This window comes from Streptococcus sp. M334 (genome assembly GCF_000187745.1).
Classification (GTDB): Bacteria; Bacillota; Bacilli; order Lactobacillales; family Streptococcaceae; genus Streptococcus.
Map to the genome: position 1 here is coordinate 221,408 of NZ_GL732487.1, position 53,877 is coordinate 275,284.

At 38.8% G+C, this 53,877-nt stretch carries 62 protein-coding genes, 3 pseudogenes and 1 riboswitch (1 of these 66 running past the window's edge); of the genes and pseudogenes, 19 read left to right on the top strand and 46 right to left on the bottom strand.

Annotation, left to right across the window (positions count from 1 at the left end; genetic code table 11):
• From uvrA to HMPREF0851_RS09865, 15 genes are all read right to left on the bottom strand, one after another.
• Positions 1–1,228, bottom strand: partial view of an excinuclease ABC subunit UvrA gene (gene uvrA, locus HMPREF0851_RS09795; protein ID WP_001152838.1) — the 5' end (the start) only. The gene continues 1,604 nt to the left of window position 1, outside the view; 1,228 of the gene's 2,832 nt are visible here — the first part of the coding sequence; its start codon is at positions 1,226–1,228; its stop codon lies off the left edge, out of view.
• A 469-nt stretch (positions 1,229–1,697) separates the two neighbouring features.
• Positions 1,698–1,820, bottom strand: a complete 123-nt coding sequence (locus HMPREF0851_RS16655; RefSeq protein ID WP_000568695.1) for a hypothetical protein — start codon at positions 1,818–1,820, stop codon at positions 1,698–1,700.
• 52 nt (positions 1,821–1,872) lie between these two features.
• The gene (locus tag HMPREF0851_RS09800) at positions 1,873–2,265 is read right to left on the bottom strand and encodes a hypothetical protein (protein ID WP_000417892.1); all 393 of its coding nucleotides are present in this window, start codon (positions 2,263–2,265) and stop codon (positions 1,873–1,875) included.
• Positions 2,265–2,684 carry a DUF1492 domain-containing protein gene (locus HMPREF0851_RS09805; protein ID WP_000187317.1) on the bottom strand — a complete coding sequence of 140 codons (420 nt, stop codon included), beginning with the start codon at positions 2,682–2,684 and terminating at the stop codon, positions 2,265–2,267. The genes HMPREF0851_RS09800 and HMPREF0851_RS09805 overlap by 1 nt, the downstream gene beginning before the upstream one ends.
• A gap of 860 nt (positions 2,685–3,544) precedes the next feature.
• On the bottom strand, positions 3,545–4,048 hold the full coding sequence (locus HMPREF0851_RS09815; RefSeq protein WP_000824781.1) for a hypothetical protein: 504 nt from the start codon (positions 4,046–4,048) through the stop codon (positions 3,545–3,547).
• A gap of 82 nt (positions 4,049–4,130) precedes the next feature.
• The gene (locus tag HMPREF0851_RS09820) at positions 4,131–4,589 is read right to left on the bottom strand and encodes a hypothetical protein (RefSeq protein ID WP_000572369.1); all 459 of its coding nucleotides are present in this window, start codon (positions 4,587–4,589) and stop codon (positions 4,131–4,133) included.
• Between the two features lie 24 nt (positions 4,590–4,613).
• Positions 4,614–5,438 (bottom strand): ATP-binding protein, encoded by an 825-nt coding sequence (locus HMPREF0851_RS09825; protein WP_000421874.1) that lies wholly within the window; start codon positions 5,436–5,438, stop codon positions 4,614–4,616.
• 15 nt (positions 5,439–5,453) lie between these two features.
• On the bottom strand, positions 5,454–6,236 hold the full coding sequence (locus HMPREF0851_RS09830; RefSeq protein ID WP_001140513.1) for a DnaD domain protein: 783 nt from the start codon (positions 6,234–6,236) through the stop codon (positions 5,454–5,456).
• Entirely contained in the window at positions 6,223–6,504 is a 282-nt protein-coding gene (locus HMPREF0851_RS09835) for a hypothetical protein (protein ID WP_000492138.1), read from the bottom strand. The genes HMPREF0851_RS09830 and HMPREF0851_RS09835 overlap by 14 nt, the downstream gene beginning before the upstream one ends.
• Positions 6,497–6,838 (bottom strand): hypothetical protein, encoded by a 342-nt coding sequence (locus HMPREF0851_RS09840; protein WP_000058831.1) that lies wholly within the window; start codon positions 6,836–6,838, stop codon positions 6,497–6,499. The genes HMPREF0851_RS09835 and HMPREF0851_RS09840 overlap by 8 nt, the downstream gene beginning before the upstream one ends.
• On the bottom strand, positions 6,835–7,038 hold the full coding sequence (locus tag HMPREF0851_RS09845; protein WP_001003759.1) for a hypothetical protein: 204 nt from the start codon (positions 7,036–7,038) through the stop codon (positions 6,835–6,837). Before HMPREF0851_RS09845 ends, HMPREF0851_RS09840 begins: the two co-directional genes overlap by 4 nt.
• Positions 7,039–7,136: 98 nt before the next feature.
• Positions 7,137–7,430: a hypothetical protein gene (locus HMPREF0851_RS09850; RefSeq protein WP_000208540.1), complete on the bottom strand. Its 294-nt coding sequence runs from the start codon at positions 7,428–7,430 to the stop codon at positions 7,137–7,139.
• A gap of 293 nt (positions 7,431–7,723) precedes the next feature.
• The gene (locus tag HMPREF0851_RS09855; RefSeq protein ID WP_000424669.1) at positions 7,724–8,350 is read right to left on the bottom strand and encodes a Rha family transcriptional regulator; all 627 of its coding nucleotides are present in this window, start codon (positions 8,348–8,350) and stop codon (positions 7,724–7,726) included.
• Positions 8,341–9,117, bottom strand: coding sequence for a BRO family protein (locus HMPREF0851_RS09860; RefSeq protein ID WP_000828331.1), 777 nt, complete (start codon positions 9,115–9,117; stop codon positions 8,341–8,343). Before HMPREF0851_RS09860 ends, HMPREF0851_RS09855 begins: the two co-directional genes overlap by 10 nt.
• Positions 9,118–9,136: 19 nt before the next feature.
• On the bottom strand, positions 9,137–9,331 hold the full coding sequence (locus HMPREF0851_RS09865; protein ID WP_000794674.1) for a helix-turn-helix domain-containing protein: 195 nt from the start codon (positions 9,329–9,331) through the stop codon (positions 9,137–9,139).
• A gap of 217 nt (positions 9,332–9,548) precedes the next feature.
• On the opposite strand from HMPREF0851_RS09865, the gene HMPREF0851_RS09870 reads away from it, so the two are divergent.
• The 7 genes from HMPREF0851_RS09870 to HMPREF0851_RS09900 all read left to right on the top strand — a co-directional run bounded on the left by HMPREF0851_RS09870 (position 9,549) and on the right by HMPREF0851_RS09900 (position 15,806).
• Positions 9,549–10,133, top strand: coding sequence for a helix-turn-helix domain-containing protein (locus HMPREF0851_RS09870; protein ID WP_001080840.1), 585 nt, complete (start codon positions 9,549–9,551; stop codon positions 10,131–10,133).
• A 148-nt stretch (positions 10,134–10,281) separates the two neighbouring features.
• Positions 10,282–11,133, top strand: coding sequence for a DNA damage-inducible protein D (gene dinD / locus HMPREF0851_RS09875; protein ID WP_000422986.1), 852 nt, complete (start codon positions 10,282–10,284; stop codon positions 11,131–11,133).
• Between the two features lie 167 nt (positions 11,134–11,300).
• Positions 11,301–12,467 carry a tyrosine-type recombinase/integrase gene (locus HMPREF0851_RS09880; protein WP_000704663.1) on the top strand — a complete coding sequence of 389 codons (1,167 nt, stop codon included), beginning with the start codon at positions 11,301–11,303 and terminating at the stop codon, positions 12,465–12,467.
• Positions 12,468–12,627: 160 nt separating this feature from the next.
• On the top strand, positions 12,628–13,572 hold the full coding sequence (locus HMPREF0851_RS09885) for a magnesium transporter CorA family protein (protein ID WP_000815623.1): 945 nt from the start codon (positions 12,628–12,630) through the stop codon (positions 13,570–13,572).
• 11 nt (positions 13,573–13,583) lie between these two features.
• Positions 13,584–14,261 (top strand): DUF1129 domain-containing protein, encoded by a 678-nt coding sequence (locus tag HMPREF0851_RS09890; RefSeq protein ID WP_000077990.1) that lies wholly within the window; start codon positions 13,584–13,586, stop codon positions 14,259–14,261.
• A gap of 141 nt (positions 14,262–14,402) precedes the next feature.
• Complete coding sequence (locus HMPREF0851_RS09895) at positions 14,403–15,437, top strand: S66 peptidase family protein (RefSeq protein WP_000626033.1); 1,035 nt, start codon at positions 14,403–14,405, stop codon at positions 15,435–15,437.
• A gap of 105 nt (positions 15,438–15,542) precedes the next feature.
• On the top strand, positions 15,543–15,806 hold the full coding sequence (locus tag HMPREF0851_RS09900; protein WP_000166114.1) for a SemiSWEET family transporter: 264 nt from the start codon (positions 15,543–15,545) through the stop codon (positions 15,804–15,806).
• 89 nt (positions 15,807–15,895) lie between these two features.
• Here HMPREF0851_RS09900 and HMPREF0851_RS09905 read toward each other — a convergent pair whose 3' ends face one another.
• Positions 15,896–16,459, bottom strand: coding sequence for a DNA-3-methyladenine glycosylase I (locus tag HMPREF0851_RS09905; protein WP_000166599.1), 564 nt, complete (start codon positions 16,457–16,459; stop codon positions 15,896–15,898).
• Positions 16,460–16,468: 9 nt separating this feature from the next.
• Positions 16,469–17,062 carry a Holliday junction branch migration protein RuvA gene (gene ruvA, locus HMPREF0851_RS09910; RefSeq protein ID WP_000273428.1) on the bottom strand — a complete coding sequence of 198 codons (594 nt, stop codon included), beginning with the start codon at positions 17,060–17,062 and terminating at the stop codon, positions 16,469–16,471.
• Between the two features lie 156 nt (positions 17,063–17,218).
• Positions 17,219–17,333: riboswitch (FMN riboswitch) on the top strand.
• A 133-nt stretch (positions 17,334–17,466) separates the two neighbouring features.
• Here ruvA and ribD point away from each other — a divergent pair.
• Genes ribD through ribE (HMPREF0851_RS09930) form a run of 4 tightly spaced genes read left to right on the top strand, consistent with a single transcriptional unit; the run spans position 17,467 to position 20,880 of the window.
• Entirely contained in the window at positions 17,467–18,567 is a 1,101-nt protein-coding gene (gene ribD, locus HMPREF0851_RS09915; protein WP_001284111.1) for a bifunctional diaminohydroxyphosphoribosylaminopyrimidine deaminase/5-amino-6-(5-phosphoribosylamino)uracil reductase RibD, read from the top strand.
• Positions 18,552–19,187 (top strand): riboflavin synthase, encoded by a 636-nt coding sequence (ribE, locus tag HMPREF0851_RS09920; protein WP_000493837.1) that lies wholly within the window; start codon positions 18,552–18,554, stop codon positions 19,185–19,187. Before ribD ends, ribE (HMPREF0851_RS09920) begins: the two co-directional genes overlap by 16 nt.
• A gap of 19 nt (positions 19,188–19,206) precedes the next feature.
• Positions 19,207–20,412, top strand: coding sequence for a bifunctional 3,4-dihydroxy-2-butanone-4-phosphate synthase/GTP cyclohydrolase II (locus HMPREF0851_RS09925; protein WP_009014285.1), 1,206 nt, complete (start codon positions 19,207–19,209; stop codon positions 20,410–20,412).
• On the top strand, positions 20,413–20,880 hold the full coding sequence (ribE, locus tag HMPREF0851_RS09930) for a 6,7-dimethyl-8-ribityllumazine synthase (RefSeq protein WP_001099498.1): 468 nt from the start codon (positions 20,413–20,415) through the stop codon (positions 20,878–20,880). It begins immediately after the preceding gene.
• A gap of 276 nt (positions 20,881–21,156) precedes the next feature.
• On the opposite strand, the gene mutL is transcribed toward ribE (HMPREF0851_RS09930), so the two are convergent.
• A complete protein-coding gene (mutL, locus tag HMPREF0851_RS09935; protein ID WP_000018211.1) occupies positions 21,157–23,106 on the bottom strand; it encodes a DNA mismatch repair endonuclease MutL in 1,950 nt (649 codons plus the stop codon).
• Between the two features lie 206 nt (positions 23,107–23,312).
• Here mutL and HMPREF0851_RS09940 point away from each other — a divergent pair, with 206 nt between their 5' ends.
• From HMPREF0851_RS09940 to HMPREF0851_RS09950, 3 genes are all read left to right on the top strand, one after another.
• Positions 23,313–23,753 carry a LytTR family DNA-binding domain-containing protein gene (locus HMPREF0851_RS09940; protein WP_000861963.1) on the top strand — a complete coding sequence of 147 codons (441 nt, stop codon included), beginning with the start codon at positions 23,313–23,315 and terminating at the stop codon, positions 23,751–23,753.
• Positions 23,750–24,208: a DUF3021 domain-containing protein gene (locus HMPREF0851_RS09945; protein WP_000743984.1), complete on the top strand. Its 459-nt coding sequence runs from the start codon at positions 23,750–23,752 to the stop codon at positions 24,206–24,208. Before HMPREF0851_RS09940 ends, HMPREF0851_RS09945 begins: the two co-directional genes overlap by 4 nt.
• Before the next feature lie 205 nt (positions 24,209–24,413).
• Positions 24,414–25,676, top strand: a complete 1,263-nt coding sequence (locus HMPREF0851_RS09950; RefSeq protein ID WP_000075783.1) for an NRAMP family divalent metal transporter — start codon at positions 24,414–24,416, stop codon at positions 25,674–25,676.
• A 180-nt stretch (positions 25,677–25,856) separates the two neighbouring features.
• Here the strand turns inward: HMPREF0851_RS09950 and nrdI are convergent, their stop codons facing one another.
• The 3 genes and pseudogenes from nrdI to HMPREF0851_RS15740 form a co-directional block, all read right to left on the bottom strand.
• Positions 25,857–26,327, bottom strand: coding sequence for a class Ib ribonucleoside-diphosphate reductase assembly flavoprotein NrdI (nrdI, locus tag HMPREF0851_RS09955; RefSeq protein WP_004248363.1), 471 nt, complete (start codon positions 26,325–26,327; stop codon positions 25,857–25,859).
• A 77-nt stretch (positions 26,328–26,404) separates the two neighbouring features.
• Positions 26,405–26,938, bottom strand: a complete 534-nt coding sequence (locus HMPREF0851_RS09960) for a hypothetical protein (RefSeq protein ID WP_000729018.1) — start codon at positions 26,936–26,938, stop codon at positions 26,405–26,407.
• A gap of 60 nt (positions 26,939–26,998) precedes the next feature.
• Positions 26,999–27,199: pseudogene (locus HMPREF0851_RS15740) on the bottom strand (helix-turn-helix domain-containing protein); the annotation flags it as partial.
• Between the two features lie 154 nt (positions 27,200–27,353).
• Between HMPREF0851_RS15740 and HMPREF0851_RS09965 the strand changes: the two are divergent.
• Entirely contained in the window at positions 27,354–27,923 is a 570-nt protein-coding gene (locus HMPREF0851_RS09965; RefSeq protein ID WP_000748389.1) for an MptD family putative ECF transporter S component, read from the top strand.
• A 29-nt stretch (positions 27,924–27,952) separates the two neighbouring features.
• Here HMPREF0851_RS09965 and HMPREF0851_RS16780 read toward each other — a convergent pair.
• The 19 genes and pseudogenes from HMPREF0851_RS16780 to HMPREF0851_RS15765 form a co-directional block, all read right to left on the bottom strand.
• Positions 27,953–28,345, bottom strand: a pseudogene (locus HMPREF0851_RS16780) (hypothetical protein); the annotation flags it as partial.
• A 16-nt stretch (positions 28,346–28,361) separates the two neighbouring features.
• Positions 28,362–29,606 carry a hypothetical protein gene (locus tag HMPREF0851_RS09975; RefSeq protein WP_009014287.1) on the bottom strand — a complete coding sequence of 415 codons (1,245 nt, stop codon included), beginning with the start codon at positions 29,604–29,606 and terminating at the stop codon, positions 28,362–28,364.
• A 184-nt stretch (positions 29,607–29,790) separates the two neighbouring features.
• Complete coding sequence (locus tag HMPREF0851_RS09980; RefSeq protein ID WP_001180349.1) at positions 29,791–30,660, bottom strand: helix-turn-helix domain-containing protein; 870 nt, start codon at positions 30,658–30,660, stop codon at positions 29,791–29,793.
• 129 nt (positions 30,661–30,789) lie between these two features.
• On the bottom strand, positions 30,790–31,482 hold the full coding sequence (locus HMPREF0851_RS09985; RefSeq protein ID WP_000444647.1) for a methionine ABC transporter permease: 693 nt from the start codon (positions 31,480–31,482) through the stop codon (positions 30,790–30,792).
• Between the two features lies 1 nt (position 31,483).
• Positions 31,484–32,545 carry a methionine ABC transporter ATP-binding protein gene (locus HMPREF0851_RS09990; RefSeq protein ID WP_000085648.1) on the bottom strand — a complete coding sequence of 354 codons (1,062 nt, stop codon included), beginning with the start codon at positions 32,543–32,545 and terminating at the stop codon, positions 31,484–31,486.
• Entirely contained in the window at positions 32,538–33,911 is a 1,374-nt protein-coding gene (locus tag HMPREF0851_RS09995; protein WP_000231805.1) for a M20 family metallopeptidase, read from the bottom strand. Before HMPREF0851_RS09995 ends, HMPREF0851_RS09990 begins: the two co-directional genes overlap by 8 nt.
• A 99-nt stretch (positions 33,912–34,010) precedes the next feature.
• Positions 34,011–34,865, bottom strand: a complete 855-nt coding sequence (locus tag HMPREF0851_RS10000; RefSeq protein WP_000694523.1) for a MetQ/NlpA family ABC transporter substrate-binding protein — start codon at positions 34,863–34,865, stop codon at positions 34,011–34,013.
• A 153-nt stretch (positions 34,866–35,018) separates the two neighbouring features.
• On the bottom strand, positions 35,019–35,849 hold the full coding sequence (locus HMPREF0851_RS10005) for an amino acid ABC transporter substrate-binding protein (protein WP_000724956.1): 831 nt from the start codon (positions 35,847–35,849) through the stop codon (positions 35,019–35,021).
• Between the two features lie 208 nt (positions 35,850–36,057).
• Positions 36,058–36,381, bottom strand: a complete 324-nt coding sequence (locus tag HMPREF0851_RS10010; RefSeq protein WP_000253922.1) for an AzlD domain-containing protein — start codon at positions 36,379–36,381, stop codon at positions 36,058–36,060.
• Positions 36,371–37,066, bottom strand: coding sequence for an AzlC family ABC transporter permease (locus HMPREF0851_RS10015; RefSeq protein ID WP_000659742.1), 696 nt, complete (start codon positions 37,064–37,066; stop codon positions 36,371–36,373). Before HMPREF0851_RS10015 ends, HMPREF0851_RS10010 begins: the two co-directional genes overlap by 11 nt.
• 125 nt (positions 37,067–37,191) lie before the next feature.
• Complete coding sequence (locus HMPREF0851_RS10020) at positions 37,192–37,704, bottom strand: HdeD family acid-resistance protein (protein WP_000036820.1); 513 nt, start codon at positions 37,702–37,704, stop codon at positions 37,192–37,194.
• 49 nt (positions 37,705–37,753) lie between these two features.
• Positions 37,754–37,975 (bottom strand): TetR/AcrR family transcriptional regulator, encoded by a 222-nt coding sequence (locus HMPREF0851_RS10025; protein WP_004250194.1) that lies wholly within the window; start codon positions 37,973–37,975, stop codon positions 37,754–37,756.
• Positions 37,976–38,118: 143 nt separating this feature from the next.
• Positions 38,119–39,345, bottom strand: coding sequence for an MFS transporter (locus HMPREF0851_RS10030; protein ID WP_000862412.1), 1,227 nt, complete (start codon positions 39,343–39,345; stop codon positions 38,119–38,121).
• On the bottom strand, positions 39,345–41,270 hold the full coding sequence (locus tag HMPREF0851_RS10035; protein WP_000280050.1) for a hypothetical protein: 1,926 nt from the start codon (positions 41,268–41,270) through the stop codon (positions 39,345–39,347). Before HMPREF0851_RS10035 ends, HMPREF0851_RS10030 begins: the two co-directional genes overlap by 1 nt.
• Before the next feature lie 620 nt (positions 41,271–41,890).
• Positions 41,891–42,754, bottom strand: coding sequence for an XRE/MutR family transcriptional regulator (locus HMPREF0851_RS10040; protein WP_000572842.1), 864 nt, complete (start codon positions 42,752–42,754; stop codon positions 41,891–41,893).
• Positions 42,755–42,857: 103 nt separating this feature from the next.
• Positions 42,858–43,868 carry a tRNA (adenosine(37)-N6)-threonylcarbamoyltransferase complex transferase subunit TsaD gene (gene tsaD / locus HMPREF0851_RS10045; protein WP_000655028.1) on the bottom strand — a complete coding sequence of 337 codons (1,011 nt, stop codon included), beginning with the start codon at positions 43,866–43,868 and terminating at the stop codon, positions 42,858–42,860.
• Entirely contained in the window at positions 43,858–44,295 is a 438-nt protein-coding gene (rimI, locus tag HMPREF0851_RS10050) for a ribosomal protein S18-alanine N-acetyltransferase (RefSeq protein ID WP_000569834.1), read from the bottom strand. The genes tsaD and rimI overlap by 11 nt, the downstream gene beginning before the upstream one ends.
• A complete protein-coding gene (tsaB, locus tag HMPREF0851_RS10055) occupies positions 44,292–44,975 on the bottom strand; it encodes a tRNA (adenosine(37)-N6)-threonylcarbamoyltransferase complex dimerization subunit type 1 TsaB (protein ID WP_000865695.1) in 684 nt (227 codons plus the stop codon). The genes rimI and tsaB overlap by 4 nt, the downstream gene beginning before the upstream one ends.
• A 539-nt stretch (positions 44,976–45,514) precedes the next feature.
• A pseudogene (locus tag HMPREF0851_RS15765) lies at positions 45,515–45,731 on the bottom strand (hypothetical protein).
• A 1,007-nt stretch (positions 45,732–46,738) separates the two neighbouring features.
• On the opposite strand from HMPREF0851_RS15765, the gene HMPREF0851_RS10065 reads away from it, so the two are divergent.
• The gene (locus HMPREF0851_RS10065) at positions 46,739–46,972 is read left to right on the top strand and encodes a DNA-dependent RNA polymerase subunit epsilon (RefSeq protein WP_000639575.1); all 234 of its coding nucleotides are present in this window, start codon (positions 46,739–46,741) and stop codon (positions 46,970–46,972) included.
• Between the two features lies 1 nt (position 46,973).
• On the top strand, positions 46,974–48,653 hold the full coding sequence (gene rnjA, locus HMPREF0851_RS10070) for a ribonuclease J1 (RefSeq protein ID WP_000331993.1): 1,680 nt from the start codon (positions 46,974–46,976) through the stop codon (positions 48,651–48,653).
• A 222-nt stretch (positions 48,654–48,875) separates the two neighbouring features.
• On the opposite strand, the gene HMPREF0851_RS16290 is transcribed toward rnjA, so the two are convergent.
• The 6 genes from HMPREF0851_RS16290 to HMPREF0851_RS10095 form a co-directional block, all read right to left on the bottom strand.
• Positions 48,876–49,037, bottom strand: a complete 162-nt coding sequence (locus tag HMPREF0851_RS16290) for a hypothetical protein (protein ID WP_000402606.1) — start codon at positions 49,035–49,037, stop codon at positions 48,876–48,878.
• Positions 49,038–49,050: 13 nt separating this feature from the next.
• A complete protein-coding gene (locus HMPREF0851_RS10075) occupies positions 49,051–49,539 on the bottom strand; it encodes a hypothetical protein (RefSeq protein ID WP_000446117.1) in 489 nt (162 codons plus the stop codon).
• A 16-nt stretch (positions 49,540–49,555) separates the two neighbouring features.
• A complete protein-coding gene (locus HMPREF0851_RS10080) occupies positions 49,556–50,026 on the bottom strand; it encodes a hypothetical protein (RefSeq protein WP_000411237.1) in 471 nt (156 codons plus the stop codon).
• 251 nt (positions 50,027–50,277) lie between these two features.
• On the bottom strand, positions 50,278–50,922 hold the full coding sequence (locus tag HMPREF0851_RS10085) for a recombinase family protein (RefSeq protein ID WP_000181341.1): 645 nt from the start codon (positions 50,920–50,922) through the stop codon (positions 50,278–50,280).
• Between the two features lie 93 nt (positions 50,923–51,015).
• On the bottom strand, positions 51,016–51,420 hold the full coding sequence (locus tag HMPREF0851_RS10090; RefSeq protein ID WP_000876887.1) for a hypothetical protein: 405 nt from the start codon (positions 51,418–51,420) through the stop codon (positions 51,016–51,018).
• 163 nt (positions 51,421–51,583) lie between these two features.
• A complete protein-coding gene (locus HMPREF0851_RS10095) occupies positions 51,584–52,774 on the bottom strand; it encodes a hypothetical protein (RefSeq protein WP_000252154.1) in 1,191 nt (396 codons plus the stop codon).
• A 336-nt stretch (positions 52,775–53,110) separates the two neighbouring features.
• On the opposite strand from HMPREF0851_RS10095, the gene HMPREF0851_RS10100 reads away from it, so the two are divergent.
• Positions 53,111–53,371 (top strand): hypothetical protein, encoded by a 261-nt coding sequence (locus tag HMPREF0851_RS10100; RefSeq protein WP_000941437.1) that lies wholly within the window; start codon positions 53,111–53,113, stop codon positions 53,369–53,371.
• A 9-nt stretch (positions 53,372–53,380) separates the two neighbouring features.
• Complete coding sequence (locus HMPREF0851_RS10105) at positions 53,381–53,581, top strand: hypothetical protein (RefSeq protein WP_000969569.1); 201 nt, start codon at positions 53,381–53,383, stop codon at positions 53,579–53,581.
• The last annotated feature ends 296 nt before the right edge of the window (positions 53,582–53,877 follow it).

The window sequence follows — 53,877 nt, forward strand, 5'->3', positions numbered from 1 at the left end:
CGTGACAGGTTCCGCAGCTCAGCTCATTCATGTAGAGGCGCATCTGGGTGCGAGTGTAGTCGCTATTGGTTTCATGGTAACGACGTTTGATATTATTGACAACTCCTTCAAAAGGAATATCGATATCGCGCACGCCACCAAATTCATTCTCATAGTGGAAATGGAATTCCTTGCCATCTGACCCGTATAGAATCAAGTTTTTATCTTCTTCTGACAAGTCCTCAAAAGGCTTATCCATATCCACTCCAAAGGCTGTCATGGCCTGCTCTAGCATGTTTGGATAGTAGTTGGATGAGATAGGATTCCAAGGTGCTAGCGCCCCCTCACGTAAGGTTTTGCTGGCATCTGGAACTACCAAATCAGTATCCACCTCCAGCTTGATGCCCAATCCATCACACTCACTACAAGAGCCAAAAGGAGCATTGAAAGAGAAGAGACGAGGCTCTAACTCAGGGACAGTAAAACCACAAACTGGACAGGCATAATGCTCAGAGAACAACAACTCAGAGTCGTCCATAGTATCGATAATGACATAGCCTTCTGCGATGCGAAGGGCTGCCTCAATGGAATCAAAGAGACGGCTACGAATGCCCTCCTTGATAACAATACGGTCAACTACGACATCAATATTGTGTTGCTTGCTCTTAGACAAGTCTGGCACTTCAGTCACATCATAGACTTCCCCATCCACACGGACACGAACATAACCGTCTTTCTGAACCTTCTCAATAACAGTCTTATGTTGCCCTTTTTTCTTGCGGATGACAGGAGCTAAGATTTGCAGACGCTGGCGTTCAGGTAACTCCAAAACCTTATCCACAATTTGCTCCACAGAAGAGGCCTTGATAGCTCCATGCCCGTTGATACAGTAAGGTGTCCCCACACGTGCGTAGAGGAGACGCAGATAGTCATTGATTTCAGTCGTTGTTCCCACCGTCGAGCGAGGGTTTTTGCTAGTCGTTTTCTGGTCGATGGAAATAGCTGGGCTTAGACCATCAATGGCATCTACATCAGGTTTCTCCATGTTCCCCAAAAATTGACGAGCGTAGGCTGACAAACTCTCCACATAGCGACGTTGTCCCTCAGCATAGAGGGTGTCAAAGGCCAGACTGGATTTCCCTGAACCTGACAAACCAGTCACGACAACCAGCTTGTCACGTGGAATCTCCACATCAATATTTTTTAAATTATGGGCACGCGCCCCATGAATGATAATTTTATCTTGCATCTTTGTTCTTTCTAGTCCATTATTGCTTACCATTATACCAAAAAATGTGAGATTCTATTACCCAAAAGGCTGATTTTGTAGTATAATCAACAATCGCTTATTTTATATTTCCTTAGGGCTTCCTAATCCTTATATCACGCGCTTTTGAACAAAAATCACTAATATTACTGTTTACTACTTGCTCCCCCAAAGTACGCAAAAAGGGGAGCAAAAAAGCCCCACAAAAGGGCTAAGATTTGACGAGTTCAGCAGGCAAGAAACTAGCACGGTCAAACGTGCTTTTTTTATTGCTGGTTGCTGATAGGTATATTATACCATGAAGCGCGTGATTTATAAGATTATGACCTCACAAAAGCCCCCAGATTCGTTTCTAAGGGCTTGTAGTTTGTCCGTGGTGTTTTAGTTGTCCAGTACGAAACAAAGCAAAATAGGGGGCGAATATGAAGCCTACGCCTACATTTGCCAACATTTATGCTTCTAACTCTTGTAGTAAGATTAAATCTAAACCATCAAGGTCAAAATCTATGTTTAAATCTATCTCCATATCCTCTAATTGGATATTCTCCAAATCAATCAAAAAATCTTCAATCATGTCATCCCCCTCACTTAAATCTCAACATTTCTCAACAAAACACCACAAACGCCTACCTATATACTTCTAGTTCTCCGTTCTGGTGGATTCTCGCAAAGTTTAAGACGGCTATCTGTTTGTATCGGTGGTAGCTAGTGGAGCTAGTACCTGCCATCTCTACGCATTCACTCATTGTTTTCTTCCTCATGTAGCAATAATGGATAATAAAGTATTTTCTGGCTCGTTTGTTCTCTATACTGTTGATGTCTTGGGCGAATATCTCCAATCCCTCACGGATTGCTTTTTCATGCTCACCGCTCAAATTCCACTGATCAGGTAAGATAAGTTCCCAAGCCTCTTCATCTATCGTAACTTGGTTTTCACTTCCTGCCATCCTCTGGAATCGTAGAAAGTAAGTCATCCGCTTTCTGACGTTCATCATCGTTTTAAACTTATCCAGCTCCATTAGTTCGCTCCTTCCACCTTGCTCAAGTGTTCTATAGCTTCCTGCTTTACTCGATATACTGTAGTCTTTGATTTATCTATTTCCTCAGCAACCTGCCAAGCGTCTAGATTATTCAAATAAAAAAGTCTTAGAACAGAACGCTCAAGCGGATTGACCAACTTATCAATCAGCCTAGATATTTCCATTCTCTCTTCAGTAAGTCGCTCAATCCTCTGAAGCGTATCCTCTTTTAGTTTTAGAACACTTATAAGATTGTTCTCTGTCTTGTTCTCTCTGCTTGTCTGTACCCTGCTATGGCTTAGTGTTGGCTTTTTGATAATACCACCTTCCAGGGCCTCCAATTCCAAATATAAGCCTTTGATTTCCTTGCTTATCCACTTAACGCCCTCTAGTTTTTCTTTTACCTGCTCTGGTGTCATGCCTCGGCCTCCTCTATGATATAATATTTTTATCGGATATATCACAAAGGAGTCAGCCCTGTGCTGGCTTTTTTTGCTATTTCTCTATGTTCGCTCTAGCTTCAAATGCTTTCCCGCGAGAAAAAATGTACAATGACGGTGTGAAGCTCATAGAAGCGCGTGGGGAGGGAGATAGCCCCCATATCTCCTTATGGTTTGATAAGCAATTAAGGCAAGTTATTTCTTTGCTTATCATTTGGTAAGCAACAAATCCAAAATAACAGACTTTTAAATTGCTCTTATCTCCTTATCATTTGGTAGGAAAATAAGGGGAGTTGTTTTAGTTCTTATTTCCCTATCATTTTGTAAGGAGAAAATCCAAATTAAGGAAGATAAAAAGTCTCCTTATCTCCTTACAGTTCTTCAGAGAGCAAAATCAAAATAAGCGATGTTATTTCCTGTCCTATTCCCTTACCGTTTGACAAGGAGAAAAACGAAAATAAGGAGCTTTTAAATTTGTCTTAACTCCCTATCGTTTTGTAAGCAATTAAGAAGGTTTGTTGTCGTCCTTATCTGCTTATCGTTTCTCAGGGAGTTAAGGAGGGTTTTTATTGCTCTTATCTGCTTGATAAATGATAGGGGGATATATCCACTTTCTCGGCGTTCGCTCGGAGTTCAACACACATAACCCTGCCATTTGTCAGGCATATTTACTGCCACTACCTAACCAAAACCTTACCATTTTTTGGAACGCTTACCGCACCCTTTTGTGGAACGCTCTACTTACTTAAATCCTTGATATATCTAGCTTTTTTAACATTCAAACCGTCTAATATGTAGTATTTGTTCGTTTGGTAAATTACACACTACTTCATATTGTCCTACAATCTCGAACCATTCAGCCAAAATCTATCCCCTTTTTTAGTATACTTCAAAAACTTCTTATAGTGCTTATGATACCTGTCACGCTTCATATACTTTGGTCTTTCAGGGAAACCATCAAACATATATCCACCACGTCTAGGACTCCACCCTGGTTCTACCTTTCTGGCTTCTTTTAGTGCAAGCTCCCAGTAGTATTGGCAATCCGTTTTACTGCGGTTCAGAGTGCTCTTGTGGATATCTAGACAAGTACCGCAACTAAAATATAAATACCGTTTATAAAGCAACCTGCACCGTCTCCCACAATCAGGGCAAAGAAAGAAATATCGATTACCTCCCTTAGTTCCTGCTATTCTGTCTAATTCAAATGACTCTCCACCAAAATCAATCATTAAATTATCCAAATCAATCTCTAAACGTTGACCGTCCAACTCAGCTATACCCTTAGATATTCCTCTCAGCTTCATTGGTTTAGTGATTGTTTCTATTGCTAACCGCTTCATTATTTCCCCCTATATGGAAAAACCCAAAACTATTGGGTTCAGTAGTAGTGAAACCACAAAAAGAGGCAATGCCCCTTTGCTACTATTCTTCACTGAGTAAGCCACTTACTACCACATCACGGACAAATTGAGCTTGTTTTTCTTTGGGTAGTTGCAAAGCTTCAAGTAAAGACTCTAGAACTTGCTTGTCAGTTCCTGCAATCAACTTCTTAATGATATTCTGGAATTGTCCTTCCAAGTACTCGCAAAAATGTATCCGCTGTGCTTGTGTCGGCTGCACTGGTACTGGTGAGCTATCTGCAATCAGCAAGAAGCAGGCTTCCGCGATTTGGGCGAATAACTTTGCACGCGCTTCAGGGTGTCTGTATAACTCATAGGCATTTATGCTGGTGTCTTCCGTCCGAAACTTCTCACCTAGTTCAATCAGTTTAGGCGTATCTTCAAGACATACTGGTGTTGCATCCGCCATAAAATCGTCACGTTTGCGATTGAGTTCCTCCAGTTCCTGATCTGCCTGTTCAAAGTATGCTGGTTCTATCATGGGATTCCTCCTTTTTTTATTTGGTTAAAAATTTCGCTTCATCCTCTTGTCTTTAATGTCTGTGATAATAAATACGTTCCCCTCTGATCGTTTTCCAATGCGACTGACTAGCTTATCATTATAGATTCTGGCCAGCTCTTTTCCGTTGTGATTGGTGTTGATGATAGTTGTGTCTCGCTTATCAAAAATCTTGAAAAGAAAGGCCTGTACCCAATTATTAGCTTCATTTTTTTGGTTGTTCATAACGCTTTCTGTTCCTAAATCATCAATAAAGAGATAGTCAACCTCAGTCAGCAACTTCAAGGCGTCATACTCTGTAAAATCACTCTGCCTATACTGCCAACCTGACTGAATGCGAGTGATAATCTCAGTAATACTGACAAAAAGCACACTCTTAGGCTCATTCCTAGACTTATAGCCCTCGTTAATGGCTTTGGCCATAGAATAGCTTAAATGACTTTTTCCAGTACCTGGATTGCCCATAATTAGCGTGTTTCCTGTCATACCGTTTAGGTACTCCTTAGCTTGTTTGATAGCAAACTCCTTGGCCTCGTGCTCCTCTTTTGTCTCGGCTTTGAAAGTGCTAAAAGAGGCCTCTCTCAGCTCATTTGACACCGTACTTTCACGCGCTAGCACATCATAGGTTGAAGAGTCCAGATCATGGCCTAGGGCTTTTTCTATGCCCTCTAGTTCCGTCTGTTTGATGTTCTCCCTAGTACATTCCATACAGTAGGGTGATGTATAACCATCTGGCTTTTTGAATTGTACTAGGTTAATCTGATGAGTTGGGCAAAGCTCATCAGTGACCTTTATTTTTTCATTGAGCTGGTCTGTATTCAGTAATTCCATTGTTTCTCCTCTCCGTCAGTAGATAAACGGGTCTTGAATATCATCGTCAGACTGACCTTGTTTCTTTTGCTGAAACAGTCTCTGTTCATCTTCGACTTGTACCATGGTTCTAATACCATTCTGTCGCCAGTTCTTGAGTATTGAATTGATATAGCTAAAAGATCGCTTGCCGTTATCTGCAGCCTTGTCTATGGCAATCTTGATAACCTCTAGCTCCATACCATCAAGAGTGAGATAGTCAGTCAGTATTTGATATTGTTGCCCATCCATAACCCCTATACGCTTTTGGTAATAGTTAGAGATTTCAGCAGTAGGAGCAGAAGAAGTTTTTTTCTCTATCTCTTCTTCTATCTCTTTCTCTTTCTCTATCTCTATCTCTGTTGGACACAAGTTGGAAATTGTCAAAGATGGTTGGACTTCTTCCAATTTTGCTTTTTTTCGTTGCTCACGTTTATAGTTTGCCCAGTTTGTTTCACTCTCAACCAAGGCTTTTGCCTGCGGTAGTTCTGCGTTTTTATCTTCATCAACTTGTATTAGACCACACTTAGTAAAGTATGCCATGGTCATATCTATATCATCTTCCGATACGTCTAATTTTAGGGCTAACTCTTCCTTGAGATTGTCAAAGTAACCCTCATAGTATAAAATACAGTCACTTTCTAAGCTCTCTAGCATGAGCCTAATATAAATCACCGTCATAGTGTACCCACCAGGTACCGTTTTTAGTCTCTTGATAAAAATATTATCAAAAAATTTCTTATCAATTTTTAGCCAAAAATATATTTTAGTTTTTGCCATTCTCCACCCCCATAAACTTCCAGATGTCCGTAACTTTGTAATAGATTTTCCTAGTATCTTCTAGTGGGGGCTGGTATCGCCTTAGCCCTGCTTTTTCCCACTTTTGGAGTGTCATATATTTTATATCTAACTCGTCCATGACTTCCTGGGCTGATATTAAACCTGTCAGTCGTGGTTTGACTGTATCACGCGCTTCCAGGTATCTTTCCACTACCTCCAGAATGCCATGCGCTAGGTCTTGCTCACTTTCTCGGCTTAGGCTAAACATATCCGCACACCTCCTTCAAGGTTTCTTTGTAGCTTTCTAAATCGCTATTCATCAACACCGCTAGGCGCTTTTCTTCTTCTCGTATCTGATTGTAAAATGTTTTTGCACCGTCTAATAGTTCATCTTTGTTAGCAGGGATAAAATACCCTCTAAATGTTCCGTGTCGAACCCCAACAATAGGAACGCTATGGCGCGTGATTAGACGGCTGATAATATCTTGCACGGTTCTTTCTGCCAGCTTAGTGATCAGGCTAATTTCTGCCCCTGTTATGGAGTTCTCAGCCCCTACCTTGATTAGTCTTAATACTCGTTTGTCATTCTCTGATAGACTCATTCAGTTCCTCCCCATACGTTGACCCCTGCAAGCTGGATATATCGCCCATATTCAGGGTTTAAATCCTCGCTAGGTGTTTCGTTTTCTCGCTCAAATTGGGCGCTTTTTTTGCGGTCTCGGTGGTTTAGATAAAGCAATATGCCAATCAGTACCACGCTAACAAAAACCGCCTGTGTGTTGCTTAAATCTAGTTCATTCATGTTATGCCCTCACCTTATAGTTATTGATAAATTCCTCTTGTTTAGGTTGTTCCATATTCAGCAAGTCGTCTTCGGCTTGTGCCATTTCTTTAATATCTTTAGTCATGGTATGCCTCCAGCTCTTTAGCGTTGTCATTGTTCAAAAGCAAAAAGGCTATTTCATTTAGACGATCGTATAGCTTTTCATTCTGGGCGTATGCTGTAGCAGTGTATTTTTTAGCAAGCCATAAGAACGTGGTTGTATCTTTCTGTAGTGCAAACTCAAGCCCTTCAAGAGCTAGGTTATTCATTTCTAAAACATTCATGATGTCGGTTAATTCGTTCCCTAATTCTGCTAGTTTCTTAGCCGATAATAGAACTTGTTGGCTTGATGTTGCTTTTTTTGTTGTCATGTTTTTTACCTCTGTTTCTATGTTGTGTAATTGCCCTGATGGCTTTTTAATGCTTTTTTCTTGTACAGAAGTTCCTCACGCTCTCGGTCGCCAAATTGAAAGCGTGAGAAAGTACCAGTTTTAAGAGTTGGCGCTCTCCGTATGGTCAAATTGCCCTAAATATGCTATAATCTAGGTATAAATCTTTACTAAAACCTCTTTGATAATAGCTTGCCTGCTTTTTGTTAAATTCGTTTTAGTGTTAGTGTGAAAGGCTTTGCTGATTGGTCTCGGTAAGCCTTTTTTTGTTGCAATCACGCGCTTCTTTGGCGTGTATTTTTATTTCTGAATGCCATAGCCTTGATTTCTTGGTAACTCATATTCAAGCCAATCATGGCTATTACCATATCTTCAAATGCCTGGTATTGCTCCAGCTCGTCACTGGTCAAGCTATCAATGCCATTGTAGCCTCCACGCTCTTCCCTTAACTGCTTAGCGTTCCTGTCAGTTACTGCCTTCAGTAGCAGGTTGTTCATGGTGCTATGCGCGCGCTTGGGTGCATTAGTCCATGTTTCTATACTGTCATGCAGTGTTTTTCTTTTTGGCTTTTCTAGCGCCCTCTGCATACGAAACTTAGAAAGTTCCTCACGCATTTCAAAGAAGGCTTTGACTAGGTTGGTTTTGAAGTTGGCCACTGGCTCGGTATTCTTTAAGAATGTAACTAACAAGGTCGCTTGTTGCTCATTCAAAATATAGTCCTTAGTATTCTGGCCACTTTCCATAGCTTGGATTTTAAATCCAACCTTTCCGAACTGTTCAAACCTTGCTTGATGTTTGCGAATTGTCTTGGTTATAGTGTGATGTTGCAATCCTGTACACTCTGCCACAATACTGCTCAGTGTATACGGCTCTTTCTTACCGTCCATGTAGACTAGTTCCATTGTGGTTCTACCTCCTGCATGAATCGGGTTAGCTTGCTTGTCAGACGGCTCTTCTCGTCCATATTTTTAGCCTCTGCAATGGCTTTGGCTAGTGTATCGATATAATACCGCTCTGCCTCTGCCAACGTGTCAGGGGCTTTTATAGTGGTCTGTGGTTCTTCCACCAGTTCCCCATCCATGTAGTAGCCATTTAGTCGGATTTCTTTCAGAATGTGCTTGATTACTTTTTTAAACTCTTTAGCTTTTGGTTTGGTTGACCTCATAAGCACCTCATAGAGTCCATGCTCAGTTAAAAACCAGACTTGTTGACCACTACGAAAAGTTTTCGTAGTACCGTCTAAAGGCGTCCCTTTTACCTTTTCATCTTCATCAACTTTTCTTAACATTGCTTGTACATCATAATAGCCTTGTGATGTCTTAGTATAATCAATCATCTCAGCAATCGCCCTAGCTAAAAATAGCGGTTCTTGTTCACTGCCGTAGATGTCCAATGGTTGACCGTGAATAATAGTAGTAGTGACAACCTGCAATAGTTGCCCTTGGTCTGTTGTTTCTTCAAAAATACTTACTTGTGTTGTCATGTCTTGCTTAACCTCTCTGTATAATTTGTTTAGTCTTTTTCTGCTTTCCTTGTTGGGCTTATGCTTGCCCTGTGCCCACTTGCCAACTGTTCGGGGATCTATGCCTATTCGTTGGCCAATAGCTACCAAGTTCAGCCCGTGAGTGGTTCGCATTTCATCGATGACCCTTGTATAGTTCCTCTTCATTGCTTGCCTGCCTTTCTATTTATCCAACCTTTAACAAGTCATCAATCGTAACTTCTAAAAAGTCAGCTACTTTCTGCAATGTCTCAAAAGTCGGATTTTTTGAACGCTCATAATACAATGCCGTCAAAGTGCTTTTTGATAGCCCTGTTTCTCTTGCAACATCCGCCACCTTCAAGCGCTTCTTTGCTAAAATAACACGCATATTATTTTTCAAATGTCTTACCTCTTTCTATTATTTTTAAAATCAACCTCCAGCAGAATAGATTGAAAAGTGTTGTGCCGGAGGCTCTATTCAGACACTTTTTGTCTGATTGATTTTTATTATACAGACACTTTTTGTCTTTGTCAAGGATATTTTTTATTTTATTGGACTTTTTTTGTCTGGTTCGATAAAAAGAATGATATAATACATTTGAAAGGTGTTGATATAAATGAATAGATTAAAAGAGTTACGTAAAGAAAAAAAGCTATCTCAAAAGGAAATAGCAAAAGAAATGAGCATATCAGAAAAGACTCTATCACGCTGGGAAAACGGAGAAAGCCAAATTAAACCAGAAAAAGCTCAAATGTTAGCTGACTTTTTCGGTGTACATATTGGTTATTTACTCGGTTATAGTCTAAGTCGTGACAATATGCTAGTAGCATTAGCACCATATACAATTGAGGAAGATAGTGATGACAAATTTGAATATGATACTTATACAGCTCTTTCTGAGGTTCTAGGTACTGATAAACTTGAAAAGATTAAAAATACTATATCTGTTGAGTTAAAAAACAGTTTTGGTCATTATTTTGAAGAATCCGAACCTTGGAAAATCGGTATTACTGACCAGCAACTTAGTGATATGTGGGAACTGCATACAAAGAAATTTATTGAATTTATTTATGGTGGGGATACACCAGACGTTTTTAAAAAGCTCATTTTTTCCTTTTCTTTACTCCCCAAAAAAGAAAGGGAAAGCATAATAAATATTTTAGAGGGACTATCGGACATAGATTTAGATTTTCCGCGTTAACACACGCGCCACAATGTCCAACAATCCTGAAGCGCGTGTGCGAATGCGTGTGCGAGTGCTTCAACCAAATATTAGCCCCATATCTACTAATTTTGTTGATGTCAACAAATGTCAACCACTTTCAATATTTTAGAAAGGATACTTTATTATGGAACTCCAACAGTACGATGAATTAACTTTTGAAAATATCAAACACATAGACGAAAATGGAGTAGAATTTTGGTACGCCAGAGAACTACAAACCATTCTAGAATATATGGAGTGGCGTAACTTTAACCAAGTTATAGACAAAGCAAAAATAGCCTGTGAAAACTCCGGAAAGCGCGTGGTTGCCAATTTTGTTGACGTCAACAAAACTGTACAACTTAACTTTGGAACCCGAGAAATTGCAGATATTAAACTCTCTCGCTATGCCTGCTATTTGATTGTCCAAAATGGCGACCCTAGAAAAGAGGTCATTGCACTAGGGCAATCATATTTTGCTATTAAAACCCGTCAGCAAGAACTACACGATGATTTTAATCAACTTACTGAAGATCAGAAACGCATTGCTATCCGTGATGAAATAAAACATCACAATAAATCATTATCTGAATCTGCTGGCAATGCTGGCGTTAAGAACTTTGGCCGATTTCACAACTCAGGATACAAGGGGTTATATGGTGGGCTAACTATGCAGGATATTCATAACCTCAAAGAACTAAACGAAGGGGAGCATATTCTGGATTTTATGGGGAGTGCTGAATTAGCTGCTAATTTATTCCGTGCCACTCAGACCGACGAAGTTCTACGACGTAGAAACATAAAAGGCGAAGATCTCGCAAATGATACCCATTTCAACGTAGGGCGAACCATTAGAAATACCATGAAAGAACTTGGAACAACCATGCCGGAGAATCTCCCTACTCCTCGTGAAAGTATACAAGAGTTAAAAAATAAACAGAAAGAACTTGAAAAACAAGCCGATAATAACCAACTTTCGCTCTTTGATGATATGTAATAGTGGGCAATATTAGCCCCATATCCGCCTTGTTTTTTATTCTGGTATTTATTTACCGTCTGACTCTTTAAAATCGAATACGGGGCAAACTATGAAGCCCCTAGCATGATATAAAACCTTTTTGATAATGGCTTGCCTGCTGATGTATTTTAGAAAGGTTTATCATCATGAAAATAACTGAAGTTATAAAAAAAGACGGTAGTAAAGTCTATCGTGCTAATGTATATCTAGGAGTTGACCAGGTAACAGGAAAGAAAGTTAAAACCAAAGTAACAGGTCGGACACAAAAGGAAGTAAAACAGAAAGCCAATCAAGAAAAAATAGCTTTTCAAAAAGCAGGATCCACTAGACAAAAGGCTAGCACCATAAAAAACTATCAAGAATTAGCCAATCTCTGGTTAGAAAGTTATAAGAATACGGTTAAGCCAAACACTCAAGGCAATGTTAGAAAGTTAATTGATAATCATATATTGCCCATTTTCGGGGCTTACAAGCTCGATAAGCTCACTACTCCACTTATCCAGTCTATTATCAACAAACTTGCTGACAAGACTAATAGAGAGGAAAAAGGGGCTTTTCTACATTATGACAAGATACACGCTTTAAACAAACGTATCTTACAGTATGGCGTAACCATGCAAGCTATACCGTCCAATCCTGCGCGTGATGTTGTTTTACCTCGTAACACTCAGAAAGCAAAGCGCCAAAAGGTAAAACACTTTGAAAATCAAGAACTAAAAAAGTTTCTTGGTTATCTCGATAATTTAGATAGCGATAGATATCGTTACTACTATGAGACGACGCTCTATAAGTTCCTACTGGCTACTGGTTGCCGTATCAATGAGGCTCTAGCGCTTAGCTGGTCTGACATTGACTTAGACGGTGCCATTGTACACATCACCAAAACACTAAATCGGTATTTAGAAATTAACAGCCCAAAGTCAAAGTCTAGTTATCGGGATATAGATATAGATCAAGAGACTGTTAGCATGCTAAAGCAGTACAAACTACGCCAATCTAAAGAGGCCTGGAAGATAGGGCAACGTGAAAGCGTGGTATTTTCTGATTTCATTCATGAGTATCCTAGCAGTTCAAGACTTAAAAGAAGATTGCAAACACATTTTAAGCGTGCTGACGTTCCTAACATTGGCTTTCACGGATTCCGTCACACTCACGCTAGTCTCTTGCTTAACTCTGGAATACCATACAAGGAACTCCAGTACCGCCTAGGTCATTCCACTTTATCAATGACCATGGATATATATAGCCACCTCTCAAAAGAGAACGCAAAAAAAGCAGTCACATTCTACGAAACTGCACTAAAAGCACTATAAGGGGAGCAAAAAGGGGAGCAAATTTAAAAATCAACATTTCAAGACAAAGTAAAAATCCAATAGCAACAGGTTTTTTGTTAGATTTATTTTGAAAAAGGCCGATTTTGTAGTATAATAGTACGGTGTGAAAAAATCTGAAAAATGAGAAAGGATAAGGGATATGAAACAAGTTTTTCTCTCTACAACAACTGAATTTAAAGAGATCGATACGCTTGAACCGGGTACTTGGATCAATCTCGTCAATCCGACTCAAAATGAATCACTCGAAATCGCCAACGCCTTCGATATCGATATTGCCGACCTCCGAGCACCGCTCGATGCGGAAGAAATGTCCCGTATTACCATTGAAGATGAGTACACCCTGATCATCGTAGACGTGCCGGTCACAGAAGAAAGAAATAACCGCACCTACTACGTAACCATCCCGCTTGGTATTATCATCACCGAGGAAACCATTATCACTACGTGTTTGGAACCACTACCTGTCCTTGATGTCTTTATCAACCGTCGTTTGCGTAATTTCTATACCTTCATGCGTTCGCGTTTTATCTTCCAGATTCTTTATCGCAATGCAGAGCTTTACCTAACAGCCCTTCGTTCGATTGACCGCAAGAGTGAGCAAATCGAAAGTCAACTGCATCAATCAACTCGTAATGAAGAATTGATCGAGCTCATGGAATTGGAAAAAACCATCGTCTATTTCAAGGCCTCCCTCAAAACAAATGAGCGCGTGATTAAGAAATTGACCAGCTCAACCAGCAATATCAAGAAATACCTTGAGGACGAAGACCTGCTTGAAGATACCCTGATTGAAACCCAACAGGCCATCGAGATGGCAGACATTTATGGAAATGTCTTGCATTCTATGACAGAGACCTTTGCCTCTATCATTTCCAACAATCAGAACAACATCATGAAAACCTTGGCCCTTGTGACCATCGTCATGTCCATCCCAACCATGGTCTTTTCTGCCTACGGGATGAACTTTAAGGATAATGAAATCCCCCTAAACGGCGAGCCAAATGCCTTCTGGTTAATCGTCTTTATCGCCTTTGCTATGAGTGTCTCGCTCACTCTCTATCTCATCCATAAAAAATGGTTCTAAGAGGAGTTCCTATGTCTCAGATTGATCTACAAAAATTAACTAAGAAAAACCAAGAGTTTATCCACATCGCTACCCAACAATTCATCAAAGATGGAAAAACAGACGCTGAAATCAAGGCTATTTTTGAGGAAATTATTCCCCAAATCCTTGAAGAGCAAGCCAAGGGTACGACTGCTCGTTCCCTCTACGGCGCACCAACTCATTGGGCTCACAGCTTCACTGTCAAGGAACAATACGAAAAAGAGCATCCAAAAGAAAATGATGATCCAAAACTCATGATTATGGACTCAGCTCTTTTCATCACTAGCCTCTTTGCCCTTGTCAGCGCCCTAACAACCTTCTTTGCGGCAGATCAAGCCTTTGGCTATGGATTTGTCACTCTCCTATTAGTTGGACTGGTTGGTGGATTTGCCTTCTACTTGATGTACTACTTTGTTTACCAATATTATGGACCAGATATGGACCGCAGTCAACGTCCACCTTTCTGGAAATCTGTACTGGTTATCCTAGCATCTATGTTCCTTTGGTTGCTTGTCTTCTTTGCAACAAGCTTCCTACCAGCTAGCCTTAACCCAGTACTTGCTCCATTGCCGCTGGCTATTATCGGAGCAATCCTCCTAGCCCTTCGCTTCTATCTCAAGAAACGCTTGAACATCCGAAGCGCAAGTGCAGGACCAACACGTTATTAAGAAGAATGATAAAAGCAACTGCAGGTGCGGTTGCTTTTTCACTTACTTTTTTGATTTTAAAGAATTCTTCTGACATTCCACATAGCTCTATCTAATCTTTTGTGATAAAATAGGCTCAATCTATTTCTAGGAGGATAAAATATGATTTCTACTATTGGTATTGTTAGTTTATCTAGTGGCATTATCGGAGAGGACTTTGTCAAACACGAAGTGGACTTGGGTGTCCAACGTCTCAAGGACTTAGGACTCAATCCTATCTTTTTGCCCCATTCGCAAAAAGGATTAGACTTTATCAAGGATCATCCTGAAGCTCGTGCAGAGGATTTGATTCATGCCTTTTCTGATGATAGCATCGACATAATCCTATGCGCCATTGGTGGAGACGATACCTATCGCTTGCTACCTTATCTTTTTGAAAATGACCAACTCCAAAAGGTTATCAAACAAAAAATTTTTCTTGGCTTCTCGGATACAACCATGAACCATCTCATGTTGCATAAATTAGGAATCAAGACTTTTTATGGTCAATCCTTCTTAGCAGACATTTGTGAATTGGACAAAGAAATGCTAGCCTATAGCCTTCACTACTTTAAAGAATTGATTGAGACCGTTAGAATCTCAGAAATCCGCCCTAGCGACGTTTGGTATGATGAACGAACTGATTTTAGTCCCAAAGCTCTGGGGACACCTCGTGTCAGTCATGCAAATACCGGTTTTGAGTTGTTGCAAGGAAATACACAGTTTGAGGGAAAAATCCTCGGTGGTTGCCTCGAATCCCTCTACGATATCTTTGACAACTCTCGATACGCAGATAGCACGGAGCTCTGCCAAAAGTACAAACTTTTCCCTGACTTATCAGACTGGGAAGGAAAGATCCTCTTGCTAGAAACAAGCGAAGAAAAGCCTGAGCCGAAATACTTCAAAAAGATGTTGCGGACTTTAAAGAACACTGGCATATTCGAGGTCATCAGCGGACTCTTGGTCGGGAAACCTATGGATGAAACTTTCTATGACGACTATAAAGAGGCACTATTGGATATCATTGATAGCAATATCCCGATTGTCTATAATTTGAATGTCGGCCACGCAACTCCAAGAGCAATTGTCCCCTTCGGAGTCCACGCCTATGTAGATGCAAAGGAGCAAATCATTCGCTTTGACTATAACAAAAAATAAATAGTTTCTCTATTTTTGTGCTTTTGTATTGGTTTTCGTTACAATTTGTATCTGAATTTATTGCATTTCGCTAATTTCTATGTTATCCTTTTGAAGGAGGTGTATATGACAAAACAAAAAATTAATCGAATCGTAGGTTCTATTGGTGCCTTTATTGGAATTATAGTATTTATTGCCTACATACCTCAAATTATCGCTAATTTACAGGGAAATAAAGCTCAACCATTTCAACCTTTATCAGCTGCTATATCTTGCTTAATCTGGGTTATTTATGGATGGACAAAGGAACCTAAGAAGGATTGGATACTAATCATTCCAAATTCAGCTGGTGTTATTTTAGGTGGAATCACTTTTTTGACTTCACTCTAACAAATCTAATAGTATATATAAAAAGCTGGGAAAAGTTTCTCAGCTTTTTTCTATATTCTATTCTCAGATATGCGAGTTACCTGTACACACTAATGACCGCTTTTCCACTCACAATCGTTCTCATGGTCATCAACCAGGCCTGCAGCCTGTAGAAAAGACAAGACGGCGACTGGGCCTGTGAACTTGAAGCCTCGTTTTTTGAGATCTTTGGCTAATTTCTCAGATAAGGGGGTTTTAGCTGGGGCTTGGCGGTAATCGGGAACATCGTTAACGATCGTTTTCCCCTCAACAAAGGACCAAAGATAGGCATCAAAAGAGCCATAGTCTTCCTGTAGTCGTAAAAAGGCTTGGGCGTTAGTGCGTGTAGCAAAAATCTTGGCTCTATTTCGAATGATGGATGGATTATCCAGCAAGGCTTCCAATTCAGTGTCGGTCATCTCTGCGACCGCTTGAATTTGATAGCTATGAAAGGCTTCTCGGAAAGCTTGGCGTTTGTTGAGTACCGTTTCCCAAGACAGGCCTGCCTGATAGGTTTCCATACACAACAACTCAAACAATGCTTGGTCATCATGGAGGGGCTGGCCCCACTCCTCATCATGATAGGCAATGTAGAGCGGATTGGTCATCTTGACCCACGAACAACGTTTTGTCATGCTCTGCTCCTATTTGACCAACATTTTAAGGGCCGACTTGATATAGTTCTCAGCTGTATCTGTCGTTCCTTCAAAGAATTTTTTGATTTTCTTGAGTTCGGTCGCCTTGTAGCCCAGTGCCAACATAGCTTCCATAGCTTCTTCCAATTCTTGGTTTTCAGCGCTGGTTTGCACTGCCACCTTGGCAGGCAGGTCATCTCCTGCAACTACTACCTTGCCTTCCAAGTCCAACACCATCTGTTGGGCTGTTTTCTTGCCAATTTTAGGGAACTTGGTCAAGTAGTTGATGTTCTTGGTTTCAATTGCTTGAACCAAGCCAGCATTGTCATCGGCAGCGATAATAGCAAGAGCTGATACAGGACCAATCCCAGAGACCGAAATCAGACTAAGAAAGAGCTTTTTCTCGTCTTCTGAGCGAAATCCATAAAGCAGATGAGCATCCTCACGTACAACTTGATGCACATAAATTTGAGCCTCCTGATTAACCTGACCTGAGTAGGCATAGGGATTGGCTACATGCAGGATATAACCGATACCGTTGACTTCAAGAACAATGTATTTAGCAGTAATTCTAGTAATGATTCCTTTTAAATATTCGTACATAGTTTTCCTTTTCTCTTATTTCGTTTATCTAGTATATCATATTTTCTTTATCCGAGGAGCGAGAATCGATTATCACAAATACAGTATATCAAAAATAATTTATGTTTATCTGTTGACATATTTAAAATTAAGTACTATAATCATCTGTAATTGAATAACTATCTTCAGGGCAGGGTGCAATTCCCTACCGGTGGTATAGCCCACGAGCCGAAAGGCATGATTTGGTGAAATTCCAAAGCCGACAGTATAGTCTGGATGAAAGAAGATAAAAGTATATTTGTGCTTTTTGCGTGCTCTGAAATGATTACTTGTCATTTCAGAGCATTTTTGTTAATCGCATAAGTTTTCTTTTGTATGCCTTGAGTAGTTCCCTATTCAAGGTATATTTTTTTGGAGGTAGTGAGATGAGCGACTCAAAATATATGCAATTAGCAATAAAACTGGCACAAAAAGGAGCTGGTTACGTCAATCCCAATCCTATGGTCGGCGCAGTTATTGTAAAAGATAATCACATTATCGGACAAGGATATCATGAGTTTTTTGGTGGCCCACATGCTGAGAGAAATGCTCTTAAAAATTGTAGAGAATCCCCTGTAGGAGCGACGCTTTATGTAACACTTGAACCCTGTTGTCACTTCGGGAAAACACCACCTTGTATAGATGCTATAATCGATAGTGGTATTACAAGAGTAGTCATTGGAAGTTTAGACTGTAATCCTATTGTATCTGGAAAAGGAGTAAAGATACTTGAGGAAAATAATCTTCAAGTTACTGTTGGAGTTTTAGAAAATGAGTGTCTTAACTTAATAAAAAGTTTTAGAAAGTACATTACCCAGCATGTACCCTATGTTTTTATGAAATATGCAATGACAATGGATGGAAAAATAGCCACTAAAACAAATCATTCCAAATGGATTACTGGAGAAGAGGCAAGAAAGCATGTGCATCAGTTACGACACCAGGTCAGTGCGATTATGGTAGGTGTCAATACTGTTATTCAAGACGATCCTTTGCTGACATGTAGATTGGAGGAAGGGAAAAATCCTATCCGTATCATATGCGATACACATTTACGAACTCCTCTTACCTCTAAAATCGTAAAAACAGCAAATGATATTAAAACTTACATTGCCACTTCCTCGGAAGACAAAAATAAAATGAAGCTATATAAAAATCATGGCTGTGAAATACTTTCCATAAAGAAAAAAGGCAATCATATAGACTTATCAGATTTAATGCAACATCTAGGAAACATGCAGATTGATAGCCTACTTCTAGAAGGGGGCAGTCTAATGAATTGGAGTGCTTTGGAACAACAAATTGTTGATGAGCTGAAAATATATATTGCACCAAAAATTTTTGGAGGCAGTGCCAAGTTTCCTGTCGGAGGTGAAGGTATTTCTTTGCCAAATGACGCTATTAGATTGAAACCTTATGCTTTTTCTCAAATAGGAGATGACTATCTCATAGAAAGTGAAGTGATTTATCCATGTTCACAGGAATAATTGAAGAAATCGGAAAAGTTGAAAGAATACAGAAAGACTCTCGTAATTGTAAACTATCAATTAAAGCATCAAAAATATTAACGGATATCCATTTAGGCGATAGTATAGCAGTAAATGGTATCTGTCTTACAGTTACTCATTTCAATCATCAAGCCTTTACAGTTGATGTAATGAATGAAACATGGAGTCGAACAGCTCTTACCCTATTAAAACATGGGAGTGAGGTAAATCTAGAAAGAGCCTTATCTGTCAACGGTCGACTTGGAGGTCACGTCGTTACAGGACACATTGATGGTACAGGAAAAATCTCGTCAATAAAAAAAGATGATAATGCTGTATGGTATCAAATCAACACACAAAAAGAAATTTTAGATTTAATAGTTGAAAAAGGATCTATTACAATTGACGGCATTAGTCTGACTGTCGCTAAAGTCTCCAAACTAAACTTTTCAGTATCTGTTATCCCTCATACCTTGGAACAAACCATTCTTAAGAGTAAACAAGTCGGGAGTACAGTAAATCTTGAAAATGATATCTTAGGTAAATATGTGCAAAAACTGATGGATAACTCTCCAAAATCAGAAATATCTAAGGAACTATTATATCAAAATGGATTTTAGTAGAAAGGATGATCAGTCAATGGAATATCGAAAAATACAAGAAGCATTAGAAACATTGCAGAAAGGACGACTTGTTCTTGTTATAGACGACAAGGATAGAGAAAACGAAGGAGACTTAATTTGTTCTGCACAAGCAGCTACAACTGAAAATGTTAATTTCATGGCTACTTATGCCAAAGGATTAATTTGTATGCCTATGAGCGAAAGTTTAGCTAATCAATTAATGCTTTCACCTATGGTTGAAAACAATACAGATAATCATAAGACTGCTTTTACCGTTTCAATTGATTATAAAGAAACGACCACAGGTATTTCTGCCGAGGAAAGAGGACTGACCGCACGTATGTGTGTAGCCGAAGATATAAGACCCTCTGATTTTCGCAGGCCAGGACATATGTTTCCTTTAATTGCGAAAAACGGTGGTGTTCTAGAAAGAAATGGACACACTGAAGCAACTGTTGATCTATTAAAATTAGCAGGACTAAAAGAGTGTGGCCTATGTTGTGAAATAATGAATCATGATGGCAAAATGATGAGAACAGATGATTTAATTCAGTTCTCTAAGAAACACAACATCCCACTAATCACCATCAAAGAATTACAAGAATATAGAAAAGTATATGATAAGCTGGTAGAACGAGTTTCAACTGTCAATATGCCTACTAGATACGGTAATTTTAAAGCAATTAGCTACATAGATAAACTAAATGGGGAACATCATCTTGCTCTTATTATGGGAAATATAGAGGATGGAACCAATGTATTATGTCGGGTCCACTCTGAATGTTTAACAGGAGATGTTTTAGGCTCTTTACGGTGCGATTGTGGACAGCAATTCGATAAAGCTATGAAAATGATTGCTGAGAATGGTTCAGGTGTCTTACTTTACTTGCGACAGGAAGGACGAGGAATTGGACTTATCAATAAATTAAAAGCCTATCATTTACAAGATCAAGGAATGGATACGCTTGATGCCAATCTTGCGTTAGGCTTTGAAGGTGATTTAAGAGAATATTATATTGGAGCACAAATGCTTAAAGACCTGGGACTACAGTCACTACATTTACTGACAAATAATCCTGACAAGGTTGAACAGTTAGAAAAATATGGAATTACCATTTCCAGTAGAATACCAATCGAAATAGAAGCCAATCCTTACGACAGTTTTTATTTAGAAACAAAGAAAAATCGAATGGGTCACATTTTAAATATGGAGGAAAAATAAATGAACACTTATGAAGGTAATTTAGTAGCGAACGATATTAAAATCGGTATTGTTGTAGCGAGATTTAATGAATTTATAACGTCAAAATTATTATCTGGAGCACTGGATAATCTCAAAAGAGAGAATGTAAACGAGAAAGATATCGAGGTAGCCTGGGTTCCAGGAGCTTTTGAAATACCACTGATTGCATCAAAAATGGCAAAAAGTAAAAAATATGATGCAATTATCTGCTTGGGAGCTGTCATTAGAGGTAGTACAAGTCATTATGATTATGTATGTAGCGAGGTATCTAAGGGAATCGCCCAAATCAGTTTAAATAGCGAAATCCCAGTTATGTTTGGTGTGCTAACGACAGATACAATTGAACAAGCCATAGAGCGAGCTGGCACTAAAGCAGGAAATAAGGGTTCTGAGTGTGCACAAGGAGCTATTGAAATGGTCAACCTAATTCGCACATTGGACGCATAGAACAGACTCTACTTTTAAACGAATAAGGAAACTAAGCAAAATCGCAATTTAATACTCTATGAAAGTCATAGGGCAAACTAGGAAGGTAACAGCAAGTATTCAAAACACAGCTTTAAGATTACTGATAAAACTGACGTAGTTTAAAGAGATTTTTGACGATTATTCGGAAAAAGTAAATATTTCTATAATAAAACGCATAGAATCAAGGTTTTTTGTGAACACCTGATTTTATGCGTTTTTCTGATTTTGAAAATTTTTCCCAGACTTTTTGTGCTTTTAATATTTCCCCAATTCACGAAGACTAGTGTGATTTTCCTGAATACGTCGGAACATCTTTTCCATATCCGACTTGGTAAAATGCACTAAAACAGGACGTCCGTGGGGACAGTTGTAGGGATTATCACATTGAGAGAGCTGATAGAGGAGCTGTCTGGCCGAATGATCGTCAATACGATGGTTGGCCTTGATAGACCGTTTGCAGGACATCATAATAGCCAGCTCTGCTCGGTATTTCTTGATAGAAACTTCCTTGGTCAAAAGGAGCATGTCGCACATCTCATAGATGCCTGACTCAATCTCCTCCTCTGCCATCCAAATAGGATGCTCACGTAAGATGAATTGATTTTCTCCGTACTCTGCTAGAAAGACGCCCACTTCCTCTAAAAGTGCCATTCTTTCCTTGAGACGAAGGGCATCATCCGCTGGAAATTCAAAGATATAGGGCACTAGGAGTTGCTGCTGGCTCTGGTCAACATTGCCAATGCTTTCACGATACTCCTCGTACTTGACCCGTTCCTGAGCCGCATGTTGGTCTATGATGTAGAGCCCATCTCGCCCTTGGGCAAAGAGATAGGTTCCATGCATTTGTCCGAAAAATTCCAACTCTGGGAAGCTGGATGATTCTTCTCGCTCCAGCTTGTCATAGGCCTTATCCAAACTGGCTAAATCTAGCTCTGGATGGTCTAGTTGGTCATAATTAACAGGCTTTCTCTCTGCAAAATGCAGTTTTGCTGGCTTGGTTAGCTGATCCAAGGTTTCCTTGGCAAATAAAGTCAAATCCTGTCCTTCATCAGTCAATTCTACCTGATAATCAGCCACCTCAGCTTGACTAGGTCTTGTCGGCTCAGTATTCTCATAGTAGAGCGTATTTTCTTTGAGCGGGAGAATGGTCTGCTCCACCTTTTGACGATTACGCACAGTCGATTTGGCAAGATTTTCCAAAGCATCTGGGATCAAGGTTTGTTCCTTGAGACTATTAGAAATAGCTTCTGAGACCAGCGTCATCAGTTCTTTTTCCTTAGAAATCCGCACCTCTTGCTTGCTTGGATGCACATTGACATCCGCTAGATAAGGGTCGATATGAATGTGAATGACAGCCAGTGGAAAACGTCCCACCATGAGCTTACTTCCATAGCCGTCTAGAATTGCACGGTTAAGCAAAAAGTTCTTGATATAACGGCCATTGATGAAGAGACTGATATAGTTACGGTTGGCTCGAGTTAACTCAGGCAAGGACACAAAGCCAGAAATTTCGAAATCAAGGTCAGAATTCTCAATTTCAATCATCTTCTTTGCACTCGCCAAACCGTAAATCCCTGCGATTGCTTGGCGCAGTTGACCAGTCCCAGCTGTCCGCGTCATTTCCTTACCATCACTAATCAAGCTAAAAGAAATCTCATGATGGGCCAAGCCCAGACGGTTGACAATATCAATGATATGAGACAACTCTGCTTGCTGGCTCTTCATATACTTGAGGCGGGCAGGCGTATTGAAAAAGAGATCCTCCACACAAACCTTGGTTCCCACAGGACTAGTCGCTGGGATGACTTCTTCAACTTCTCCCCCACGCGCGACTAACTTGGTTCCGTGACTTGCGCCCTCAACTGCTGTCAAAAGAGTTAAAACGCTGACGGATGCGATAGAAGGCAGAGCTTCACCACGAAAACCAAGCGTGCGAATTCGAAAGAGGTCTGCTTGATTTTTTATCTTACTGGTCGCATGACGACGCAGAGCCAATCCCACCTCATCGTGGGCAATTCCATGACCATTATCTGTGATTTGAATTTTCTTGAGACCTGCTTCCTCAATCTCAATGATAATCTGACTAGAACCCGCGTCAATGGCGTTTTCTACCAGCTCCTTAACAACGCTAGCTGGACGCTCGATAACCTCTCCAGCGGCAATCTGGTTTGCCAGCACCTCTGGTAATTCAATAATATGAGACATCTTTCAGCCCCTTTCCGTATCTATTTTCCTAGAAATTGATTAGTGCTATTATACCATATTTCAGATGGGACAGAGAAACAAGCACCACATAGAAGCCAAATCCCTCCACATAGACAAAGTCCCTTGCCAGGTGTCGTAAAATAGTGTTTAATAAAGGTATACAAGAAGTGATCACAATTTTGTATGAAAAACAAGGAGAGAAATTTATGAAAGTAGAACTACAGATTAGTGAAACTTACGAAGAGGAAAAGCTGATTGTTCAAGCACCTCAGCCGACAGATAAAATCCAGAAAGTCATCGAGTTCGCAGAAAATCTGGATCTAACAGAAAAAATCAAAGGGAAAATCGATAATCAGGTCTATCTAGTTAAGGTTGGCAAGATTCAACGCTTCTATATCGAGAATCGGAAGGTTCTAGCAGAAACCGCGAGTCAGACCTACAGCATTGATTTGCGACTCTATCAGGTCCTTGAAATTCTGCCAACCAATTTTATCCAAATTTCCCAATCAGAAATCATCAATATCGATTCCATCTCTCATCTCAAGCTCACCCCCAACGGCCTAGTAGAAATTTTCTTGAAAAACGAAAGCTTCACCTACTCTTCACGCCGTTATCTAAAAACCATCAAGGAGAAATTAGAACTATGAAAAAACAAATCTTCCACGACGCAGCTACTGGTGTCCTCATCGGTCTCATCCTCTCTATCATCTTTTCACTCATTTATGCACCAAGTACCTACGCCCCGTTAAGTCCCGACTCTCTCATCGGACAAGTGATGACTCAACATCAAGTTCACGGTGCCTTGGTCTTGCTCTACTGCACACTGATCTGGGCAGCCATCGGTATTCTCTTCAACTTTGGCAAGCGATTATTCAGTCGTGACTGGAGCTTGCTCCGTGCAACTCTGACCCATTTCTTCCTTATGCTAGTAGGATTTATCCCATTAGCAACCCTAGCAGGTTGGTTCCCCTTCCACTGGATTTTCTATCTCCAACTCATTATCGAGTTTGCGATTGTCTACCTCATCATTTGGACTATTTCCTATAAAAGAGCATCAAAAAAAGTAGACCATATCAATCAACTCTTGGAGCATAGACAATAGGAACCTCATAATAAGCAAATCCGAGAAAGAAACTTCTCGGTTTTTCTTTCCCCTACTGTACCTTGCTATCATAGTAGTTATTTTCAGATTTTCTTTGTAAATTTTCTATCTTTTTTCAAAATAATCTTGCATTTTCTCAAAGTTTTTTGTAGAATATAGATTATATATCCAGATTATTCTGAAAATTCAAAAAGGAGTATCTATCATGTCACAAGCTATTTCGTTAAATCAATCCACCTGGGCAAGTAAACTAAAAGCAATGGGACCGGGAATCCTAATGGCTTCTGCCGCTGTTGGAGGTTCCCATATTGTATCCTCAACTCAAGCTGGCGGTTCTTACGGTTGGTCTCTACTTCTCTTGGTCATCTTAGCCAATGTCTTTAAATATCCATTTTTCCGTTTTGGTGCTGAATACACAGCTGATACTGGAAAGACTTTGGTTGAAGGTTATGCCGAAAAAGGAAAACTCTATCTCTGGATTTTCTTTATTATCAATGTCTTTTCGGCTATGGTCAACACAGCTGGTGTTGCTATTCTGTGCTCAGCTATCATCGCCAGTGCCTTCCCAATGATTGGACTTAGCATCACTCAGTGGTCCCTCATTCTCGTTGCAATCATTTGGGCTATGTTACTCTTTGGAGGCTACAAACTCTTAGACGGCATGGCAAAATGGATAATGTCTGCTTTGACCATTGCAACTGTTCTTGCAGTTATCATCGCAGCGGTCAAACATCCAGAATACAGTTCTAATTTTGTCGAGAAAACACCTTGGCAAATGGCAGCTCTTCCCTTCATCGTTTCCCTCTTAGGGTGGATGCCAGCTCCTATTGAAATTTCAGCTATCAACTCACTTTGGTCTGCTGAAAAGAAAAAGACCGTCAACTTTAACACCGAGGACGCTCTATTTGACTTTAACGTTGGTTACATTGGAACAGCTATCCTAGCTGTGTTCTTTGTAGCACTGGGAGCATTGATTCAATATCCTACAGGGCAAGCAGTTGAAGCTGCTTCAGCCAAATACATCTCTCAATTCGTGGGCATGTATGCCTCTGTTCTTGGCGAATGGTCCCGTTACTTGATTACCTTTATTGCCTTCCTGTGTATCTTTGGAACAGTTATCACTGTTATTGATGGCTATTCTCGTGTCAATCAGGAATCTCTCCGACTGCTAATCAGTCAAAAAGAAGACAGTAGTAAATCTTTGAACATCTGGATGACCATCACTGCTATCATCGGTATCGTCATTATCAAGTTCTTCGCTGGTCAGGTTTCAACCATGCTCCGCTTTGCTATGATTGGTTCTTTCCTGACAACACCATTCTTCGCTCTTTTAAACTACGCCTTGGTAACGCGTGGAAACAAAAATCTTCCTTCTTGGCTCAAACATCTTGCCATTGCAGGATTGATTTTCCTCTTTGGTTTCGCCATCTTCTTTATCTACGCACTCGCAATCGGAAAAGCAGGATAATCGACAAAGTGCGAGATAAAGATAAGGTTTCATTTCAAGAGAAAATTCAGCAAATATTTCTATGATAAAAAGCATAAGAACAAGGTTTTAAAGACTTGAACTTATGCTTTTTTACGTTCTCAAAGACTGTTTATACTCCAAAAAACAGTTGAAAAATCCCAAACGCCTCTTATAACTACCTTAATTCTCCCTTTCCAACTCATACAAATCTGCGATAATAGCTGCGACACGTTTGATATCTTCCAGCATGCCTCGCATTTCAAAGTCAGCCAAGACAGGGAAACCAAAGCGTTGGCTGTATTGCTTAGCTGTCAGGCAGTATTGGTTATTAAAGTTACGATTTCCTGAGCCAACCACGCCAAAACACTTACTAGCATTGTCACCATAGGCGATAAAATCCCCCACTGGTGTCGTCAAAATCTCTACATCTCCATTATCCACGCCATTCCCACCTTCAAGGTAGGTCGGTAGAAAGGCGACGTAAGGGTGGTCCATTTCATAGAAATCGTGACCTTCCTTGACCAAATCCTTGATATGAATCTTTTGAACCTCAATTCCCTCGTACTGGGACAAGAGATAGTCTTTCAAGCGCGTCACAAAACTCTCAGTATTGCCACTCAAACTAATATAAACTAAAGAAATTGTCTTCATATTTTCCTCCATGATTTTATTTTTAATCGAAAAAGAACTACCAAGATTGTAACTTGATAGCTCTTTTTTGTCAATACTTAAGCAAGTTCTTCTGTTTCCTCTTCTTCAGCCAAGGCTTTCTGTTGACGCCAAATCTTATAGAAGACAAGAGCTAGGAAGAGAATATTGATGACGATATAGAAAATGCTGACAGCTTTTGAACCAATACTCATTGTCAAACGCATGCTTTCATCTTGAACCAACTGCACAGCGTCCTGTAAACCAACATAGCCATAAATCGAACCGATAATAGCTAACAAAACATAGCCAACGTAAGTATAGTTTGCATATTGCAAATTCTTACGAATAAGGAAGACAATCGCTACGACCACTAAAATAGCAGATAGCACAATCAAGGCCATATTAAAAATAGAATGATATGCTTCTGCTACTCTATAGTTGTAATTAAGCTGGTCTTCTAATTGCTGAGCACTGACCCCTGCAACTTGTTTCTGAGCGGCACGAAGAGCTTCTTTGCTAGGTAAGGGACTCAACATTCCAAACAGAGACATAGCTGAAATAAGAGCAGACAAGATTAGCAAGACCCATAGATAAATCGGTTTCTTTTTCATGATAGAACCTCCTGATGTTATTATTGATATTATAGCACCTTTTGTAAGGGAATACAAGTCTTATAGTATAGTTTCTACCTGTTTTCGGTAGGCTTTGGGAGACTTTCCGCACAATTTTCGGAACACTTTATAGAAATATCCAACGTTACTGTAGCCAACCGCATAACAAATATCTTCGATGCTGTCACTAGTTGAAAGTAAGAGTTGCTGGGCAGCCTTAATGCGTTGTTTGTTTAGTAGATATGCGAAGATAGAATTTGTTTAAGCCTTACAGTAAAACAATCTAACCATCTACTATTAACAAATCTATAAAAAATTTAGTTTGGCAAGCAAACAATAACACTTTCTCCCCATTTACAATCCCATCAAACCATGGTACAATGAGAATTGTGAAAAAATTATCAGGAGACAATTCATGAAAAAGTCTATCTTAACTACACTTCTTTTTGCAGTTCTTTACTTCCTCTGCATGGGGATTGGTGTCCTTTTGGGCAATCTCTTTGACCAAACTGGAAACATGTTTTATGCGCCTGCCTTTACTGCCCTTGTCGGCGGTAGCGTCTATATGATCCTAGTCGCAAAAGTTCCGCGCTTTGGAGCCATTACCACTATCGGCCTTGTCATCGCCCTCTTTTTCTTGGGGACTAAACACGGTGCTGGTGCCTTCCTTCCTGGAATTATCTGTGGTCTGCTAGCAGATGCCGTAGCTAGCCTCGGAAAATACAAGAACCAAACAAAGAATTTCCTTTCTTTCGTTATTTTCGCTTTTAGCACATCTGGACCAATTCTACTCATGTGGATTGCTCCCAAAACCTATATGGCTACTCTTCTGGCAAGAGGAAAATCGCAAGAATATATCGACCGTATCATGGTCGCACCAAACCCTGGAACCGTCCTTCTATTTATCGCAAGTATTGTCATCGGAGCCCTAGTGGGTGCTTTGATTGGACAAGCCTTGAGTAAAAAATTGGCACAAAAAATCTGATTACTAAAAAAGAGCCACACGGCTCTTTTTTATTTATGACTCAATTTTTTAGTCAAGAAATCTCCCAAGAATTGGATTGCAAAGATAATCAAAATGATAATGATGGTTGCCAAGATAGTCACATCGTGATTATAGCGGTTAATACTCAATGAAAATCAAAGAGCAAACTAGGAAGCTAGCCGCAGGTTGCTCAAAACACTGTTTTGAGGTTGGAGATAAAACTGACGAAGTCAGTTACATATACCTACGGCAAGGCAACGCTGACGTGGTTTGAAGAGATTTTCGAAGAGTATAAATCCATAAGCGATGGCCACGTTACCAATACCACCAGCTCCAACCGCACCAGCCATAGCTGTTTCCCCAACAAGGGAAATCAAGGTCACAGTCGTCACACGGATCAAATCTGGCAGACCTTCTAGTAATCCTGAGCTTTCTAGGCTAAACTTTTTTACCTGAAAAACTTCTTTTTTCTAGTGATAAAATCAACCCTATCACACTCCCTGCTAAAAAGACCCACCAACAAAGCCTGATATCTTGTAAAGCTAAGAAGGAAAATATAGACATCCCCAAGGGTAATGTTAGGGAAAAAATCATACTCAAAAGATTATTACTTCGAGCTAATACATCCGCGCTCAAATTAGACAATAACAGAGTATCTAATTTAGGCATTGATTTCGACATCAAATACATGACAAAGGCTAAGCAGGCAACACCTACTAGAGGAGAAAAATCTAAAATATTAGCAGTAGCAAGCAAGACAAACAGACTTGCATTGAGCGATAGCAAACTTGAAAACGACAATTTCCCAAAATAATCATGGGGAGTTAGGCTACCAAGAATAGCTCCTCCCAAGCTGACACATTCAATTAAAAATAGAGCTTGAGCATAGCTGAGATGATAGATAGTATGGTCTAATAAGTAAAAGTGATAAATACCTCCAACAGCTCCTCCCAAAGTATTCATCACTAAAATGACAAGAATCATTTTAAACAAGGATTTACTTTCTTTCTGCCTAAAGATATCATCCATGTCCGCATAGATTGCCTTAACTTGTTGAAATAAACTAATCGACTCATTCTCTACCATTACAGACAAATACGTCAATTCTCTTCTATTTTTGAACAAAATAAGAGAAGATAGTAAAAAGAAGCCAGCATTCACAATTGCAACAAAAGAAAAATTTTGGTGGCTTGTTGTGAGTAACCACACTCCTAAGGCTTGACCTCCTAGATTTGATAAATAGGAAACAAACTGAGTAAAGGAATAAGCTTCATAGAGCTTATCTTCCGAAATATTATGCTGGATAATCGGCATACGAAGGCCTGCTGTATAATCTGATAAAATATCCGAACAGATATTAACCATACAGATAAGAGCAAATGTTACGAAGTTCTGGTCTTGAATCACACTAGCAACCAAAAGAAATAGTAGACTTTGCACACAACCAACCCAGATAATTGTTCCTGCTTTATTTCGAGTATGATCAGCCTTAATCCCAACATAAAAAGTAAATAGGAAAGGTAAAATCGTAATTATATTCGCCATAAATACAGCTATATTTTTAAAGGGTAGACTCGCAGCGTAAACGATAAATACCAGATTATAAATATAAGCTCCACTTGAGCTCAAAAACCTTGATAAGGTCAGTATTCTAAATAAATGATGTCTTAAGAATAGTTTCATAACAGGCCTTTCTCACATTTCAAAGAGTATTCTATTGAATCCAGTCTAACAAAAAAAGCGGGGCTCCCCACTTTTTTGTAATATATTTTTTCTGAAAATAGAAACTCTAGCGCCTAGAAACTACTAATTATCAATCCATCTACAAGGCTATTTATTTTTCATCAGTCGATGTAACGAGAATATATTACAAATCTTTATTTGAAAGCTGATTTGCAAAATAGTTTTCATAGTATCTTGCACCACCTACATACTCTAAATCTTGTAAGATTGTAATGCCTCTCTGGATTTTTTCAAGACCCTTATTTTCTACATTAAAAATAGTATCATAATACCCTTTAGCAATCATATAAATGATTTTAAGATAAGCTTCAGATTCTGGTAAATCGCGGTTTTCAATCTGAAAGGTAAAATAGTCTGCTTTTAATTTATCCTTTTCCTCTATCGCTTTAAAGAGTCCATTAATCAAAATGGTATCAATACCGACTTTGTTACTAGGTAAAGAGCCTAATAAATCCGTCTTTTGTAACATCTCCCTAGAATATTTAAAATAGAGGGGCAGAGGGAACAAAGTAGAAATCGTTGAAAATAGTTCCAATTCATAATTTCCCCAGATATCAATAGTAAAAAAATAGTCATAGAGAAAAGTCAGTTCTTCATCCGTTGCTCGTATTTCTGAATCAAAAAACACAAGAAGGCTTTTGATACGAATCATTTGTAAAAGATAGCTTGTTTTAGCACTTGATCTGTACTTTTTAGTCGTCTCTTCATACAAGGATTGGAGAGAATCAATCCCTTCTCTGTCATATAGTTCCCAGAGATTTTCTTGAAAAGCCAAAACCTGTTTCTGAGAAAAACCACGTACCAAGTACATAAATTCGTTCAAATCAGAGTGGATGTTATCTAAGGCAGTAATCAATTTCATAGATGATAAGTCTGCTTCTCCACGCTCAAATTTGCTCAGCATGGAATAAGTAAACTCTCCTCCCGTCGCCTCCTGGAGAGATACATTTCGACTCTTTCTCAATTCTTTAAAAACTTCTCCCAGATTTTGCATATTGACTCCCCACAATTCTTAACTCTCTAACTCATAGAAGCGACGATTGATAGCAACCAGTACAGAGAATTTTAAGTCTTGACTATAACGACAACTCTTATGAATGATGTACAGATGTCCTAGCTATTTTTATTTATGACTCAATTTCTTGGTCAAGAAATCTCCCAAGAATTGGATTGCAAAGATAATCAAAATGATAATGATGGTTGCCAAGATGGTTACATCGTGATTGTAACGGTTAAATCCATAAGCGATGGCTACGTTACCAATACCGCCAGCTCCAACCGCACCAGCCATAGCTGTTTCTCCAACAAGAGAAATCAAGGTCACAGTCGTCACACGGATCAAATCTGGCAGACCTTCTGATAGGTAGACACCCACGATATCCCAGAATGTCGCTCCGCTCGCTTGAGCCGCCTCAATGACACCACCATCCAGTTCAGCCAATACCACCTGTACTTGACGGGCAAAGAAGGCAAAGACTGCAAAAGATAGCGGTACGATAGCCGCATTTGGACCAATGCTTGTTCCTACGATTAGATGAGAGAAGGGTGACAAGACTGCCAAGAGAATGATAAATGGTACCGCACGGAAAATAGAGGTAATCTTATCTAAAATCCAGAAAACGACCTTATTTTCCAAGACACCACCTGGCGCTGTCAAAACAAGGAAAAGACCTGCCACTAGCCCCAAGAACCCTCCGATGATGAAAGAAAGAACTGTCATATAAAGGGTTAGATAGATGGCTGTTCCCCAGCCTGCCTGACCAGCCCAACCCATTTTATAGACATTTGGCAAATAGGTTTGAATCAATGATTCCATCTTACTGTCCTCCCTTCAATACTTTTAGTTGTACGCCTGCTTGACGAATGGCTTCTTGGGCACCTGCCAACGCTGCTTTTTCACCTGACAAGACCACAACTAATTCTCCAACAGGAGTACCATCGAGAATTTCGATATTTCCATAGAGGATATTAGCCGTTACTTGGTAATGCTTGTACAATTCATTCAAAAGTGGCTCGTCTGTTGAAGCACCCGCATACTTGAGTTGCACCAAGAGACTGTTTTCAGACAAATGTTCCACGATTTCCTGCTTCTCAATCTTAACCATGGCTTCATCAATGCCAGTGGCTGTTGAGATAAAGTCCTGGGTCAAAGGTTGTTTAGGGTCTGAGAAGATTTCAAGAACACTGCCCTCTTCAATCAAATGCCCATCCTGCATAACTGCCACACGGTTGGCAATGTCTTTGACAATCTGCATTTCATGCGTAATCAAGACAACCGTCAAGCCTAATTTTTGGTTCAAATCTTGCAACAAGGCCAAAATCTGCTTGGTTGTCTTAGGGTCAAGGGCAGAAGTTGACTCGTCTGAAATCAAGATTTTTGGATCATTGGCCAAGGCACGCGCAATGGCTACACGCTGTTTTTGCCCTCCAGATAGTTGTGAAGGGTAGTTTTCAGCACGGTCTGCCAAGCCAACCAAGTCCAACAACTTGGCTACTTTAGCCTTCTTTTCTTCCTTGCTGAGTCCAGAGTGTTTAAGGGCAAAGGCTACATTCTCCTCTGCTGTCTTTTGGCTCATCAGGTTAAAATGCTGGAAAATCATTCCAATATCTTGACGTTTACGACGCAACTGCTCGGCCGTCAAGGTCACCTTGCCATCAAAAATCACATCGTCGTCAATGGTAATTTTCCCTGCAGATGGTTTTTGCAAGAGGTTAATCACCCGTACAAGGGTTGATTTCCCTGCTCCAGAATATCCAACGATTCCGTAGATAGCCCCTTCTTGGATGTGAATGGTCACATCCTTGACCGCTGTGATGGTTCTCTTCTTTTGGTGAAAAGTCACATCGATCTGATCTAACTTGATAATATCTCTACTCATAGCTTCTAATCAGCTCCTCTACTAATTCAATATGGGTGTAATAATCGGCGATTCGCACATTTTCATCCCCACCGTGGTCTCGACTATTAGCATTTCCTAGACCGAAGGCCACCATTGGTACCTCTAGGGCATCAAAGACCGTATGCATAGGCCCTGTCCCCGCTGTTGTCGGCAAGACTGAAACGCCCTGTGGATAGAATTTCTTGGCCAACTCGATTACATTGAGAATGGCTGGTGCGCTCATATCGCTTCGATAGCTCATCTCTCCCAAGGTATAGTATAATTCTACCTTATCAAAGCCATTTTTGTCTAGCTGTTTCCGAATTTTTTCCAGAACATCATGCGGTTCTAGACCAGGAACCAAACGAACCTCTAGCTTAGCACTGGCTTCTGCTGGTAAAATCGTTTTAACCCCTTGTCCTTGGTAACCTGACTGAATCCCTTCGATATTAAGGGCTGGCTCGAAAAAGAAACGTTTCAGAAAGGCTGCGCGGTCCTCTTGTAAAAGGGGTAATTCCAAACCATAAATCTGGCTGATTTCCCCTGGATTTCGTTGGGCATAGGTACCCACCAAGGCCAATTCACGTTCATTTGGCTCTTGAACTTCTTCGTACAAACCTTCAACCAAGATACGGCCATCTGCTGCACGAAGAGACTGTATGGCTTGAAGGAGATACCAGGGAGCTGATTCCACAACCCCACCATAACTAGAATGGATATCCACATCAGCGCTTTTCACCTTGGCATCAAAGGTCACAATCCCCTTATTTCCACCAGAAATTTCCAGCTGTTCCAAGGCATTTTTGGTTCCTTGTTCCCAGACCAACAAATCTGCACCACGGAGTTTATCCGCATGCTTTTCTAGATACTTATCTAGGTCTGTCGAAGCGGATTCCTCCGCTCCCTCCATGATAAAACTGATATTGACAGGCAGGTCATCATGGTGCTGCATGTATTTTCTCAAAGCACTCAAACGAGCCGTGATATGACCCTTGTCGTCATCAACCCCACGCCCATACATAAAGCCATTGCGGACCGAAAGCGTAAAGGGATCCTCTGTCCACACCTGATCCCCATCCGCTGGCACAGTGTCATAGTGGTTATAGAAAATCAGGGTCTTGGCATCTGGACGCGAACTCTTGAAATGTGCCATGACAAAGGGCGCCGTATAAGTCTCATCAATCTCCACTTCAGCCCCAACACGCTTGAAAATCTCACCCAGATAGTTGGCAACTTCCTTAAGTCCAACCTGTTGGGCAAAGACCGACTTCTTAGAAATCAAGGTACGCAAAACCTCAAAATAATGCTGGGCTACATGATCCTTTTCAAATTTTTCAATCTGTTCTTGTTCGCTAGGAAAAACCATATTCTCTCTACCTTTCTATGAACCTATAGTCTTCTTTACAATCCATGCTCTATACAAAAGCAAGAGGTGGAATTTTCTCTCCCACCTCCCTGTTTCTTATTACCAAACTGGTTGATCCAAACCGTCTGATGTTTCTTCGATAACTTTTTTCACGTCATCTGTGTGGTAAGCTGCGATCACTTTCTTGATAGCATCAGCTTTTGGTGATGTTTCCCAATCTTTTTTCGCAACGATGATGTTGTACCATTGTTTTGAATTTTCATCAGCTTGTTCTTTGAAAAGTGCTTTCTTGTAGTCCAATTTTGCTTCTGTAACGAAGGTATTGTTTACAACGGCAGCGTCAACTGATGACAATGAACGAGCTGTTTGGCTAGCATCCAATTCAGTGATTTTCAAGTTCTTTGGATTTTCTTTGATGTTAGCAACTGTTGCAAGAGCAGTTCCAGAAACATCCAATTTAATCAAGCCAGCTGATTGAAGCAAGTAAAGTGCACGACTTTCGTTTGTAGCGTCGTTTGGTACAGCGATTTCTCCGTTTGCTGGGATGTCTTCTACTTTAGTGTACTTGTTGTCACTTCCATTCAAACCTGAGTAAAGACGGATTGGAGAGATGTAAGTATCTGCAATCGCTACAAGGTCTTTTCCGTTTTCTTTGTTCCAGTTGTTCAAGAAGTTATAGTGTTGGAAAGCGTTCAAATCTACTTCGCCATCAGCAGTTGCCTTGTTTGGTTGTGAGTAGTCTGTGAACTCTGTAAATTCCAAGGTAATACCATCTTTTTTAACCAATTCTTGGATTTTGTCCCAACGTTTTTCTTCAGAACCGCTACGGTTAACAGTTGCGATTTTGATAGTTGTTGCATTGTCTGCTTTCTTTTCTGAGTTTCCGCAAGCTGCAAGAGCCAAACCTGCGACTGTAGCAAGAGCTGCTACACCAAGCCATTTTTTGATTTTCATGATTCTTTCTCCTTAAAAATAATACCGTACTAGTATCTCACAATTTATTTGATTTCACAAATTGTTATTAGATAGTCAGATATATAGTTTAAAACTATATCCTTAAAAACTGAGAAATCATCCACCTTATTCAGAATGGATGATTTCAAAAAATTATTTAATATCAGCTTCTGCTGGTAGGTAAGTGTCTCCGAAGAATTGTTTAGACAACTTTTCAAGCGTTCCGTCTTTGTAGAGTTCTTGGATACGTTTATCTACAAATGATTTCAACTCATCTTGACCTTTAGCAAGAAGTGGGTAAACGTAAGGTTGTTGGTCGCTTGGAAGTTCAATAACTTTCAAGTTGTCCAAACCTTGGTCTTTGATGACTGTTTCAACACCGATTTTATCAAAAATCTTATAGTCAAACTGGCCATCGCTCAAGCGTCCCATGATTTGTTGGAAGTCCGCTTTAGTATACTTTAGGACAGTTGGATTATCTGAATGTTGTTTGTTGTAGTCTTCTAGCTGTTTAGCAGATGTTGTCCCTTGAACAACTTCTGTTGATTTTCCACCGATATCATCAAGCGATTTAATGCTAGGGTCATCTTTTTTCACTACAAGAACGTTAGGGTTTTTAGCAGTTGGAGCTGCATAAAGGTATTTTTCAGCACGTTCTTTAGTGTAGCTGATGTTGCTAACAGCCATATTGTAACGGTCAGCATCAAGTCCTGCAAAGACTCCTGACCACTCTGTCTTCTCAAACTTGACATCATATTTGTCAGAATCTTTAAAGATAGCGCGAACCACTTCAATTTCGTAACCAGTCAATTCGCCATTTTCTTCATAGTTGAATGGTTTTGGTGTAGCATTAGTTGCAACGATAATTTCTTTCTTGCTAGCTACTTCTCCTTCTTTCTTAGCACCACCTGAGCAAGCTGCTAGTACACCTGCAGCAACAAGCCCTAGGGCAGCAAGAGATGAGTATTTAACGATTTTTTTCATGTCATTTCCTCCAAAATAGAATACCTTATAATCTTAACAGAAAAAGACCATTTGCGCCATTATATGATATCTATATCTGTGATAGGTTTTCTTTATGGCTGATTTATACTCAATGAAAATCAAAGAGCAAACTAGAAAGCTAGCCGCAGGCTGTACTTGAGTACGGTAAGGCGACGCTGACGTGGTTTGAAGAGATTTTCGAAGAGTATTAAAAGACCAAACGCAAGAGTGCAATTAAGACCACTCCAAAGAGAACTGTTCCGACTAGATTGCGATAACGAAAGGCTACCCAAGCTGTTGGAAAGACTGCTAAGAAATCCAGCCATTTGATTTGAGGAAGGCTCCCAACCTTACCTGTCACTACACTTGAAAGAATCAAGGCAAAGATAATAGAAACGGGCAAGAATTTCAAAAAACGCTCAACGATAGCAGGCAAGCCCTTATACTTGACCAAGATGAAGGGAATGATACGGGGAATCCAGGTCACCAAGCCAGAGAAAATAACTGCTAACAAAAGATACTTACTGACCATCTAACACCACCCCCATGCTACAACCAAGTAGCGTCGCAAACAGAACAGCTAGAGACTGAGACACCACTGTCAAGAGTAAAAAGAAGGATACCGCAACAACTGCTAGGATAATGAGCAGATTGCGGACTGGAATCCGTCTTTGCATAATCTGGAATTGCGAAGCAAAAATTCCGATAAACATCCCAACCAAAGCAAAGTCTAGCCCAAAGATTTCTGGATTTGGTAGCAGACCACCTAGAGCCGTTCCAACCACTGTTCCCACAAACCAAGCCACATAGCTGTTGAGATTGTTTCCGTGCATCCACATCGGATTGACCTTGTCTGTATGGGCCAATTCGCCCATCAAAACGCCGTAGGTCTCATCTGTCAAGAGACTAGACATACCAATATTTTGCCAGAGACTGGTATGACGGAAATAGGTCGATGCGTGTAAGCTCAGCAAAAAGAGACGCAAATTAATCAAAAAGACCGTCATAGCAATAGCTGCCACGGGCGCCTGAACCGCAATCAAGGCCAACATGGCAAACTGGGCGCTCCCAGCATAAACAAAGAGGCTCATCAAGCCCATCTCAACAGGTGTCACATAGGGCGCACCGATAATCCCACAGGCCAGGCCGATACTGACATAACCAAGGGCTGTTGGCATGGCTGCCTGCGCCCCCTCCCAAAATCCTTTTTCTTTCATCTTTCTCCTCATATCGTCTTAATAAATGGGCTGAATCAGTTCCAGCCACAGCATGGACTATTATAACACATTCAGGAAAGAGAAAAAAGTCTGCTGATTGTAATCAGACAGACTCCATTTTATTCTTATTTAATCTTGAAGAATTGAACAATTGCCACAATACCTTGATAAATAAAGACAAAGGCAATGGTGTAACTAATATAGAGACCGGTCATCAATGGGTATCCCATCATGATTAAACCTGCTACGATTCCTAAAATCCCCATCCAAACTAGAGGGGTACCTACCGATTTATCCGTCTTACGAACCTTGAAACCAACGATAGTTTTTGTAATACCATTTGTCAAGACCCATAAAGAAATGATAAATGGTACAAATGTTACCATTTCAATAAAGCTACCTGAGAATAAGGTAAGAGCGAGGATGAGGGTAACAATTCCTCCAAATAAATTCCAGCCATGCTTTTCTTCTGATTTGAAGTATTGTACAATCTCAGAAATCCCTTGAACTGCAAATACAAGTGCAAACAAGAAAGTCATGGAAGCCAAGCTAATAAGAGGATGTGCAAACATATTAAAACCTGCAAAAACTGCAAAAATACCCGCAATTAGTAACAACCATTTCCAAATTTTCGACATTATTTTTCTCCTTTTTTAGAGGAATCTTCCTCTAGTATTCCATAAATCATCATATCCAAAACCTGTGATAATTGATGTTCATATCCTGAAACCAAGTTAGATAGAGGTCTGATTTCCCTGAAAAATTATGATACAAAACTCCTTTGGCAATACCATCCACTTTACAAAGTTCATTGATGACAAAACCTTGATAGCCTTTTGTAGCAAATTCAAACAAAGCAGCGGTAATGATTTTCTCTCTTCGTAGTCTTGTTTTTTCTTCTTTTCTCATGTATTTACCTCTACATTTTTTAATTATAAACCGATTGGTCTAAAATGTCAAGCAACTTTCTCAAAAATTTAACAGTCTGCTGATTGTAGCCATCATAAACAGACTGGAATCCAGTCTCAAACATATAATATACACATTCTTCGCTAAATGTTTTCACGGATATTCAAGAGTATGATAAAGGCAGCTAGAAGAAATAGCAATAAAACAAAGCTAACTGCCAGAGTTCCAAAGCTAGTAGCAATGGTTACCAAAGCTATTGTAAATAAGCTAGGTAAAACAACTGTAATGGCGCCGATAGAGGATTGAACTGCTCCCATTGACTCCTCAGGTATTTGTTTAAAAATGAGTTCCTGTAATCGAGGAGAGAGGATACCTGCGAAAAAGGCATCCAAGGCACTAAAGATAAGAATCCAGTCAAAACGAACTGCCACAAAGCCAACTAAAAGGAGTAATTGGATAATAAGCGAGGCATATAGGGCTAGTTTTATGGAGATTGTATTCTTCAGATAGCCACTCACAAGGCTTCCGACAATAAGGGCTGACAATTCAAGGGTGGATAACAAGGCAAGAGATTGACCTGTTTGTAAATTCAAAAAGGGCTGATTCCTCAAAAACAGAGTAGAAACAGGAACTGTAACATTTATCACTGCTTGACTAATAGAGATAATAAACAAAACCAAGAGCACCTTATTCATATTCCATATCAATTTTGATGATTGGAGCAGATGCTGGCAAAAGGATTTTACAGAGAGTCCTTCTTGATAGCTAATCGTTTTTTCTACTTTCAAGAGGTCTGTTTTTATGAAAAGAATACCTAAAAATGCGATTAAAAAGGTCAGAGCATTCAGTAAGGAAATAGACTGGATAGATAGAATACCTAGTAAGACTCCTCCTAGAATATTACTGATTGTTTTCACTAAACTAACAGTTGACTGTTTAAATCCAATAGCTTCTGCCAGATGGTCTTGCCCAATAATTCTAATGAAAATCGGAGTGAGCATGGCGCCTGAAAAATAACTCAATGTGTCAGATAAGAGGTTAATCAGACAAATAAATGCTACTAATAACAAGGAAAAGGACTGCCCTGAAAGTGATAAAGAAACGATAGAGTAAAGCAAAAATTTTGCAAAACTAATCATTGTATATTTTAGGACACGATGATGTTGAAAATCCGCCAAAACTCCCAGAAAGATTTGCAGAACTTGAGGAAGGGTTTCTGAAATCGTGATCAGTAAAATCGCCAAAGGAGCAAAAGAAGCATCTGCCACATAATTCAAAAAGGCCAGATAAAAAATCGTATCCCCAAGCGTCGAAATCCACTGGTTGATGGTTAATTGCCTAAAATCTCTATTTTGAAGAAATACTTTCATCACAACTCCTTCATATCCATGTACTTAGATAACACATAAAGGTACTCTTGCTTATCTGCTTTAGAATACTTCACATAGCACTCTACTGTATTTAACAAAGACAATGCAACTTCTTTATATTTTCTTACTTTAAAATAACAATACAGTTCTAACAATGTATCAGCTATCCCTAGCATACCATTCCAGAAATCTGCATATTGAGCAAATTCTGTAATTAATCCTTCAGATAATTCTTTGATTAGATCTGTATACTTTTCAAAATCTATAAAAATCAAAGCACGAATAAATCCTGCTGTCCCGTTATTTAGATAAGGTGAAACTAAATTTGATTCTATCGGAACCATCCTACCATTATCTGCCACAATTAATTTTTCAATAATGATATTAATTCCATAATCAATAATATCGCAATCAAAGTCATATATTTTCATCAAAATAAGTAAGCCAGACAATCCATCTAGTCCTAAATTTTTTTCTCTATGCATCAGATGTTGCAGTAATCGCTGATTATTTTTAGCATTCTCATATCGTTGAAAATTGACTAGTTCTTTATTAATAATCTCAGTAATAGTAAAAGATCTTTCTGGTTGATCAGTTAGAACCTCATCTAAACTATGCAGGGATTCAATTTGATAAACATAAATTTCATTTAAATCTTTCAGGATATCAGATACTGTTGCATCCTTAGAAAATAGTTTTTCTATAATACTTGTAAAATTTGTTCTTAAACCAAATTCAGCCAATAAAGAATTTAAAATATGATATGATTGTGATAAATCGTCCATTGATTTTATATGCAATCTAGCCAACAAAAATAGTAGTAAATTCCCAACTTTATGGCAATCAGATACTTTGCCATCTATAGAGTTCCATTCCTTTAAGCTAATTACGCTATACAAACCAATAGCTGGTTTATTATCATACTCATAACTATTTTCTAAATCTACAAAGTAAAGTTTATTCTCTGATTTTATAAAATTTCCGGGATGTATATCATTTAAAATAATATTTCGACTATGAAAATATTCAACCAATTCTAATAGTTCCCTAGTAATCAATAAAAAACTTTTAAATTTCTTAGTGTTTAACTCCTTATTAGGCTTCTTATAGCTGACAATAGAGTATGCTTTTGTGTATTTTAATAAATCACTACCATCTATAAACTCATAAATATAATATTGGTTAATCCACTCTGTAACAGTTTCACGCACAACTGGAGTATGATCTAATAATTTTTTTGAAATTTCATATTCATTTTTTCTAAGTGTTTGAGTCTCTACCCCTCTAAAAGAAATAACATGAGGCCGACATTCCTTCAAAATATACTTTTTACCTTCTATCACTGAATCTACTTGATAGACGTTTCCTCCACTTGACTGTGATAGCATGGCTTTCAATCTATAATTTCTTGATAAATATGAATCCTTTATAAACGTATTCTCTTGAATATCTTGAATCCATTCTGGTAAGTTAAAATATGGTTTTTGATAGTCTTGCCATTTTTCTCCATTTGGTCCCAGCAAAGTCGGAATGCCTTTTTCTAAATACTCCAAATCTTCTCTAAAGAAGCCATATCTATAAAAAATCGTATTGGAATCTTTATAGGCACGATCACTTAGAATATAAATTCCCTCCATATTTTTAGGAATAGTTTGGTAAAGAAGCTCTAATAGATCAAGAAAAACATGGTCATTTTCAGGATAAATCGTAAAATATTTCCCCGAATTAACAGGAGATTCTCTAACAGAAAAATTATAGGCTACATCTTCTTCTCTATATATATACTTATAAGATATCTTTCTAGCATCTAACAAAGGAGAAAGAAGATTATACATATCCTTATAATTATCAAACGTTGCTGATATATGAATTTTATAACCATAAATAGGCAAACTTTCTTCGTTTACAATTTTATATTTATACATTCTTTTCTCCTATTGTTATGATGATTTTTTCTTTAGCAATTACCTAAGTTGGTATTTCCTACATTAAAATTCCAAAACCATTATAAGTCTAAAAATAAACTTAATAATTGAGTATCTTTTACAATACTGTACAAATGATAGTTATTGTCACATCTGCAGACTGATTGAATCTATCTGATTCACGTGTTAATTCATGTACAAATGCTGTCATACGCTTCTCCTTTTCTATTTTATATTTCAATCCTGTAAGTAAAAAAGTTACTAAGGAATTTCATAAAACACCTATGTATTGAATGCCATAAAAATCAATTAGATTTTCAACAACAATCCTACACTCTTACTTAACAAGTTTGAAATTTTATTTGTAATCCACTTATGCGACCTAGGATTTGCTTCAAATGTCTTACAAGGACAGTATAACACGGAAATTAGCCTATTTTAGAAAATCGCATATTTGATATTTTTTCTTATAGAAATTTCACATTTGCGATTTTAGTAGATTTAATTATTTCACTGGTATAATAAAGTTATTACTAATGAGGAGTGGAGAAATATGAAGAAACAAATTTTAACATTATTGAAAATCGTTGCTGAGATTATTATCATTTTCCCGTTTCTAACTAATCGATAAGTTCTTTGTATTGCTGAAAACGCAATTCAAAAAGGGCTGTTAATTGTGGATTTTCTAATACTTGCAGAGATTGGATAAAGTGTTCAATCTCTTTTTGATTGCTTCCCTTAGTTTGAAGGAAAATGCTCATCTTCTTTAAAAACTGCCACAATAATTTCTCAAAAACATCGTATGGACGGAGCATACTCTCCAGCTCGGCTTCAAAGATTGGGATATAAGAAAAAAATTTGCGCTCCATGAGCTCTGAGATGATATTTAACAGCCCTTGTTTCATATACAGTCTATTATGTACCAACTCTTTAAATTCCTTGGATTTTTCGAGTAAGGAGGTTGATAAAAATATCAAATCTTGATTGCTTAGGAAAGGCATAGTATTGCAAAAAAGATAGAGTTCAAACCAGGTCCAAGATTCGATAGCATAGAGGTAGGTCGTCAAAAACTCCCTATCCTCCTCTTCTAGTGGGTAGCTTTTATCTAGTGAATGGATGGCATCTTTGATTACAATAGCATTCAAACGACGATAGGTCTGCGCCATCTGTTCTTGCTCGACTTCCTCCAACAGTTGCTCTAAACCAGCTATATCTTGGTGGGCAAAGCGATCCACAACCCTTCTACCCATTCGCATATGTGGAGATTCTTGATAGTTGTTGAGCTTATGCCCAAACTCATCAAAATTCATATTGATTCCTTGAATAGCTAGAATTAACTTGTCCGCAGATAACATAGACTGCCCTAGTTCAAACTTAGACAACTGAGAAGCTGTTAGTCCAGCACAAGCCACATCTGACTGCTTGAGCTTTCTAGCCAAGCGCAATTCCTTGTAAAATTCTCCCAATTCCATTCTCTCAATCATCTGACCACCTCCTATTTTTTATATAGTATATCATTATTTCTACAGTTTTGTCAAAATATTCTGACATTTAAGAGAGCAAAAAAGCCAGCCTTAAGCTGACTCCTTATTCCATCGTATCAAAAGCGAGACTTGGTTTGGCATTGAGGTCCAAGCCTGAGAAGTTTTCTTTGTTCCACTCGCTGACGCTGGCATAGGCAATCATACCTGCATTGTCTCCACAGAGGCGCAGAGGTGGGATGATAACCTTGACATCTGTGATTTCAGTTGCTAGGCGTTCTCTGAGACCTTTATTGGCTGCCACACCACCTGCCACGACTAGAGTTTTAACAGGGTATTTCTCCAAGGCTTTCTTGGTTTTAGCCATGAGAATATCCAAGACAGCAGCTTGGAAGGACGCACACAAGTCCGCTGTAGACAAGCTCTCTCCCTTTTGCTCGGCATTGTGGTGAAGATTGATAAAGGCAGATTTCAAACCTGAGAATGAAAACTCCAGATTATCCTCCTTAATCATGGCACGGGGAAAATCATAAATATCCTGCCCCTGATGAGCCAGCTCGTCAATCTCACGACCTGCAGGATAGGTCAAACCCATGACACGGCCAACCTTATCATAGGCCTCACCCACTGCGTCATCTCGCGTTTCTCCAACAATCTTGTAGTCACCAGCTTCCGAAACATAAACCAACTCTGTGTGTCCACCGCTGACTAAGAGGGCTAGTAAGGGAAAGTCCAACGGCTCCACGCTCTGAGCTGCCATGAGGTGACCAGCCATATGGTTAACAGGGATAAGTGGAAGTCCATGTGCCCAAGCAAAGGCCTTGGCAGCTGACAAACCAACGAGTAAGGCTCCAACTAATCCTGGCCCATAGGTGACTGCAACAGCTGTCACATCGTCTTCGGTAATCCCTGCTTCTGCCAACGCCTCCTCGATGCAGGCTGTAATGACCTCGACATGGTGACGACTGGCTACTTCAGGCACTACGCCCCCAAAACGTTTGTGGCTTTCAATTTGACTAGCAATGACATTGGACAAGAGCTCATCGTCGTTTTTCAAGACGGCGACACTGGTCTCATCACAGGATGTCTCAAATGCTAAAATATATCTATCCTTCATCTATTTCTCTCTTCATGATAATGGCGTCCTCGACTGGGTCATGGTAGTAGGCCTTTCGCTCAGCGATGACTGCCATCTTTTCTTTCTTGTAAAATGCTTGCGCTCGATGATTTGACTTTCTAACTTCTAGGAAAATCTCCTTGTCTGTCGGCAGTGTTGCAAACAAGGCGGATGCAATTCCCTGACCCTGATAAGTTTGTTTAACAGCGATTTGCAAGACTTCTGCTTCAAAGAGATTCTCCTGAACAGCTAGAAAGGCAATCACTTCCGCCCCATCATAAGCTAGAGCATACCAAGTCTGGTCTTGGGACAGGTCTGCTTGGATTTGTTCCAGTGTCCAAGGGCTAACCGAGTAAACATCCGCCATGACAGCGTAGATGGCTTGAGCCAAGTCAGGCTGCTGTTGGATTCGTTTGATTTCTATCATAGGCGTTTAATGTAAGACTCGCCAGACTCAGTATGGTTCTTGAGCCAATTTTCCTCAGCCTCAACACGTTTAAGATAATTCGGTACAAAATCATGCAAGGAATCGGCTTCCTTATCCCAGGCTAAAAGTGCCAGATTGGCTGCGTTAGGTAAGGTCTCTTTGAAATTAGTCCTTGGCAAGTGTTCTTGCATTTGCTCCACAAAGGGGCCAACTTCTCCGACAAAGGTTACCTGACTAGCACCCTTGATTAGCTCGATGACTCGCTCAAAAGGCAGGTGTGCTTCTGGCATGATAGGTTTGGCATTTTCATAAAATCCTGCATAAACATTGTTGCGACGTGCATCCATCAAAGGAACGAACAAGCCTTCTTGTTGGTATGGAACCAGAGCTAAGAGACTCGACATACCAACCAACTCGATGTTCAGAGTGTGAGCTAAGGTTTTGGCAGTCGCTACCGCAATTCGCAAGCCTGTGTAGCTACCTGGTCCTTCCGCCACCACGATTCTGTCCAAATCCTTGGGCGTCCAGTCCAAACTCGCCATCAAAAAGTCGATGGCTGGCATGAGGGTGATACTGTGATTTTTCTTAATATTAATCGTCGTCTCGGCAAGAACCTGCTTGTCCTCTAAAATAGCGAGAGAAAGAGCCTTGCTGGACGTATCAAAAGCTAATACTTTCATAACACATTCCTATCTTTTTGTCTGCTTACTATTATACTACAAAAGCTGGCACATGGGAATTTTCTTTGCCCCCAAACAAAAATGCCTATATTTAGCCCAAAAACAATTCGCAAATAAAATTCAAAAAAATCTTCACTTTTCCTTTTCTTTTCCGAATATAAAAGTGAACAAGAAAATTGAAAGGATCTTCGTAAAAAGTTTGGTAAGTCATGCTAGATAAGAAACACATTTTTAGAAAGATAAATTTTATTATCTTTATCTCTTACAGTTTGCTCAGTATTCTCAATGATTTAAACATTACTACTATCCCTTTACCATTCGATTTATCTGTTTGTATTGTTTTATTTTTATGTTTCAACTCTATTTTTGAACAGAAGAATTCTTAACATAAAACTAATAAGCTCTGAAAATTCCATTGTCATGTCATTTTAGAAAAATGCAAAGACCACCTCATCTTGATAGATGGGGTGGAATTTTCGTGTCGTAAATCTACTATCTCTATATCCCCAAACAAAAATGCCCTAGCATCAGCAGGGCATCTAAGCATTTAATCCAAAGAAAAATACAAACCAAACGACATAGGTTACAAGGAAGAGAAAAAGCGAATAGAGAGTCACAAAGGTAATCTTCCACAAGAACTTGGTTTGTCGTCGTTCCAGTTTGGCAAATAGAAGATTCCCTCCATAAACACAAGCTAGAAAGACTATAAAACACCAAGAGGCGAACCCCTATCGCAAATTCAAACAAACTAAACATTCTTAATCCTCCTTTTGTATTCCTATTTTCATATAAACTGTTGACAATGTTGGTCTATCAATGTTAAAATGTAATTCAACACTGGCAGGAAAATCAGGTTGAGTCGTTGACTCTTCGGGTTGCGGTGCTATCCCTGAAACTTTGGTTTCTAAAGAACTGGAATTGCGATTGATTAGTTCGCCCCCAGTGTTAGATGGCTCTTGACTTCGGTCAGGAGCTTTTTGATACTTTTAAAGTTGATTTCTTCAGTAAATTATATTAAAATATAGATATCGAGAGGATAACGTAGGGCGACTGGTAACAGAGCGTTCAAAGGTACCAACTTCTGGTACGGGTGTGGGACTGCCTTCAGCTTTGAGCTGTAAAGACCCCTGACTACCATTGGTCCTCTCTTTTTGCTTACTCTTAAATTAAGTTCTTGTCTTTGCCTTTTAGTAAGCACTCCACTCCATCTTGCTATTTCTATTTCTACATCGTTATACTTATAGATTGACTTCTTAACCTCATAAATGATAAAATGGAGTAAAGGTTGAGATTTGGTCTGACTTGGTGACAAGTCTTTCAAAGGTTGTGATTCAATCACTTCAGGTAATGGTGCTGCCCCTTGAGCTTGCTCAGAAAGATCCCTTAATTTTGTCTCAGCCTTTTTATTTGCTCTTGAGATTTCTCAAGAGCTTTTTCTTTTTTCAAAGATATCATTCTGTCCCAACCATCTACACCAACGATTAATGAAACTAAAACTATATTCTCCCTTAAATCTACTATCTCTTTAGATTTCCCCTTTAATTATAACACCTAAGCGCTCTCCGAACAAATCCTATCTATCTTTTGCTCCCTCTTCCCCTCACGACTTTCTCGTTTCCGTCTTTTACTAATTTTTCATTTTATGTTATAATTGAAATAATTGTAACGAATCAAGGTCAATCTAGACACAAAATGGAATGAAATCAAGCAAATCTCTGCTAAAAGTTTGGAATAAGCTGACCTGTAAAATAGAAAGGAACTATATGATTTACAAAGTTTTTTATCAAGAAACAAAAGAACGTAGCCCACGTCGTGAAACTACACGCGCACTTTACCTAGACATCGATGCCAGCTCAGAACTTGAGGGCCGTATCGCTGCTCGCCAACTTGTCGAAGAAAATCGCCCAGAGTATAATATCGAGTATATCGAACGCTTGTCTGACAAATTGCTAGATTACGAAAAAGAAACTGGCGCCTTCGAAATCACGGAGTTCTAATATGGCCTATACTCTTAAACCTGAAGAAGTCGGCGTTTTTGCCATCGGTGGTCTGGGAGAAATCGGGAAAAATACATACGGAATTGAATACCAAGATGAGATTATCATCGTCGATGCTGGGATTAAATTCCCAGAAGATGACTTACTGGGTATCGACTATGTTATCCCTGACTACTCTTACATAGTAGACAATATCGACCGCGTCAAGGCTGTCTTGATCACACACGGACACGAGGACCACATCGGTGGGATTCCTTTCCTACTCAAGCAAGCAAATGTCCCAATCTATGCTGGACCACTTGCCTTGGCTTTGATCCGTGGGAAACTCGAAGAACACGGTCTCTTGCGCAACGCCAAACTTTACGAAATCAACCACAACACTGAGTTGACCTTTAAAAATCTCAAGGCAACTTTCTTTAGAACGACTCACTCTATTCCAGAGCCTTTGGGGATTGTCATTCATACTCCTCAAGGGAAAATTGTCTGTACGGGTGACTTCAAGTTTGACTTAACACCAGTTGGTGAACCAGCAGATTTGCACCGTATGGCAGCTCTTGGTGAAGAAGGTGTACTCTGTCTCCTGTCTGACTCGACAAATGCAGAAATTCCAACCTTTACCAACTCTGAAAAAGTCGTTGGCCAGTCCATCATGAAGATTATCCAAGGCATAGAGGGACGTATCATCTTTGCATCCTTTGCCTCAAATATCTTCCGTCTCCAGCAAGCAACAGAAGCTGCTGTTAAGACTGGGCGCAAGATCGCTGTCTTTGGTCGTTCTATGGAAAAGGCCATTGTCAACGGAATCGAGCTTGGCTACATCAAAGCTCCTAAGGGAACCTTTATCGAGCCAAATGAAATCAAAGACTACCCTGCAGGCGAGGTTCTGATCCTCTGTACAGGTAGTCAGGGCGAGCCAATGGCTGCCCTCTCTCGCATCGCTAACGGAACTCACCGTCAGGTACAACTCCAACCAGGCGATACTGTTATCTTCTCTTCTAGTCCAATCCCTGGAAACACGACTAGCGTCAACAAGCTGATTAACATCATTTCAGAAGCTGGTGTCGAAGTTATCCACGGTAAGGTTAACAATATCCATACATCTGGACACGGTGGCCAGCAAGAGCAAAAACTTATGCTCCGCTTGATTAAGCCAAAATACTTCATGCCTGTCCACGGTGAATACCGCATGCAAAAAGTCCACGCTGGACTAGCGGTGGATACTGGTGTTGAGAAGGACAATATCTTTATCATGAGCAATGGTGATGTGCTTGCCCTTACCGCAGATTCTGCTCGTATCGCAGGCCATTTCAACGCCCAAGATATCTATGTCGATGGAAATCGTATCGGTGAAATCGGTGCTGCTGTTCTCAAAGATCGTCGTGATCTATCTGAAGACGGTGTCGTTCTGGCAGTCGCAACTGTTGACTTCAAATCGCAGATGATTCTGTCTGGTCCAGACATCCTCAGTCGAGGCTTTGTCTACATGAGAGAGTCTGGCGACTTGATTCGCCAAAGCCAACGCATCCTCTTCAATGCTATTCGTATTGCACTGAAAAACAAGGATGCTAGCGTTCAATCTGTCAATGGTGCCATTGTCAACGCTATTCGCCCCTTCCTCTATGAAAATACAGAACGTGAGCCGATTATCATCCCTATGATCCTCACACCAGATGAAGAATAATACTCTTCGAAAATCTCTTCAAACCACGTCAGCTTCGCCTTGCCGTACTCAAGTACAGTCTTCAGCTAGCTTCCTAGTTTGCTCTTTGATTTTCATTGAGTACAAGTCAACAAAACAGCCCCGTTTTCGGCGACTTGACACTCAGCACTCTAAAATAATCTAAGTTCACACATCTTATAATAAAAAGCTAAGACAAAATCAGTCTTAGCTTTTTAAACTATCTTATTTATTATTTTTCTTCCTTTCGTACTCATCTAAACTATCATTATATTTTCCTGTGAAAAATTCAAAGATACCACTAAAAATAGAATCCAATAAATCTACAAACTTTCCATAAAAGTAAGCAAGTATGAAAAGCACGACAAATCCAATAATAATTTCCATCATATTCTCCTATCTAATATTTTCGCAACTCAATGAGTAGCTCCTTAAATTCATCATCTTTCCATAGAGAATAAGAGACTATTCCGCCTATAGAAAAAGAAACTATTACACCCATTAAACTAGAATGTCTCTTTTTTGCTACCAACTTATTTAGCTCATTTGATAATCCCTTAAATAAACCATAAGAAGTATACGACTCAGGATAAAATACCGAACCTGCTTCAAAATTTGCTCCATAGTAAATCACTTCACCATTTCCTTTAAAACCAAAGAATAGGAAAGATATAACACAAAGAACTAAAATTACTAATCTAGGTTTTAGTCTTGGGCTAATATTATTCATATTAGTACTGTTTAACTCGCTTTCTGATATTATTTTATTATCTTTAGGGTGTAGATTTTTTATTGATTGTCCTGAAATCCTATCTCCAATAATTACAATAAGTAGGAACGGTAAGTTTATGACTGCTAAACCTAGTAGAATACTCCAACTACTTTCCATACAACATTACTCCATTCTATTTAACTCGTTTAAACTCAAAAGTTATCGATTTACTTCCAATTGTAATGCCATTAGTAGGCTTTGAATTTTTATCTATGATATTTTCGAAATATAATGTATTTTGGTCTTCAGAAAGTGTAGCAATACCATAAATATTAGCACCATCAATTGTTATCTTATTGCCATCTTTTTTCCAATTTGCATTAAATAGCATTCCGCTATCCATAACTAAAGTTCCGTCTTCCTTAATTTCCATAGTAGCGTTAAAATGTAATTCATTCATGAGTATAGATAATATATTACCACTTAGATTATTACCAGATAATGAATTTACTATACTTTTGGCATCTTCTCTTGTATTTCCTTGGTTAAATATATCTGTAGTCCAAATGCCTATAAATTTTTTTTCTGGAGTACAGGCAGTTAAAATAATGAAAGTAAATAAAAGTATTACAATTTTAGTAATATTTTTGATTATCTTCTCCATAAATCACCTCGTTCTGTTTTACCCAATCTTAAAAATCCCTGCTACAATAGGGGTTGAGCTTGTTTTAGTTAACGGTCGTCAACTAAAACAATGAAAAAATAAAAATGCCAATTCAACAAGGCAACTAAAACCTTATTAAATCAGCATTTTAAAATATTTTTATTGATAACTTTGATTGTTTTAACAAACGACCGTTCGCTAAAACTGTTGATAGGTTTAATGTACTATTTTTCTAAGGATTTGTCAATCAATTATAGGTGATTTTTTCTATTTATTTGAATACTATTGCGCCTTAATACATTATATATGGTTGCGGTGGAAATGTTTAGCTGATTCGCAATATTTCGAACGGACATTTCTTTTTGCTGGTATTGTGCAATAATTTGCTTTTCTTTATCTTTCGCTATTCCTTTATTGCCAAGTTTTACACCTTTTTCTTTCGCTTTGCGGAGTCCGTCTTTAGTGCGTTCAGAAATAGCTTGAAGCTCCCATTCTGCCACATAACCCAACATCAAACAAAAGAATTTTCCAGTTAAAGAATCTGTTTCAATATTTTCATGAATTGATTGAAGATGAATACCATTTTTAGTTAAATCTTCAATAATAGCAGAGAGGTGAAGCATTTTTCTGGTAAGTCTATCCAATTTATACACAACAAAATTTGTTTTAACACCTTGCTGGGCATATTTTTTCGCCATTTTTAAAGCTTTGTCAAGTTGTTTTCGCTCCTGATTTCCGCCTGAATCTTTTTCAATATAGAGCTTGTTGCAAAAGCTGAGCGCCTCTTTTTGAACAGATAACCCTAATTCTTGCCGATTATCTGTTGAGCTAACGCGAGCATAGCCGATAGTTATGGTTTTGATATTTTCTAATTTGTTCTTGTGATGATTTGTCAAAATTTCTCCTTTCTTTACTATTGTAGCAGGTAGTTATATTTTAGAGAAAAATTAACGAAATGAAAAAGACCCACAAGGCGGGTCTTAAATAAGTTACTTTGAACGATAGCGATAATTTTCATCCTCCTTATAGTTATCATGAACTACAATTGAGTTATACTCTTCAAAAGTTAAATCGAGACATTCTATCAGATAATTGGTAAAAACTGGGTCTAAATTAGATGGTAAGATCTCCTCATTAGTCATAAAATTACTTAGTGTATCTTGTACTATATCTCTGACTTTAGTTAAAGTTCTCAAATTTTTACCGTAGGCGGTCTCAACTTCTTCAATTTCCATTCCTAATAAACAAGCAATCTGCTCAATCCCAAGAGAAGGAATATCTTTAGCTAGCATTCTTCGAGCTATATTTTCTTTTGAAAACGGGTCGCACAAAGTATCATTCCAAATAATTTTTTCGACAGTTTCTTTGCTATCATGATAAAACGGATATTTCATATTTTTTCCTCTCAAATAATAAAAATCTACCGTTCACAGTCAGTAGAAGGGCTAATTTTCTATAGAGCTGTGAACAACTTTCATTAATCAAGAAGATTAAAGTTGCGAAAATTATAAATTTTATATTAAATATTATACTTTTTTATTTTAGGTTTGTCAATATCTATTCAGGCGGTGTGTATTTTAATAATTTGTTATGAGGTCGAATATCAATTTTAACTCCTGAACCTACTAAGGTATACCTATCTATTTCAACTTCAAAATATTGGTTATTAGACTTAACGAAACGAATCCTATCATCATGCTTAAAAGACCCAAAGAAATGACCTGCAATTTTAAAATTATGCTTATCTTCCTTATTTAGTTCACTTAATTTCGCTACAAATTTAAATTTACTTGCAGATTCCTTTAGACGATAAATTATTTCTCCGACAGGAAAATTCAAAATAGATTTTTGAACAACTTCAATAGCATAATTTGAACTATCTTTAATTCCTTCAACTCTATATGTTTTCTTGTATGCTTGTTTTGAATCAGGTTTTTCCCACTCTTTTTCAATTATCTGATTATCTTGGAAGACTTCGCCATTTATTTTCAAACATTCAATACGATGACGCTCCCTAAAATTTTCATATTCAAAACCGACAACAAATTCAAAATAATCAGCCTTAGGCTTTTTAGCGTTTAAGAATCTAGTTACGATTTTTGTGGTGGTTACCGTTTCAATAACATTTTCTTTAGGATTAGGGGTAATCACCACATCTCTATCAATAGAATCAAAAAATAATCCATTATTATAAGAAGCTCTCAATTCATGTATAACAGATATATCTTGACTCTCTCCACTCTTTATATTATCTATATCTATATCAAAATTTTTTAAATCAGATGCAATATAGTAAAGAACATATGTAAAGAATATAATAAACTCATTATTAGACACATAAAGTTCAAGCCCCCTGACAAGACTATGACTATTTAAATTACTATTATCTGTAAAAATCTTTAAAATCTTCAAACAGAGTTCTTTATCTAAAAAAGATTTTATATTTATATCGTCTTTGATAGTTTTTTCTATAGCAGTACAAGCAAGATCAATATTAACAGACCTATAATATTTTAATATTTGTTGAGGAATCTGCCTTTTTCCTTTTGTAAATCTCCAAGTTACTTGATCGTCATATTTTTTAATCTCTTCTATATGACCATCACTACTTTTTACTAGTATGGCTATTAAGTTATTTAGTATCTTGTAGTTAGCGTTCCAACTATTGTTAAAATCACCTTTACTTTCAATAAGAATATTAAGTAACTTTGCAAAATACGGTGACTGCTTGCTTTTCTGTCTTACCATAATGATACCTCCAGCATAAAAGTCAAGTTTTAGGACATAAAAATCAAGTTTTTGAGTCTACTTGACTTGTTTTATGCCAATTTTCAATAACAAAAACCTCTGGTACAATTCATATATAGCTTAAGTATACCACACAACTCGAGTAAATGTGGTTAGGAAGGAGGAAAATTCTCTTGCTAACATTACTTATCTTTTTACCGTATCTTCTAACCTCAGCTGCTGCGATATATTTCATAAATAAAAGGTCTAGGAAATAACCGCCTACAGGTTTATATTAGGTTGTGTAAGCCCCACTAATATAAACCTGCCTCTCTGGGGCTACTAAGGAGAAAAACTATGCTTCAACAAAATAATCAAAATCAAATTTATGTTAACCCTCAACTGTCAAATACTTTTCAGCTTGAAGTTGCTAAAAGACTAAGCAAATCGATGGCGGATAATCAAGCCTTGGAGCTTCTCGCTAGCGATATTTTATATAAAGTGGGTAATCTGGCGCTTACTCAGACTGAAATACTCAAAAATACACCAGAAGCTAAAGCCTACACCGATTATATTCTAAAAGCATTCACTTATTACGCTACTGAAAAGATGAAATGAGGTAGCTTTATGATGGACTACTTTATAGCTTTTATAATTATCATTGTTGTTGTATTTCTTTGGGATTGGTTCGAAAAACCAAAACAAGCAGATAAAAAGCACTATAGTGAAGAAGAAATCGCCCTGGCAGAATTTCTGGAAAAACGGCAAGAAATCAATGAACTTTTCTTGGCTGCAAAATCCGAATTGAGAAAATTCGAAAGAAAATAAAAGCCTTGATTGGACTAGACAAAAGTAAAAAATATGTTGAAATATACTACTGTTTCATTACTTAAAATTCATTCCAATCGCTCTAAAAACTGAAGGTAATGAAATTTAACTTTTCACCAATTTTCTTGTATAAATGGAGGCAGAAAGGAGACCAGCTATGAGAAAACTAATGGCATATATTCTTGGATTTGTTGCTTGTGCTTGGCTTATTAATTGGGCGGTGAAACTAATTCTGGAAGTTTGGTGGTTCTTGGTTTTGACGACTGCGGTTATTTTCATTGGCTGGTTCGTCTTTC

Coding starts and splice junctions, on each gene's coding strand:
- HMPREF0851_RS10015 (WP_000659742.1), bottom strand. CDS start 37,066: ATGAAAGAAAAAGGATTTTGGGAGGGGGCGCAGGCAGCCATGCCAACA.
- HMPREF0851_RS10080 (WP_000411237.1), bottom strand. CDS start 50,026: ATGGAGAAGATAATCAAAAATATTACTAAAATTGTAATACTTTTATTT.
- HMPREF0851_RS10035 (WP_000280050.1), bottom strand. CDS start 41,270: ATGTATAAATATAAAATTGTAAACGAAGAAAGTTTGCCTATTTATGGT.
- HMPREF0851_RS09900 (WP_000166114.1), top strand. CDS start 15,543: ATGACAAAACAAAAAATTAATCGAATCGTAGGTTCTATTGGTGCCTTT.
- rimI (WP_000569834.1), bottom strand. CDS start 44,295: ATGATAGAAATCAAACGAATCCAACAGCAGCCTGACTTGGCTCAAGCC.
- HMPREF0851_RS09965 (WP_000748389.1), top strand. CDS start 27,354: ATGAAAAAGTCTATCTTAACTACACTTCTTTTTGCAGTTCTTTACTTC.
- HMPREF0851_RS10020 (WP_000036820.1), bottom strand. CDS start 37,704: ATGTCGAAAATTTGGAAATGGTTGTTACTAATTGCGGGTATTTTTGCA.
- HMPREF0851_RS10095 (WP_000252154.1), bottom strand. CDS start 52,774: ATGGTAAGACAGAAAAGCAAGCAGTCACCGTATTTTGCAAAGTTACTT.
- HMPREF0851_RS09925 (WP_009014285.1), top strand. CDS start 19,207: ATGGAATATCGAAAAATACAAGAAGCATTAGAAACATTGCAGAAAGGA.
- tsaB (WP_000865695.1), bottom strand. CDS start 44,975: ATGAAAGTATTAGCTTTTGATACGTCCAGCAAGGCTCTTTCTCTCGCT.
- HMPREF0851_RS09975 (WP_009014287.1), bottom strand. CDS start 29,606: ATGAAACTATTCTTAAGACATCATTTATTTAGAATACTGACCTTATCA.
- HMPREF0851_RS09840 (WP_000058831.1), bottom strand. CDS start 6,838: ATGAGTCTATCAGAGAATGACAAACGAGTATTAAGACTAATCAAGGTA.
- HMPREF0851_RS09980 (WP_001180349.1), bottom strand. CDS start 30,660: ATGCAAAATCTGGGAGAAGTTTTTAAAGAATTGAGAAAGAGTCGAAAT.
- HMPREF0851_RS09945 (WP_000743984.1), top strand. CDS start 23,750: ATGAAAAAACAAATCTTCCACGACGCAGCTACTGGTGTCCTCATCGGT.
- HMPREF0851_RS09940 (WP_000861963.1), top strand. CDS start 23,313: ATGAAAGTAGAACTACAGATTAGTGAAACTTACGAAGAGGAAAAGCTG.
- nrdI (WP_004248363.1), bottom strand. CDS start 26,327: ATGAAGACAATTTCTTTAGTTTATATTAGTTTGAGTGGCAATACTGAG.
- HMPREF0851_RS09800 (WP_000417892.1), bottom strand. CDS start 2,265: ATGGAGCTGGATAAGTTTAAAACGATGATGAACGTCAGAAAGCGGATG.
- HMPREF0851_RS09870 (WP_001080840.1), top strand. CDS start 9,549: ATGAATAGATTAAAAGAGTTACGTAAAGAAAAAAAGCTATCTCAAAAG.
- HMPREF0851_RS09890 (WP_000077990.1), top strand. CDS start 13,584: ATGTCTCAGATTGATCTACAAAAATTAACTAAGAAAAACCAAGAGTTT.
- HMPREF0851_RS09985 (WP_000444647.1), bottom strand. CDS start 31,482: ATGGAATCATTGATTCAAACCTATTTGCCAAATGTCTATAAAATGGGT.
- HMPREF0851_RS16290 (WP_000402606.1), bottom strand. CDS start 49,037: ATGGAAATTATTATTGGATTTGTCGTGCTTTTCATACTTGCTTACTTT.
- HMPREF0851_RS10105 (WP_000969569.1), top strand. CDS start 53,381: ATGATGGACTACTTTATAGCTTTTATAATTATCATTGTTGTTGTATTT.
- HMPREF0851_RS09905 (WP_000166599.1), bottom strand. CDS start 16,459: ATGACAAAACGTTGTTCGTGGGTCAAGATGACCAATCCGCTCTACATT.
- HMPREF0851_RS10075 (WP_000446117.1), bottom strand. CDS start 49,539: ATGGAAAGTAGTTGGAGTATTCTACTAGGTTTAGCAGTCATAAACTTA.
- HMPREF0851_RS09995 (WP_000231805.1), bottom strand. CDS start 33,911: ATGGTTTTTCCTAGCGAACAAGAACAGATTGAAAAATTTGAAAAGGAT.
- HMPREF0851_RS09845 (WP_001003759.1), bottom strand. CDS start 7,038: ATGAATGAACTAGATTTAAGCAACACACAGGCGGTTTTTGTTAGCGTG.
- dinD (WP_000422986.1), top strand. CDS start 10,282: ATGGAACTCCAACAGTACGATGAATTAACTTTTGAAAATATCAAACAC.
- HMPREF0851_RS09825 (WP_000421874.1), bottom strand. CDS start 5,438: ATGGAATTACTGAATACAGACCAGCTCAATGAAAAAATAAAGGTCACT.
- HMPREF0851_RS09885 (WP_000815623.1), top strand. CDS start 12,628: ATGAAACAAGTTTTTCTCTCTACAACAACTGAATTTAAAGAGATCGAT.
- HMPREF0851_RS10065 (WP_000639575.1), top strand. CDS start 46,739: ATGATTTACAAAGTTTTTTATCAAGAAACAAAAGAACGTAGCCCACGT.
- HMPREF0851_RS09860 (WP_000828331.1), bottom strand. CDS start 9,117: ATGAAGAGGAACTATACAAGGGTCATCGATGAAATGCGAACCACTCAC.
- ribE (WP_001099498.1), top strand. CDS start 20,413: ATGAACACTTATGAAGGTAATTTAGTAGCGAACGATATTAAAATCGGT.
- mutL (WP_000018211.1), bottom strand. CDS start 23,106: ATGTCTCATATTATTGAATTACCAGAGGTGCTGGCAAACCAGATTGCC.
- HMPREF0851_RS10010 (WP_000253922.1), bottom strand. CDS start 36,381: ATGGTCAGTAAGTATCTTTTGTTAGCAGTTATTTTCTCTGGCTTGGTG.
- HMPREF0851_RS09895 (WP_000626033.1), top strand. CDS start 14,403: ATGATTTCTACTATTGGTATTGTTAGTTTATCTAGTGGCATTATCGGA.
- HMPREF0851_RS16655 (WP_000568695.1), bottom strand. CDS start 1,820: ATGATTGAAGATTTTTTGATTGATTTGGAGAATATCCAATTAGAGGAT.
- HMPREF0851_RS09990 (WP_000085648.1), bottom strand. CDS start 32,545: ATGAGTAGAGATATTATCAAGTTAGATCAGATCGATGTGACTTTTCAC.
- HMPREF0851_RS10025 (WP_004250194.1), bottom strand. CDS start 37,975: ATGAGAAAAGAAGAAAAAACAAGACTACGAAGAGAGAAAATCATTACC.
- HMPREF0851_RS09835 (WP_000492138.1), bottom strand. CDS start 6,504: ATGTTTAGCCTAAGCCGAGAAAGTGAGCAAGACCTAGCGCATGGCATT.
- HMPREF0851_RS09880 (WP_000704663.1), top strand. CDS start 11,301: ATGAAAATAACTGAAGTTATAAAAAAAGACGGTAGTAAAGTCTATCGT.
- HMPREF0851_RS10030 (WP_000862412.1), bottom strand. CDS start 39,345: ATGAAAGTATTTCTTCAAAATAGAGATTTTAGGCAATTAACCATCAAC.
- HMPREF0851_RS09850 (WP_000208540.1), bottom strand. CDS start 7,430: ATGACAACAAAAAAAGCAACATCAAGCCAACAAGTTCTATTATCGGCT.
- HMPREF0851_RS09960 (WP_000729018.1), bottom strand. CDS start 26,938: ATGAAAAAGAAACCGATTTATCTATGGGTCTTGCTAATCTTGTCTGCT.
- HMPREF0851_RS10040 (WP_000572842.1), bottom strand. CDS start 42,754: ATGATTGAGAGAATGGAATTGGGAGAATTTTACAAGGAATTGCGCTTG.
- rnjA (WP_000331993.1), top strand. CDS start 46,974: ATGGCCTATACTCTTAAACCTGAAGAAGTCGGCGTTTTTGCCATCGGT.
- HMPREF0851_RS10090 (WP_000876887.1), bottom strand. CDS start 51,420: ATGAAATATCCGTTTTATCATGATAGCAAAGAAACTGTCGAAAAAATT.
- HMPREF0851_RS09855 (WP_000424669.1), bottom strand. CDS start 8,350: ATGGAACTAGTCTACATGGACGGTAAGAAAGAGCCGTATACACTGAGC.
- HMPREF0851_RS09820 (WP_000572369.1), bottom strand. CDS start 4,589: ATGATAGAACCAGCATACTTTGAACAGGCAGATCAGGAACTGGAGGAA.
- ribE (WP_000493837.1), top strand. CDS start 18,552: ATGTTCACAGGAATAATTGAAGAAATCGGAAAAGTTGAAAGAATACAG.
- HMPREF0851_RS09815 (WP_000824781.1), bottom strand. CDS start 4,048: ATGAAGCGGTTAGCAATAGAAACAATCACTAAACCAATGAAGCTGAGA.
- HMPREF0851_RS09950 (WP_000075783.1), top strand. CDS start 24,414: ATGTCACAAGCTATTTCGTTAAATCAATCCACCTGGGCAAGTAAACTA.
- tsaD (WP_000655028.1), bottom strand. CDS start 43,868: ATGAAGGATAGATATATTTTAGCATTTGAGACATCCTGTGATGAGACC.
- HMPREF0851_RS10000 (WP_000694523.1), bottom strand. CDS start 34,865: ATGAAAATCAAAAAATGGCTTGGTGTAGCAGCTCTTGCTACAGTCGCA.
- HMPREF0851_RS10100 (WP_000941437.1), top strand. CDS start 53,111: ATGCTTCAACAAAATAATCAAAATCAAATTTATGTTAACCCTCAACTG.
- ruvA (WP_000273428.1), bottom strand. CDS start 17,062: ATGTACGAATATTTAAAAGGAATCATTACTAGAATTACTGCTAAATAC.
- HMPREF0851_RS09805 (WP_000187317.1), bottom strand. CDS start 2,684: ATGACACCAGAGCAGGTAAAAGAAAAACTAGAGGGCGTTAAGTGGATA.
- HMPREF0851_RS09830 (WP_001140513.1), bottom strand. CDS start 6,236: ATGGCAAAAACTAAAATATATTTTTGGCTAAAAATTGATAAGAAATTT.
- HMPREF0851_RS10005 (WP_000724956.1), bottom strand. CDS start 35,849: ATGAAAAAAATCGTTAAATACTCATCTCTTGCTGCCCTAGGGCTTGTT.
- ribD (WP_001284111.1), top strand. CDS start 17,467: ATGAGCGACTCAAAATATATGCAATTAGCAATAAAACTGGCACAAAAA.